General features: G+C 66.8%; 37 protein-coding genes, 1 pseudogene and 1 riboswitch. Of the genes and pseudogenes, 11 read left to right on the top strand and 27 right to left on the bottom strand.

All coding sequences use genetic code 11. From position 1 onward, the window contains the following. The 5 genes from R5H29_RS21910 to R5H29_RS21895 all read left to right on the top strand — a co-directional run. On the top strand, positions 1 to 214 hold a 214-nt coding region (locus R5H29_RS21910), incomplete at its 5' end, for an autotransporter outer membrane beta-barrel domain-containing protein (protein ID WP_332329834.1). Between the two features lie 378 nt (positions 215 to 592). Then, positions 593 to 1,141, top strand: coding sequence for a hypothetical protein (locus R5H29_RS21905; protein WP_155028946.1), 549 nt, complete (start codon positions 593 to 595; stop codon positions 1,139 to 1,141). A gap of 63 nt (positions 1,142 to 1,204) precedes the next feature. Next, positions 1,205 to 1,651 (top strand): DUF805 domain-containing protein, encoded by a 447-nt coding sequence (locus tag R5H29_RS23040; RefSeq protein WP_155028945.1) that lies wholly within the window; start codon positions 1,205 to 1,207, stop codon positions 1,649 to 1,651. A 452-nt stretch (positions 1,652 to 2,103) separates the two neighbouring features. Continuing rightward, positions 2,104 to 2,514 carry a hypothetical protein gene (locus tag R5H29_RS21900; protein WP_332329833.1) on the top strand — a complete coding sequence of 137 codons (411 nt, stop codon included), beginning with the start codon at positions 2,104 to 2,106 and terminating at the stop codon, positions 2,512 to 2,514. A 129-nt stretch (positions 2,515 to 2,643) separates the two neighbouring features. Beyond that, entirely contained in the window at positions 2,644 to 3,015 is a 372-nt protein-coding gene (locus tag R5H29_RS21895; RefSeq protein ID WP_134731592.1) for a DUF805 domain-containing protein, read from the top strand. A 146-nt stretch (positions 3,016 to 3,161) separates the two neighbouring features. On the opposite strand, the gene thiL is transcribed toward R5H29_RS21895, so the two are convergent. From thiL to R5H29_RS21870, 5 genes are all read right to left on the bottom strand, one after another. After that, complete coding sequence (gene thiL / locus R5H29_RS21890; protein ID WP_332329832.1) at positions 3,162 to 4,124, bottom strand: thiamine-phosphate kinase; 963 nt, start codon at positions 4,122 to 4,124, stop codon at positions 3,162 to 3,164. A gap of 125 nt (positions 4,125 to 4,249) precedes the next feature. Next, on the bottom strand, positions 4,250 to 4,729 hold the full coding sequence (nusB, locus tag R5H29_RS21885; protein ID WP_005408062.1) for a transcription antitermination factor NusB: 480 nt from the start codon (positions 4,727 to 4,729) through the stop codon (positions 4,250 to 4,252). Beyond that, positions 4,726 to 5,193, bottom strand: a complete 468-nt coding sequence (gene ribH / locus R5H29_RS21880) for a 6,7-dimethyl-8-ribityllumazine synthase (RefSeq protein ID WP_005408061.1) — start codon at positions 5,191 to 5,193, stop codon at positions 4,726 to 4,728. The genes nusB and ribH overlap by 4 nt, the downstream gene beginning before the upstream one ends. Before the next feature lie 131 nt (positions 5,194 to 5,324). After that, complete coding sequence (gene ribB / locus R5H29_RS21875) at positions 5,325 to 6,425, bottom strand: 3,4-dihydroxy-2-butanone-4-phosphate synthase (RefSeq protein ID WP_021204342.1); 1,101 nt, start codon at positions 6,423 to 6,425, stop codon at positions 5,325 to 5,327. Next, on the bottom strand, positions 6,422 to 7,048 hold the full coding sequence (locus R5H29_RS21870; protein ID WP_021204341.1) for a riboflavin synthase: 627 nt from the start codon (positions 7,046 to 7,048) through the stop codon (positions 6,422 to 6,424). Before R5H29_RS21870 ends, ribB begins: the two co-directional genes overlap by 4 nt. A 76-nt stretch (positions 7,049 to 7,124) precedes the next feature. After that, a riboswitch (FMN riboswitch) is annotated at positions 7,125 to 7,270 on the bottom strand. Between the two features lie 187 nt (positions 7,271 to 7,457). Here R5H29_RS21870 and R5H29_RS21865 point away from each other — a divergent pair. The 3 genes from R5H29_RS21865 to R5H29_RS21855 all read left to right on the top strand — a co-directional run bounded on the left by R5H29_RS21865 (position 7,458) and on the right by R5H29_RS21855 (position 9,639). Further along, positions 7,458 to 8,081 (top strand): outer membrane beta-barrel protein, encoded by a 624-nt coding sequence (locus R5H29_RS21865; protein WP_019661039.1) that lies wholly within the window; start codon positions 7,458 to 7,460, stop codon positions 8,079 to 8,081. Positions 8,082 to 8,233: 152 nt separating this feature from the next. Then, the gene (locus tag R5H29_RS21860) at positions 8,234 to 9,118 is read left to right on the top strand and encodes a hypothetical protein (RefSeq protein ID WP_171953418.1); all 885 of its coding nucleotides are present in this window, start codon (positions 8,234 to 8,236) and stop codon (positions 9,116 to 9,118) included. Between the two features lie 134 nt (positions 9,119 to 9,252). Beyond that, positions 9,253 to 9,639, top strand: a complete 387-nt coding sequence (locus tag R5H29_RS21855; RefSeq protein ID WP_171953417.1) for a hypothetical protein — start codon at positions 9,253 to 9,255, stop codon at positions 9,637 to 9,639. A gap of 25 nt (positions 9,640 to 9,664) precedes the next feature. Here R5H29_RS21855 and ribD read toward each other — a convergent pair whose 3' ends face one another. From ribD to R5H29_RS21825, 6 genes are all read right to left on the bottom strand, one after another. Continuing rightward, positions 9,665 to 10,750 (bottom strand): bifunctional diaminohydroxyphosphoribosylaminopyrimidine deaminase/5-amino-6-(5-phosphoribosylamino)uracil reductase RibD, encoded by a 1,086-nt coding sequence (gene ribD, locus R5H29_RS21850; protein WP_164144873.1) that lies wholly within the window; start codon positions 10,748 to 10,750, stop codon positions 9,665 to 9,667. Positions 10,751 to 10,870: 120 nt separating this feature from the next. Beyond that, positions 10,871 to 11,392 (bottom strand): transcriptional regulator NrdR, encoded by a 522-nt coding sequence (nrdR, locus tag R5H29_RS21845; protein ID WP_019661036.1) that lies wholly within the window; start codon positions 11,390 to 11,392, stop codon positions 10,871 to 10,873. 144 nt (positions 11,393 to 11,536) lie between these two features. After that, entirely contained in the window at positions 11,537 to 11,986 is a 450-nt protein-coding gene (locus R5H29_RS21840) for a hypothetical protein (protein WP_021204335.1), read from the bottom strand. A 27-nt stretch (positions 11,987 to 12,013) separates the two neighbouring features. Further along, a complete protein-coding gene (locus tag R5H29_RS21835) occupies positions 12,014 to 12,433 on the bottom strand; it encodes a hypothetical protein (protein WP_111098850.1) in 420 nt (139 codons plus the stop codon). Between the two features lie 65 nt (positions 12,434 to 12,498). Next, entirely contained in the window at positions 12,499 to 13,752 is a 1,254-nt protein-coding gene (gene glyA / locus R5H29_RS21830) for a serine hydroxymethyltransferase (RefSeq protein ID WP_019661033.1), read from the bottom strand. 159 nt (positions 13,753 to 13,911) lie between these two features. Then, positions 13,912 to 14,388 carry an RcnB family protein gene (locus R5H29_RS21825; protein ID WP_019661032.1) on the bottom strand — a complete coding sequence of 159 codons (477 nt, stop codon included), beginning with the start codon at positions 14,386 to 14,388 and terminating at the stop codon, positions 13,912 to 13,914. 252 nt (positions 14,389 to 14,640) lie between these two features. On the opposite strand from R5H29_RS21825, the gene ettA reads away from it, so the two are divergent. Together ettA and R5H29_RS21815 are read left to right on the top strand one after the other, a co-directional pair. Beyond that, the gene (gene ettA, locus R5H29_RS21820) at positions 14,641 to 16,305 is read left to right on the top strand and encodes an energy-dependent translational throttle protein EttA (RefSeq protein WP_005415249.1); all 1,665 of its coding nucleotides are present in this window, start codon (positions 14,641 to 14,643) and stop codon (positions 16,303 to 16,305) included. Between the two features lie 124 nt (positions 16,306 to 16,429). Further along, complete coding sequence (locus tag R5H29_RS21815; RefSeq protein ID WP_332329831.1) at positions 16,430 to 17,746, top strand: NCS2 family permease; 1,317 nt, start codon at positions 16,430 to 16,432, stop codon at positions 17,744 to 17,746. Positions 17,747 to 17,811: 65 nt separating this feature from the next. Here R5H29_RS21815 and bcsZ read toward each other — a convergent pair whose 3' ends face one another. The 13 genes and pseudogenes from bcsZ to R5H29_RS21750 all read right to left on the bottom strand — a co-directional run bounded on the left by bcsZ (position 17,812) and on the right by R5H29_RS21750 (position 37,015). Then, positions 17,812 to 18,945: a cellulose synthase complex periplasmic endoglucanase BcsZ gene (gene bcsZ, locus R5H29_RS21810; protein WP_171953414.1), complete on the bottom strand. Its 1,134-nt coding sequence runs from the start codon at positions 18,943 to 18,945 to the stop codon at positions 17,812 to 17,814. Further along, complete coding sequence (gene bcsC, locus R5H29_RS21805; protein WP_332329830.1) at positions 18,929 to 22,510, bottom strand: cellulose synthase complex outer membrane protein BcsC; 3,582 nt, start codon at positions 22,508 to 22,510, stop codon at positions 18,929 to 18,931. The genes bcsZ and bcsC overlap by 17 nt, the downstream gene beginning before the upstream one ends. After that, the gene (gene bcsB, locus R5H29_RS21800; protein WP_026347130.1) at positions 22,510 to 24,873 is read right to left on the bottom strand and encodes a cellulose biosynthesis cyclic di-GMP-binding regulatory protein BcsB; all 2,364 of its coding nucleotides are present in this window, start codon (positions 24,871 to 24,873) and stop codon (positions 22,510 to 22,512) included. Before bcsB ends, bcsC begins: the two co-directional genes overlap by 1 nt. Next, positions 24,870 to 27,494 carry a UDP-forming cellulose synthase catalytic subunit gene (gene bcsA / locus R5H29_RS21795; protein ID WP_155028939.1) on the bottom strand — a complete coding sequence of 875 codons (2,625 nt, stop codon included), beginning with the start codon at positions 27,492 to 27,494 and terminating at the stop codon, positions 24,870 to 24,872. The genes bcsB and bcsA overlap by 4 nt, the downstream gene beginning before the upstream one ends. Beyond that, positions 27,494 to 28,249 (bottom strand): annotated as a pseudogene (bcsQ, locus tag R5H29_RS21790) (cellulose biosynthesis protein BcsQ). The gene bcsA and the pseudogene bcsQ overlap by 1 nt, the downstream one beginning before the upstream one ends. Continuing rightward, positions 28,246 to 28,425, bottom strand: coding sequence for a cellulose biosynthesis protein BcsR (gene bcsR, locus R5H29_RS21785; RefSeq protein WP_021204328.1), 180 nt, complete (start codon positions 28,423 to 28,425; stop codon positions 28,246 to 28,248). The pseudogene bcsQ and the gene bcsR overlap by 4 nt, the downstream one beginning before the upstream one ends. Next, a complete protein-coding gene (gene bcsG / locus R5H29_RS21780) occupies positions 28,425 to 30,056 on the bottom strand; it encodes a cellulose biosynthesis protein BcsG (protein ID WP_171953411.1) in 1,632 nt (543 codons plus the stop codon). The genes bcsR and bcsG overlap by 1 nt, the downstream gene beginning before the upstream one ends. Continuing rightward, positions 30,053 to 30,232, bottom strand: coding sequence for a cellulose biosynthesis protein BcsF (bcsF, locus tag R5H29_RS21775; RefSeq protein ID WP_019661022.1), 180 nt, complete (start codon positions 30,230 to 30,232; stop codon positions 30,053 to 30,055). Before bcsF ends, bcsG begins: the two co-directional genes overlap by 4 nt. Beyond that, positions 30,229 to 31,767: a BcsE family c-di-GMP-binding protein gene (locus tag R5H29_RS21770; protein ID WP_227845003.1), complete on the bottom strand. Its 1,539-nt coding sequence runs from the start codon at positions 31,765 to 31,767 to the stop codon at positions 30,229 to 30,231. Before R5H29_RS21770 ends, bcsF begins: the two co-directional genes overlap by 4 nt. Before the next feature lie 212 nt (positions 31,768 to 31,979). Beyond that, positions 31,980 to 33,014: a fimbrial protein gene (locus R5H29_RS21765; protein WP_019661020.1), complete on the bottom strand. Its 1,035-nt coding sequence runs from the start codon at positions 33,012 to 33,014 to the stop codon at positions 31,980 to 31,982. Then, positions 33,005 to 35,569, bottom strand: a complete 2,565-nt coding sequence (locus R5H29_RS21760; protein WP_332329829.1) for a fimbria/pilus outer membrane usher protein — start codon at positions 35,567 to 35,569, stop codon at positions 33,005 to 33,007. Before R5H29_RS21760 ends, R5H29_RS21765 begins: the two co-directional genes overlap by 10 nt. Positions 35,570 to 35,661: 92 nt before the next feature. After that, positions 35,662 to 36,390 carry a molecular chaperone gene (locus tag R5H29_RS21755; RefSeq protein ID WP_134735103.1) on the bottom strand — a complete coding sequence of 243 codons (729 nt, stop codon included), beginning with the start codon at positions 36,388 to 36,390 and terminating at the stop codon, positions 35,662 to 35,664. Positions 36,391 to 36,475: 85 nt separating this feature from the next. After that, entirely contained in the window at positions 36,476 to 37,015 is a 540-nt protein-coding gene (locus R5H29_RS21750; RefSeq protein ID WP_019661017.1) for a fimbrial protein, read from the bottom strand. A gap of 458 nt (positions 37,016 to 37,473) precedes the next feature. Here R5H29_RS21750 and R5H29_RS21745 point away from each other — a divergent pair, with 458 nt between their 5' ends. Then, positions 37,474 to 37,839: a hypothetical protein gene (locus R5H29_RS21745; protein ID WP_111098855.1), complete on the top strand. Its 366-nt coding sequence runs from the start codon at positions 37,474 to 37,476 to the stop codon at positions 37,837 to 37,839. 10 nt (positions 37,840 to 37,849) lie between these two features. Here R5H29_RS21745 and pncB read toward each other — a convergent pair whose 3' ends face one another. From pncB to R5H29_RS21730, 3 genes are all read right to left on the bottom strand, one after another. Further along, complete coding sequence (gene pncB, locus R5H29_RS21740) at positions 37,850 to 39,028, bottom strand: nicotinate phosphoribosyltransferase (RefSeq protein ID WP_021203170.1); 1,179 nt, start codon at positions 39,026 to 39,028, stop codon at positions 37,850 to 37,852. A gap of 101 nt (positions 39,029 to 39,129) precedes the next feature. Beyond that, complete coding sequence (locus R5H29_RS21735) at positions 39,130 to 39,969, bottom strand: glycosyltransferase family 2 protein (protein ID WP_019661014.1); 840 nt, start codon at positions 39,967 to 39,969, stop codon at positions 39,130 to 39,132. Beyond that, positions 39,966 to 40,817 (bottom strand): glycosyltransferase family 2 protein, encoded by an 852-nt coding sequence (locus R5H29_RS21730; RefSeq protein WP_021203169.1) that lies wholly within the window; start codon positions 40,815 to 40,817, stop codon positions 39,966 to 39,968. Before R5H29_RS21730 ends, R5H29_RS21735 begins: the two co-directional genes overlap by 4 nt. Positions 40,818 to 41,446 lie beyond the last annotated feature (629 nt).

Below are 41,446 nucleotides of genomic sequence, written 5' to 3'. Positions count from 1 at the left end.
GGCCAACTGGTACCGCGACGGCGCCAGCAACGGCATGGCGTTTGATGATGAAGCACTGAAGGCCAGCGTGCCGCGCAACCGCTACGAGTTGAATGCCGGCGCGCGCGTGGACTTCCGTTCCGGGCTGAGTGCGTGGGGTGGCTTCGGCGTGATGCGGGGTGACCATGGGTATCGCGAAGCCACGGCCAATCTGAGCATGTCGTACCGCTGGTAATGTAGAAACATGCACGGCGCCGGATGATTCCGGCGCCGTTCTTGTATTTCGGCACCGGACTTGGATTGAAAGGCCCTCAGGCCATCTCCTGCCGACGGGGAGCCACACTTTCCTCAGTGATCACATGACGTCAACGTTTCGCCTGAAGCGCCCCCCTACGCGTGAGAGAGGCCATGACTCATAGCCCGCCTCTGGGGATGCCCACGATTCAACCGCGACAACAACCCACTGTCGCTTCTGACCTTGAGCGCCGCACGTCTCCGCTCATAGACTCGCGTCCCACTGGATCCCCGAGTGCGGAGTCGTGCATCGCAGCACTTCTTGGCCCATCTATCCACGCCAGGCTTCAGCCATCTTCCCTAGCCACTGGTACCTCACATGAAATGCGCGACCAGCCTCTTCCTGCTTCTATCTATTGGCCTTCTTACGGCATGCGATGCCCGCCCGCATACGCGCGGCTACGTTTATCCAAATGACCGCTATCTGGAGGAAAACGTAGCGAAGTGGAACAGCACGGTCGGCACGGTGAACACGTGGAACGACGGCCCATGGGCGGAAGAGTTCTATGAAGCAATCGATAACGGGGATGATCTCTCCAAGTTTCGCTTTCGACTTCAGAATGCACACAAGGACGCCATTGAGAGGCGAACCGCTGCAGAACGCATGACACATCGCTCCGAGGCAGCGGATCTGCACCAGCATCTACTCACATCACTGCAGAGTGTCGAAGACATGTTCTCGATCATGGTGACCATGGCAGAGCTGCCAGAAGGCTACACCACCGAGCAATCCACATCGATTCTGGCTCGCTTGGAACCCGCCATCGAGCGCATGGATACAAACCTTCAGAAGCTGAGTGACGCCCAGGACGCCTTTGCCAAGTCAGAGAAGATCCAGCTCACGACAAGCGATCCCACCCGTCGCTAGGACCGATTCACCAATCGGCCCGACGGCGTTGAAGACGGGTCAATATGCAACTTGTTGCATCGCATGCTCAAGACAGGGTCGATACGCTCGGCGACCGGCCCATCATCCATCTTCAATATGATCAGTCTTGCACTACGCCCCTTTCGTCTTTTCGCCTGTTTCAAAGGGCGATCATCACGACGCGAGTTCTGGTTCTTCTTTCTTCTTCAGGTCATGGTTAGCCTGTCGATCATCGGTATCGCCGCATACAGCTCCCGCCGATTTCCGCCTGGCGCCCTGGGAGAAGGCATGCGATTGAACGATCTGCTTGCATACGTTTGGTTTGGCTACATCGTGTTCAGCCTCGTCCCGTTCTACGCGCTTGTCGCGCGCAGATTTCGGGATCTCGGACAATCTGGGTGGATGTGCCTTACATTGATGATCCCTGCCGTCGGACCCGCCTTTGTACTGCTTCAAATGCTTCGCCCTGGTCAGGAGGGCGATAACCTTTATGGACCAGCACCACGCTAGATCCGTTTTCGTATTTTGTAGAGCCGGGTACACGCTCGGCTGCACGTGACAAGCCGAGCATAGGCTCGGTTCTACAGGTGATGTCGCGGTCTGCACGCATTGACGGCTTTCGCCGCGTCGCCGCAAACATTCGTATTTTTTCTACTTTCCAACTTTTCTCATTGGCAGCATTGGCGCTGCGTGCAAATGATGGACCGCCACCGACAACGGGTGGCACGGGCTTCCAATCCCGTTAGGTTGATGTGTTGGTTACGCTTGCCTGCCGGCGTCGCTCTTTCCTTGTTGGGTGGCGTCGGCAGGCATTCTGTCCGCGCTTACATGGCGGGCGGTGCGTGGGGGCCTCGTGCCCGCCGGCGTTTCTACATCGACCTCCGGTATTGGAACCATGCACCGTCCGCCACCCTCGCTGTTAAGCGGGGTGGCTCCTTCGTCACATGCACAAGGAAGCCGCCATGACTGCCACACACTACCCGTTCCTGTTCGCCACCCTCGGCGAGGCCGTTAACGTGCTGCCCGAAGCCGTCGCGCGCGCATTGGAGACCACGCTGAGCGCCACGCACGGCAACACTGTGCCGGCCAGCACCTCGTTATTGGCGTGCCTGCAGCGCATCCGCCAAGTGGATGCCGCCGACGGCCAGCCCTGGCCAGAGAAGGGCCGCACATCCGGACAGCGCATGGCCATGGCCCGCGCCAACCGCGCCAATGCCGGCCTGACGTTGCTACTGGAACTGCTGCATGCCACCGAACGCGTGCGCGTGGATGGCGATGAAGATCAGCAGGTAGGCGACGACGTGCGCGAAGGGCTGCTGCTGGCCTGCCGCGGGTTGGCCGAGTATGTGGATGTGCAGTTGCACGCGACTTGAGCAGCGCGCGTTCTGAACTGCGGAAGAGCGCTCAGTTCCGTATTGCACGGTTCGCGATTACAACAAATCTGATGGCCGACCTATCGCGCTGGCGCGGATAGTTCGCACTTCTTCTCAGGGAGTGTACCGATGCACAAGATGATGGTTCCGCTGAAGCGCTATACGCAGTTCAGTGGACGCGCCAGCCGCAGCGAGTACTGGTGGTTCCAGTTGTTCATGATGATGTTCACCATTCCGTTGAACGTGCTGGGCTTCATCGCCGGGTACACCAACTCCACATCGCTGGCGCTGGTTTCGTCCGGGCTGATGTTGGTGGTTTGGCTGACGCTGGCGCTGCCACTGATCGCGGTGACCATTCGCCGGCTGCACGATACCGATCGTTCGGGCTGGTGGTTGTTGCTTGGGCTCGTGCCGATTGCCGGCCTGGCCGTGCTGGTGTTCATGCTGCTGCCCAGCACGCCGGGTGATAACCGGTTTGGCAAGCCCGTTCCGCACGTTTAAGGGGGCGCCGGGCAATGCCCTGCGTTCCCGTTTGCCACGGCCCCGCCTTGTTAGGTGTCGACCTTGGTCGATACGGAGTAACGCCAACCAAGGTTGGCATCTACCACAGCAGCGCGGTAGCGCCGGGCCATGCCCGGCGTCTTCGCTCAGGCGAAGTGCTGGTAGCCGCCGTCGGCGGCTTCGCCATCCACGTGCACGCCCTGGCCTTCGGCAATGCGGCCGATGCGGGTGAGCGGCACGTCCAGCGATTCGGCCAGGTAGTGCAGCGCGTCGCGCTGATCGGCGGCGGCGGTGAAACACAGCTCGTAGTCATCGCCACCGCGCAATGCGCAGTCACGCGCACCGTCGCGGCCGAGCAGATCGCGCAGCGCGTGCGAGATCGGCAGCGAATCGGCATCCACGTGCGCGGCCAGGTTGCTGCGCGTGGCGATATGACCGAGGTCGGCCAGCAGGCCGTCGGACACGTCCACCGCCGCGTGCGCGAAGGCCCGCAGGCGCAGGCCGAGGGTGACGCGCGGCGTCGGCCGCAGCAGGCGCAGGCGCAGGCTTTCGTAGTCGGCCAGCAGCGTGGCGGTGGCGATGCTCAACGCACCTTGTTGCCACAGGCGCAGCGCGCCGGCGGCATTGCCCAGCGTGCCACTGACCCAGATGTCATCGCCTGCCTGTGCGCGGTCGCGCCGCAGGGCCTGGCCACGCCCGACCTGGCCCATCGCGGTCACCGACAGCGACAACGGACCGCGCGTGGTGTCGCCACCGATCAGCGCGATGTCGTGCTGGTCGGCCAGGGCGAAGAAGCCATCGGCGAAGGCCTCGATCCAGTCTTCAGACGCTTCCGGCAGTGACAGTGCCAGCGTGCACCACGCCGGGCGCGCGCCCATCGCGGCCAGGTCCGACAGGTTGACCGCCAGGGTCTTCCAGCCGATGTCGAAGGCCGGGGTTTCCACCGGGAAGTGCACGCCGCTGTTGAGCGTGTCGGCGGTGACCACCAGTTGCTCGTTGGCGCGCGGCTGCAGCAGCGCGGCGTCGTCACCGATGCCGAGCAGGATGTCGTCGCGCTCGAGGGTACGGGCGCGGATGCGTTCGATGAGGGCGAATTCGGCCAGGGACATGGGGCGTTCTACTTTCATGTAGAGCCGAGCCATGCTCGGCTGCAGTTCGATCACGCGCCGCACTGCCGGACGCAACCGTGCGCTGCACGGTGAGCCGAGCATGGCTCGGCTCTACAGGAATCGGGTCAGTGACCCGATTCGACCTTGCGCCATTCCACGGCGGCACGATCCAGCACGCCGTTGACGTAGGTATGGCCGTGTTCGGAACCGAAACGCTTGGCCGATTCGATGGCTTCGTTGATCACCACGCGGTATGGCACGTCCAGGCGGTAACGCAGCTCGTAGGCGGCCAGGCGCAGCACGGCGCGTTCGATCGCGTCCACTTCTTCGATGCCGCGGTCCAAGTACGGGCCGAGCGCTTCGTCGATGTCGCGACGGTTGTCGAGCACCCCGTGCAGCAGCGCCTCGAAGTAGGCCAGGTCGGCAATTTCGCGGGCCTGCTCGTGGGCGAACTGGGCGATCAGCGACTGTGCGTTGCCGCCGGAGATCTGCCAGGCGTAGATGGCCTGCACGGCACGACGGCGGGCGCGCGAGCGCAGCACCGGATCGACGCCATCGCGACGGACGGGTTTACCGGAGGGCTTGCCCTGGGTGTTCTTGTTCATGGCAGCTGCTCCAGAAGATTGACCATTTCCAATGCGGCGAGTGCGACTTCCTCGCCCTTGTTGCCGTGGCTGCCGCCTGCGCGGGCCTCGGCGTCTTCAACGCGTTCCACCGCCAGCACGCCGTTCAGCACCGGCACGCCGAAATCCAGCTGCACGCGCATCAGGCCTTCGGCGCAGCGGTCGGCCACGTGTTCGTAATGACGGGTATCGCCACGGATCACGCAACCCAGGGTGAGGATGGCGGCGTGTTCGTGGGCGGCGGCCAGGCGCGCGGCCACCAGCGGCAGCTCCCAGGCACCCGGCACGCGGATCACGTCGATGTTGGCTTCGGTGATGCCGTTGCCGGCCAGGCTCTGACGGGCGCCAGCGACCAGCGTGTCGGTGATGCGGGCATTCCAGCGGCTGGCCAGGATGGCGAAGCGCGCCGATTCGGGAGTGCGAAGATCGCCTTCGAAGTGGCTCATATGCGGCTTGGGGACTCGATAAGGGGGTAATTCTAGCGTGGATGGGCCCCGGCCGTGGCTGGCGGAGGCCCAGGGCTGTGCCGACCAACGGTCGGCACCCACCCGAGGTAGGGCATGGTCGGCACTACCCATTACAGAGTGACCGTCTCCACCACTTCCAGGCCGTACCCGGCCAGGCCGATCTGGCGGCGCGGGGTGCCCAGCACGCGCAGCTTGCCCAGGCCCAGGTCGGACAGGATCTGTGCGCCGGCACCGTTGCGGCGCCACTGGCCCACATCCTTGTCCTTGCCCGGCACCACCGGTGCCGGCTGCTGGCGCAGGCGGGCCAGCAGGGCTTCGCCGTCGCGTGGGGCCGACAGCACCACCATCACGCCCGCGCCTTCGGCATCGATCGCACGCAGGGCATCGGTGGCCGCCACGCCAAAGTCGTCACGGCGCCAGTGCAGCAGGTCGGCCAGCGGGTTTTCCACCTGCACACGTACCAGGGTCGGGGTGTCCGCGTCCGGGGTGCCGCGGACCAGAGCGAAATGCAGGTCGTGGGCGATGCGGTCGCGGTAGGTCACCAGCTTGAACGGGCCGAATTCGGTGTCGATCTCGCGCTCGTCGACACGTTCAACGGTCTTTTCGGTAGCCAGGCGGTAGGCGATCAGGTCGGCGATGGAGCCCATCTTCAGGCCGTGCTCGCGGGCGAACACTTCCAGCTCCGGGCGGCGCGCCATGCTGCCATCCGGGTTCAGGATCTCCACCAGCACGCCAGCCGGCTCCAGCCCGGCCAGCATGGCCAGGTCAACGCCGGCTTCGGTGTGGCCGGCGCGGGTCAGCACGCCGCCCGGCTGGGCGATCAGCGGGAAGATGTGGCCCGGCTGGTGCAGGTCCGACGGCTTGGCGTTGGGCTTCACCGCGGTGCGGATGGTGTGCGCGCGGTCATGTGCCGAAATGCCGGTGGTGACGCCCTCGGCGGCCTCGATACTGACCGTGAAGTTGGTCTGGAACTGCGCGGTATTGGCCTGCACCATCGGCGCCAGGCCGAGGTCGGCGGCGCGGGTGCGGGTCAGCGGCAGGCACACCAGGCCGCGGCCGTGGGTGACCATGAAGTTGATGTCACTTGCCTTGACCAGCTCGGCGGCCATGATCAGGTCGCCTTCGTTCTCGCGGTCTTCGTCATCGACGATGACCACCATGCGGCCCTGGCGGATGTCTTCCAGGATTTCCGGGATCGGGGCGAAATTCATGCGACGTCTCCCTGGGGGTGCTGACCGTTGGTCGGCACGCTGATCAGCCGCTCCACGTAACGGGCGACCAGATCGATTTCCAGATTGACCGCGTTGCCCACGCCGGTGGCGGAGAAGGCGGTGTTGGCTACCGTGTGGGGGATCAGGGCGACTTCAAAACCCTCATCGTCCACTTCGTTGACGGTGAGGCTGACGCCGTCCACGCAGATCGAGCCCTTCCTGGCGATGTAGCGGCGCAGCGAGGCCGGCGCGGCGAAACGCCAACGCTGGGCACGCGCGTCTTCGTGGATGGACAGGACCTGGCCAAGGCCGTCGACGTGGCCGCTGACCAGATGGCCGCCGAGGCGGTCGGTCGGCCGCATGGCGCGCTCCAGGTTGATGACCGCCCCTTCGCCCAGCTGGCCCAGCGTGGTCAGGCCCAGGGTTTCGGTGGAGGCATCGGCTTGGAAGCTGCTGGCGTCGAATGCGATGACGGTGAGGCAGACGCCGTTGATGGCAATGCTCTCGCCCATCTGCACGTTGTCGAACGGCAGGTTTCCGACATTGAAGGTGAAGCGGACATCGCCGCCGATGGATTCGCGTGCGGCCAGACGGCCGACGCCTTCGATGATTCCAGTAAACAAGAAACGTTCTCCGCGAAAAGTGAGCGAAAAACGCCGCAAGGCAAACAGGCGGGCGCAGGGCGCGAAGGCCCTGTGGCACCGTCTTCTTTCATCCGGACTATGACCGTCGGCTCCGGCATTGGACCGGATCTGCTGACCCCCGGCCGTGGGCCGGAGCGCTCGCGGGCTCGTGCTTGCGCACCTACCGCCGGTGGGGAGTTGCACCCCGCCCTGAAGACGTTTGTGTACCGGCGAACCGGCGTGGCCAGTGTACCAGCCCGGGCTGAACGGGGCTGGATGCCACAGCTGTGACGGCCGTCGCTCGCAATTTGTAAAACTTTCATTAAAATTCGCAGCGGACGACATGAGGTCGCCCACGGGTAGCCGAGAGGGCTGGCCCGCCAATGGACTGAAATTCACAGGAATTCCCATGCGCAAGATGCTGATCGTGGCCGCCCTGCTGGCCGCCGCCCCGCTCTCGGCCTCGGCCGACGCCCTGAGCTACACCTACGTCGAAGGCGGTTGGACGCAGGTCAAGGTTGACGACAACGCACTGGACGACCCGAAGGTCGACGGCGGCTACCTGCGTGGTTCCGTGGCGATCGCCGAACAGGTCCATGTGTTCGGTGGTTGGACCTACGCCAGCAAGTCGTACAACTACGACTACGGCTCCTACAAGCTGAAGCTGAACCAGCCGGAGCTGGGCATCGGCTACCACATGCCGTGGACCGACCGCGTCGACTTTACCGCTGACGCCGCCTGGGTCCGCCAGCAGGCCGAAATCACCGTCAACTCCGATTTCTACGGTCGCCTGCGCAACAAGGACCACACCAACCTGGGCCGCGTCACCATGGGCATCCGTGGCAAGCCGTCGCGCATGACCGAAGGTTGGGTCAAGGCCGGTTACATGGACGGCGGCAACAACTTCAAGGGCACCTGGGTCGGCACCGTCGGCGGCCAGATCAACTTCACCAGGACCTGGGGTCTGGTGGGCGAGATCTCCGGCTACCGCGACGTCACCCAGTACTCGGCCGGCGTCCGCGCCAGCTTCTGATCCAACGATCGCTCCTCGTCGTGCGATCGAACGGGCCCCGCAAGGGGCCCGTTTTTTTGGCCGGGGTACACCGCCATGTGACCTCTGGCCGCCATCGAAAGTAGTGCTGGATGCGCTAGGCTTGCGCGCCTCTGGAACAGGAAAACACCGTCATGAAGACCCCCACCCGTACCCTTCTGGCCAGCGTGCTGCTGTGCGCCCCGCTGATTGCCAGCGCTGCACCGGCCCAACTGGCACCCGAGCAGGCCTTCGACCTGTATGCGCGCGTGCTGCTGGAGGACGATGCCACCGCCACGCGCACGCTCAACGACGCACTGAAGCCGGCGTTCGAGGGCCAGGATGCCGTGACCCCCAACCCGGGTGCGCTGGCCAAGGCCTTGGCCGAACCCTGGCAGACGGTACTGGCCAGCACCGGCGCCAAGGTCGACGCTGCGGGCACCGAAGCGCTGTATGCCAAGGCGCTGCGCGATTCGAAGTGCCGCGCGACCAAGAGCGTGATCGAAGACAACGAATACGTTGAAGACCAGAAGCTGGCGCGGATCAGCTACAGCTGCCAGGTGCCCGACCTGGGCAAGGTCCGCCCGCTGTTCGCCGCCAGCCTGGCCGACGATGCCAGCCCGGCCGCGCGCAAGCAGTTCACCGATGCCTATACCCAGGCACTGCTGAGTGGCATGCGCGTGCCGGTCAACGGCACCTTCACCCTGTACCCGGCCAAGGACAACGGCTACTGGTACAGCGGTAATTTTGACGATCTGGTGGGCACCGTAGCCGGTGCGCTGGCGCCGTTCGAGGACTGGATGCAGGACGCGCAGGCGGCCAACGCGCCGAAGGTGACCGGCGTTCCGGATTGCGACCTGTTGCTGCAGCAGCACCGCGCCTGCGTGGCGAAGATCGCGCCGGACCAGATCAGCGGCGTGGATGCGATGGCCGAGGAACTGAAGGCCAAGGCGCAGGTGAAGTCAGCCGATGAGATGACGCAGGAGTGCAAGGCGCTGCGCCCGATCGCCGAAATGATGTGGACCGACGAATGCGCGTAAGCGCGAGCTAGAGCCGGGTCCACGCTCGGCTCATCGTTACCTGCGGCAACGGCGAGCGCACTTTCAGAACCGTTGCATGGCCTTGCGCGGCCCGCATGGTCAATGCTGTTGCCCTCTTCCACCGGGGCAACCGCATGAAACATCGTACGACGTCGACTACCGTCATGCTGCTGGCGCTGATGGTGAGTGGGCAGGCCGAAGCGTACAGACCCAAGACCTTCATCGTCCGTCCATCGGTTGCCTTCGAGTCGAACCAGCTACGTGACAGGGACATCGATGCACAGCTGAGCGAGAACGACGACTGCCGCGCCTTCCTGCAGTACCACGATCGATGTGCACCGACGGTCCTGCCGGACGAGTACGACGACGGCATCAGCCGCCGCAGACTACGGTCGAAGTCGACAGAGCTGGCGGGGGAAGCGCTCAGTGCCTACTGCCGCGACCTGCACGTGCTGTGGAAGCAGCAGTGGAAAGAACAGTGCCCCGCCTACGAAGACGAGGACGAGGACAAGGGCACCTGACGACGCCGGAGATACCGCCATTCCCTCACGGCCGCAGCAGCAGCCTGATGTCCTCGCCGACCTGGCGCTGGTCAACCACCCGCAGGCGGCGCTGCTGGTCCATGCCATCGATGCCGAGGCCGGTCAGCAACGGGCGTCCGCCGTCGCCCAGCAGTGTGGGGGCCTGGTACAGCAGCAGCTCGTCCACCCAGCCGCCGCGCAGCAAGGCACCGGCCAGCGTCGCGCCGGCTTCGGTATGCACTTCGTTGATACCGCGTTCGGCCAGCAGGGCCAGCACCGCGCCCAGATCCAACCGTCCCTCTGCGCTGGGCACGCTGGCGAATTCGGCGTCGGCCGCATCCGGCGCGCTCACCGCCGCATCGTGCAGGTACAGCGTCGGGGCCCCGCCTTCGCGCACGCGGCTGCATTCGAGCGAACGCAGGCGCGAATCGAGCACCACGCGCAGCGGTGGCATCACCTCGGTATCGGCCAGGCGCACGGTCAGCATCGGGTCGTCGGCAATCACGGTGTCGGCGCCGGTCAGGATTGCACCCGCACGTGCGCGCCAGTGCTGCACGTCTTCGCGCGCGGCCGGCCCGGTAATCCACTTGGAGCTGCCATCGGCCATCGCGGTGCGGCCATCGAGGCTGGCGGCCAGCTTCACCCGCAGCCACGGGCGGTTGCGCTCCACGCGCGACAGGTAACCCTTGTTGAGCTCGCGCGCCTGTGCCGCCATCAGCCCTTCGGCGACGTCGATGCCGGCATTGCGCAGCAGATCGAAGCCACCGCCATCGACCTTGGGGAACGGATCGCGCATCGCCGCGACCACACGCGACACGCCCGCTTCGATCAGTGCCAGCGCACACGGTGGCGTGCGCCCGTAGTGCGCGCAGGGTTCCAGGGTGACGTAGGCGGTGGCGCCACGGGCGTCGCTGCCGGCCTCGCGCAGCGCGAACACTTCAGCATGCGGGCCACCGGCGCGCTGGTGCCAGCCCTGCCCGACCACGCGTTCGCCATGGGCGATGACGCAGCCGACCATCGGGTTGGGACGGGTGGTGTAGGCAGCGCGCACGGCCAGGCGCAGCGCGTTGGCCATGTGCAGGTGGTCGAGGGCGGAGAAAGGGGTGGTCATGCGGCCATGGTAACGCCGCCGGTGTGGATCCATGCCGTCAGTGCCAACCAACGGTTGGCACCCACCAGTGAATGCGGCCACCGGTGCCCCCCAAGGTTGGCACCCCCAAGGCAGAGGCAGTCAGCCTTTCTTTTTCTTGGTCAGGGCAATCACATCGCCCAGCAGCTGCAGCTGTTCGGTACTGGCCGGCAGCTCGCGCTCGAGCTTCTCGATCTCCTCGCGGAAATCGGCCACGTCCTCGAAGCTGCGGTACACCGAAGCGAAGCGCACGTAGCCCACGTGGTCGAGCTTGCGCAGTTCGTTCATGACGAACTCGCCAACCTTGATCGAGGGCACTTCGCGCTCGCCGCTGATACGCAGCTGGTGCACCACCGCACGTACCGCTGCTTCGATCTTTTCTTCGGGCACCGCGCGCTTCTGCAGCGCGCGATCGAACCCCGCGCGGACCTTGCGCTGGTCGAACGCTTCGCGGGTGCCATCGCTCTTGACGATGGCCGGCAGCTTCAGCTCGACCGTTTCCAGGGTGCTGAAGCGCTCGCCGCAGGCTTCGCATTCCCGCCGACGGCGAATCGTCGCGCCGTCTTCAGAGACGCGCGAGTCGATGACCCGGGTATCGGCATGTTGGCAGAAGGGGCAATGCATGGAACGCCTGGCTCAGGGAGCAATTGCCATGGTCATGGCAGCGTCGCAAAGGTACCTGAGAAAGGGCGCCGCAGCAAATGCTGCCTGCGCGGAAGCGCCTGCATTCTGGCTACCCAGCGTGTCCGGCGAGGTCGGATGCCCGGCTCAACCGGGTGCGGGTGGCGGCGATGCCATGCGTGCCCAGCGCAGCCACGCCAAGTGCCCGGACATCACCAGTAGCGGCGGGCCAAACCCGAGGAAGCCCAATGTCGAGATCTCGCCATTGCTGATCGTGGAGTACAGCGTGGCGACGACCACGCCCGATGCGGCCAAGCCACCCAACGCCAGGCCGACCCAGGCCATGACCGGTGATTGGCGAAGGCCGGCAACACCGCGCCACAGGAACAGCCCGCTCAGCCACAGCCACGACAGCAGGCCGATGATGCCGGCCGACGACCACAGCAGCAACAGCGTGTACTCGTCGCCCGTCAGGTACTTGCCGTCCCATACGGCCATCAGCCCCAGCACGGCACCCGTGCCGCCTGCCGCCACGGTGGGCAGGCCCACCAGCAGGCCGGCGATCGCCATCCAGCGCTTGTGCAGGCGCTCATCCATGCGTTCGATGTCCTTCCATGGGCCACGTCATGCCCGGCGCTTGATCCACACCAGCATCGCAGCCGGCACCAGCATCGACGGGCCCAACAGCAGCAGGGCGATGCCTTCGGCGTGGACGGTGCTGCTCCACCACAGCGCCAGCCCCAGCGGGGGCACGGCGGCAAGACCGCCGGCCAGCAGCATCCACCACCAGAGGCGATGCACCTGCAGCCCGGCACGCCCCTGCAGCAGATACCCGGCGCTGAGCCACAACCAAGCCAGGCAGCCGGCAATGCCGGCCAGGCCCCACAGCGGCATCACGGTCACCGCAGCCAGCGTGCCATGGCCGAACTGGCCCAGCCCCGTCAGCAGCAGCATCAGTGCCGCAACGCCGCCGGCCACCAGGCTGGGCAGGCCGAACAGCACGGCCAGGGTGGCGTACAGGTATTTGAGGCGGCGCTCATCCATGCGCGATCGCTGCAATGCCGGGGTCAGAGCCCTTCCCTGCGGGAAGAGGTCCGACCCCAACCCGATCAGCCGTAGACCGGGTACTTGCGGCACTGCGCGCTGACGGCGTCGCGCACGCGGGCAATGACAGCGTCGTCGTTCGGTGCATCGAGCACGTCGGCAATCCAGTTGGCCAGGTCCACGCAGTCCTGTTCGACGTAACCACGGGTGGTCACCGCCGGGGTACCCAGGCGCAGGCCCGAGGTCACGAACGGCGAACGCGGGTCGTTCGGCACCGAGTTCTTGTTGACGGTGATGTGGGCCTTGCCCAGCGCGGCTTCCGCGTCCTTGCCGGACACGTCCTTGCCGATCATGTCCACCAGCATGAGGTGGTTCTGGGTGCCGCCGGAGACGATCTTGTAGCCGCGCGCGATGAGCGTGTTGGCCATCGCCTGGGCGTTCTTCACCACCTGCTGCTGGTAGGTCCTGAAGGCCGGTTCCAGCGCTTCCTTGAAGGCCACGGCCTTGCCGGCGATGACGTGCATGAGCGGACCGCCCTGGATGCCCGGGAACACGATCGACTGCAGCTTCTTGACCAGGTCTTCGTCGGCGCCCTTGGCGATGATGATGCCGCCACGCGGGCCGCGCAGGGTCTTGTGGGTGGTGGAGGTCACCACGTGGGCGTGCTCGAGCGGGCTCGGGTAGACGCCAGCGGCGACCAGGCCGGCCACGTGGGCCATGTCGACGAACAGGTAGGCACCGACCTTGTCGGCGATGGCGCGGAAGCGCGCCCAGTCGATCACCTGCGAATAGGCCGAGAAGCCGGCAACGACCATCTTCGGCTTGTGCTCCAGGGCCAGGCGCTCGACTTCGTCGTAATCGATCAGGCCCTGGTCGTTCACGCCGTACTGCACGGCGTTGAACAGCTTGCCCGAGGCATTCACCTTGGCACCGTGGGTGAGGTGGCCGCCGTGGGCCAGGCTCATGCCGAGGATGGTGTCACCCGGCTGCAGCAGGGCGAAGTACACGGCCTGGTTGGCCTGCGAGCCGCTGTGCGGCTGCACGTTGGCGTAGTCGGCACCAAACAGCTGCTTGAGGCGGTCGATCGCCAGCTGCTCGGCAATGTCCACGTATTCGCAGCCGCCGTAGTAGCGCTTGCCCGGGTAGCCTTCGGCGTACTTGTTGGTCAGCTGGCTGCCCTGGGCTTCCATCACCGCCGGGCTGGTGTAGTTCTCGCTGGCGATCAGCTCGACGTGGTCTTCCTGGCGCTGGGTTTCAGCGGCAATGGCCTTGGCCAGTTCGGGATCGTAGGATTCGATGCGGACGTCACGCGGGAACATCGGGTACTCCAGCAGGCAGGGAAAGGGGTACGGCTCAGCCCCTGATTGTAGCCCCGCACCGGCCCGCCGGGGCCGAAAAGGACGGGGCCGGCACTTCCGAAGGAATCCGGCCCCGTGCATGCCAGTGGATCCACGCCATGCGTGGACGTGGCCGCCGGCTCAGCGGCTGTTGATGATGTAGTCGGCGATGATGCCGGTTGCCACCGCCACCAGCAGCATGTTGCCGCGGTCATCGCGGATCCAGTGGTGCCCATGCGGCGGGCGGCGCAGGTGGTAGCGCGGGTAGTCGTTCACCACGTAGATCGGGCCACGGTAGTAGTCGCGGTAGCGGTGGCCGACCTTCCAGCCGTAGCCCGGGCCATAGGCCGGTCGATAGACCACGCGCGGCGGCGGTGCCGGGCGGTAGTAGCGGTCATGGTCGCGGTGCCAGTCGCGGCGGTCGCGTTCCCAGTCGCGCCGGGCCTCGCGGCGGTCGCGTTCCCAGTCACGGCGGTCCTGTCGCCACTCGCGGCGGTCCTCGCGCCACTCGCGGCGGTCGTGGCCGCGGCGGTGGTCGTTGTCGGCGAAGGCGGGAGCCACGGCACCGAGCGCCAGCACAGAGGCCACGGCGCTGGCCATTACTCGATTGATGCGCATGTCAGACCTCTGTTTGGGTGGTGGTGAGCCCATATTGCGCAACCGATCTGAACCGTTTCCGGCTGGAAACGCTTCCCGCTGCAGGACTGTGACGGAGTATTCAGGCCACGGCCAGCCGGCGCCCCTGCGCCGGGCGCGGCCCGGAACCGGTTCCGGCTATAATTGGCGGTATTCCATTCCAGTCTGTGCCCGCTGCCGCAACGGGATGTTCCCGTGACGGGTCGGGTGCAGGGCCGCGCCTACGGAGACCTCATGTCGTCGCAATACATCTACACCATGAACCGCGTGTCCAAGGTGGTCCCGCCCAAGCGGCAGATCATCAAGGACATCTCGCTGTCCTTCTTCCCGGGTGCCAAGATCGGCCTGCTGGGCCTGAACGGCGCCGGCAAGTCCACCGTGCTGAAGATCATGGCCGGCGTGGACACCGATTTCGAGGGCGAGGCCCGCCCGCAGCCGGGCATCAAGGTCGGCTACCTGGCGCAGGAACCGGAACTGGACCCGAACAAGACCGTGCGCGAGTCGGTCGAGGAAGGCGTGGGCGAAGTGCTGCAGGCGCAGGCTGCGCTGGAAGCGGTGTATGCCGCCTACGCCGAGGAAGGTGCCGACTTCGACGCGCTGGCCAAGGAGCAGGAGCGCCTGGAGGCGATCCTGGCCGCCGGTGATGCGCATACCCTGGAAAACCAGCTGGACGTGGCCGCCGATGCGCTCCGCCTGCCGCCGTGGGATGCCAAGATCGCCAACCTGTCCGGTGGTGAAAAGCGCCGCGTGGCGCTGTGCCGCCTGCTGCTGCAGAAGCCGGACATGCTGCTGCTGGACGAACCGACCAACCACCTCGACGCCGAGTCGGTTGAATGGCTGGAACAGTTCCTGGCGCGCTACACCGGCACCGTGGTGGCCGTTACCCACGATCGCTACTTCCTGGACAACGCCGCCGAGTGGATCCTGGAACTGGACCGCGGCCGCGGCATTCCGTGGAAGGGCAACTACACCGAATGGCTGGTGCAGAAGGATGAGCGCCTGAAGCAGGAAGAAAACCAGGAAAAGGCCCGCCAGAAGGCGATCCAGAAGGAACTGGAGTGGTCGCGCCAGAACGCCAAGGGCGGCCGTTCCAAGGGCAAGGCCCGTCTGGCCCGCCTGGAAGAGCTGCAGTCGCAGGATTACCAGAAGCGCAACGAGACCAACGAAATCTTCATTCCGCCGGGCGAGCGCCTGGGCAACATGGTGATGGAGTTCAAGAACGTCTCCAAGAAGTTCGGCGACCGCCTGCTGATCGACAACCTCTCGATGCTGATTCCGCCGGGCGCGATCGTCGGCATCATCGGCCCGAACGGCGCCGGCAAGTCGACCCTGTTCAAGATGATCACCGGCCAGGAAAAGCCGGATTCGGGCGAGATCGTGATCGGCCCGACCGTGCAGCTGTCCTACGTGGACCAGAGCCGCGACAAGCTGGAAGGCAACCACAACGTCTTCCAGGAAATCGCCGGCGGCCTGGACATCCTCAACATCAACGGCATCGAGATCCAGTCGCGCGCCTACATCGGCCGCTTCAACTTCAAGGGCCAGGACCAGCAGAAGATGGTCGGTTCGCTGTCCGGTGGTGAGCGTGGCCGCCTGCACATGGCCAAGACCCTGCTGCAGGGTGGCAATGTGCTGCTGCTGGACGAACCGTCCAACGACCTGGACATCGAAACGCTGCGTGCGCTGGAAGATGCGCTGCTGGAGTTCCCGGGCAACACCTTCGTGATTTCGCACGATCGCTGGTTCCTGGACCGCATCGCCACGCACATCATCGCTTTCGAAGGCGACTCGCACGTGGAGTTCTTCCAGGGCAACTACCGCGAGTACGAGGAAGACAAGAAGCGCCGCATGGGCGACGACGCTGCGCCGAAGCGCCTGCGCTTCAAGGCGCTGAAGTAAGGCAACCGGAAAGGCCGCGCTCGCGCGGCCTTTCTCCTTTCGGTAGGTCACCACCGTTGGTGGTGACGCTTCAAGGCGTACCGACCAACGGTCGGTACCCACCACCAACGGGTCGAGATTCCCCATGTCCCTGTTCGAGCGCCTGTTCCAGCTGCAGCAGCACGGCACCACCGTGCGCACCGAGCTGCTGGCCGGTGTCACCACCTTCCTGACGATGTCCTACATCGTCTTCGTGAACCCCGAGATCCTCGGCACCACCGGCATGGACGCCGGCGCGGTGTTCGTGGCCACCTGCCTGGCTGCTGCACTGGGTTCGGCGGTGATGGCGCTGGCCGCCAACTTCCCGGTCGGCATGGCACCGGGCATGGGCCTGAACGCGTTCTTCGCCTTCACCGTGGTTGGTGCTGCCGGCCTGCCGTGGCAGCAGGCGCTGGCGGCGGTGTTCATCTCCGGCCTGGTGTTCCTGGTGCTGTCACTGACCGGCGTTCGGGCATGGCTGGTATCGGGCATTCCTTCGTCGCTGCGCTCGGCCATCGTGGCCGGCATCGGCCTGTTCCTGGCGATCATCGCGCTGCAGAAATCCGGCGTGATTGTCGGCAATGAAGATACGCTGGTGGCACTGGGACGGTTGAACACGGCGCCGCCGCTGCTGGCACTGGCCGGCTTCCTGCTGATCGCGGTGCTGGAAGCGCGCCGCGTGCGTGGTGCGATCCTGATCGGCATCCTGGCGGTGACCGGCGCCGGCTGGGCATTGGGCGATGTGCAGTACCAGGGCCTGGTTTCGCTGCCGCCGAGCCTGGCGCCGACCTTCCTGCAGCTGGACCTGCCGGGCCTGCTGCACCACGACGGTGGTGCGCCGATCGCCGTATTGCTGCAGGTGGTGCTGGTGTTCGTGCTGGTGGAAGTGTTCGATGCCACCGGCACGTTGTACGGCGTGGTCGGTCGCGCCGGCCTGCTGAAGCTGCCCGGCGCGCAGAAGCGTTTCGGCCGCGCGCTGCTGGCCGACAGCACCGCCATCGTGGCCGGTTCGGTGCTCGGCACCAGCAGCACCACGGCCTTTGCCGAAAGCGCCTCGGGCGTGCAGGTGGGCGGCCGCACCGGCCTGACCGCATTGGTTGTGTCGGCACTGTTCCTGGCCGCGCTGCTGTTCTCCCCGCTGGCGTCGATGGTGCCCAGCTATGCCACCGCACCGGCGCTGCTGTTCGTGGCCGGCCTGATGCTGCGCGAACTGGTGGAGGTGGACTGGAGCGACCTGACCGAATCGGTGCCGGCCGCGCTGTGTGCGCTGGCAATGCCGTTCACCTACTCCATTGCCAACGGCCTGGCCTTCGGCTTCATCGCCTATGCCGCGCTCAAGGCGGGCACCGGCCGCTGGCGCGAAGTGCATCCGGCGGTGTGGCTGGTGGCGGTGCTGTTCACCCTGCGCTACGCGCTGGAATGATGCCTGGCTGAGGGTCGGTCGGAGCCCACTGCGCTGCGTAGGTACCTGACCCCGCAGCGCTGCAGCTACCAGCGCGGCTGCAGGCGGCCGTCGGTGGCGAAGCGCCAGCGTCCTTCGGCCCAACCCACGCCGAACAGGGCCAGCATCTGCGAGTAATAGGCCGGTGCATCGGCGCGTTGCTGCTCGGCGCTGGGCAGGCTGGCCCGCAGCGACTGCGCGCGCTCCGCTTCGCCCTGCGCGATCAGATAGGGCAGCAGGGCCGCGCGGAATCCGTAGTTGCCTTCGCCCTGCCCCTGGCCACTGCGGGTGTCGATCTTTTCCCACATCGGTGAACCACTGCGCAGGCGCTGCAGCGGTCCGGACAGCGCCGCCAGCTGCGCGCGGAACAACGGATCGCGCGATGCGGTCATGCCTGCCCAGGTGTAGCAGCGGATGGCGTCGTAGCCGCCGACCGCACCGCGCACCGGATCGACGACGAAGCGATCGCCTTTCCACGCCGCCCAGTCCGGTGCGAACCCGTGCGGGCTGCTCTGCTGCAGTAACTGCACGCTGTTGCGCGCCAGCGCCTGCCACGGCCCGCTGCGATCCTCCGCCGCAAAGCGGCGCAGCAGCGGCAGTGGCAGATAGCTGGGGTTGACCCGCGTGGCGTCCCCTTCAATGAACCCCTGTGGGCCTGGCAACAGCATTGGGCCGAGCCCGGGCAGATCCACGATCTCGCGCGCCCGCACCTGCACCAGCATGCCCTCCGCGATGGCCTTCAGCGCCGGACGGCGCCACAGCCGCGCGCCTTCCAGCAGCGCGTAGGCCAGCCAGAGATCGGAGTCCGAGGCCGGGTTGTCGTCCAGCACCCGCCAGGCGCCGGCGTCATCGCGTCCCCACAGCCAGGCCGGCAGGCGCTTGCCCATGTCGCCACCGGCAAGGTTGTCCTGGGTCCAGCCCAGGATGCGGTCGAACAGCGCCTGGTCGTTGTCGACCAGGGCGAAGAACAAGGCATAGGACTGGCCTTCGGAGGTGCTGCGCTGATCGTCCTGGCTGCGATCGATCATGCGCCCGTCGCGGCTCAGGCTGCTGTCGAGCAGTACCTGCCACGCCGGCCAGCGCGGGGCGGGCGCGGCCTGCACACGGCACACGCCGAGCAGCGGCAGCGTGGCGACCGCCTGCAGCAGGCGCCGTCGCCGCAGGTCAGCGGAATTCGCCATACGGCACCAGTGGTGATACGGGCAGCGGCAGGTTTCCCTGCCAGGGCTTGAAGGTGTAGCGCAGGTAGAGCTGGAACGAATTCGGCGAGAAATCGCGGCTGCGCTGGAGGGTGCCGGCAGCGCCCAGCACGAAGTGGTCGCCGAGGCGGCGCTCCACCGCGCCGTACAGGCGGTACCCGGTGCCCGTGCTGCTGCTGTCACCGGTGTACAGGCCGGCCTCGTCCAGCCGCAGCGGGCCGTACTGCGGCTCAAGCTGTGCAATCACGCGCTCGATCAAGGCCTGGTCGGGGAAACGGCTGATCGACGAGGTACGCGCACTGGACACACTGACCGAGCCATCCAGGCGCACCGACCACACGTCGTTGCGCCAGGCAAAGCTGACCGGCAGGCTCAGCGATGCATAGCGCTGCGGGCTGTAGTAGCCGCCCTGGCCCAGCGAGTAGCCGCCCAGGTCCTTCTGGTAGCGCCAGTACATCGCGGTGGTACCCACATCCAGCCGCATGTCGGGGCTCTGGATCAGCTTGTGGTACCAGCCCACCATCGCGCGTGCGCGGGTGTTGTCGACCACGTTGTGCCCGGTCAGCCGATGCCAGCTCCAGTTCGACCACACGCCATCGCGGCCGCCCTGGTCGTAGCCGAGGCTGAAGGTCACGCCGTTGGCGGTGACGCCGCCCCAGCTGATGCCGCTGCGCGGATCAACCGCACCGGCCTGCGACAGCAGCGAATTGGTCATCGGCCGCCGCGACAGCGTGGCGCCCCAGCCGAAGCGCCCGAGGTCGCCATTGAGGGTGACACCGCCAAGCCAGTTGCCGACCACGTAGTTGGACGGGGTGTGGCCGATATCGACGTTCCAGCGGTCATCCAGGGTGCGCCAGCCGACGGCGAAGCCGGCACCGGAGGTGCGCCGCTGGTGCACGAAGCGGGTGCAGCCCGGTGCGCGCAGGCGGCTGTCGTCGGCCTGCAGCAGATCCAGGTCACAGCTGCCGAAATCCTCGTCGTAGGCGCCGCTCTCATCGGTCTGGAAGCGGCCCGCATCGAAGCTGGCCTGCTCGATGCGCGCCCAGCCCAGGCCACCGGCGAATGGCGCGTCCAGATGCGCGATGCGGGTATCGCGCGACAGCCGCGAAATGCCCGGCGTGCCATCGCTGCGGCGACCGGTGTCCTGCATCACCGTCAGGGTGGGATTCTCCTGCTGGTACAGGGTTTCCACATCGCTGCGCAGGCTGCGCCGCAACCAGTCATCGCCGGCTGTCTCGCGGCTGGCCAGGGTCAACGCGCGGTTGTCGCGCGGCGTGACCTGGCCGGGAGCCAACACGCCGTTGTCGGCCATCGCCTGCGCGTACATGTCCAGCGCCTGCTGCGGATCATCGCGGCGCACCAGCCGTGCCGCATCACGCCAGGACTGTGCGTCGGGCCCGGTCTTGCGCGCAAGCAACGCGCGCAGGATCGCCAGGGCCTTCGTGTCCTCGCGCAGGTCGGTCCAGATGGTGGCGAGCTGACGCTGCTGGCCGATCTCGTCATCGTCCACTGCCGGCGGTGCGTCGTGCATCTGGCGGCGTGCGCTGGCCAGATCGCCGGTGCCAATCCAGGCCTGGACCTGGCCCAGCTGCGCATCCACATTGTCCGGCTGTGCGGCAAGCACGCGCTGGTAGTAGTGCAGCGCCTGCGCGTGATCGCCGCGCAGGCGCGCCCACTCGGCCATCATCAGATCATTGTCGGTGCTGGGCGGTTGCTGCTGCAGCAGCGCGATGGCTTCGGCCTCCCTGCCCTGCGCACGCAGATCCCACAGATGATCGACCAGCTGCTGCCGCTGCAGGCGCGCCGACAGCGCGCGGATGTCGTCGTTCCACTTCGCCTGCGGCAGCGCGTCGAGTACCGCCAGCGCCTGCGGCAGCCGATCGGATCCCGACAGGTAGAGCGCCTGCGCGTAGCGCGCTTCGGCGCTGTCGTTATGCGTGGCCATGTCGGCCACCGCCGCGTCGGCCTCGTCCTGCCGGCCAGCGGCGCGCAGCTCGTTGGCCAGCGCATAGGCCAGCCATGCATCGCCCGGCAGTTCGCCGCGCAGCTTCTGCCCCAGCATGATCGCGGTGGTCGCATCACCGGCAGCCAGCGCCTGCTCGCGACGCTCACGCAGGCGGCTGATCTGGAGCTGGCGCAGGTCTTCGGCATACAACCTGCGTTGCGCAGCGGGCAATGCGTTGATGAAGGCTTCCAGCCGCTGCGGGTCGGTGCGGCCGTACAGCTGCACCAGCTTGCGGATCACGTTGGCATCGTTGGGCGCCATCCGCCGCGCAACCTGCAGCTGGCGTTCGGCTGCGGCGTCGTCACCGCGGGCCACGGCCACGTCGACCAGGCCCAGTGCAGCATTGACGTCGCGGGGCTGCTGGCGATGCGCCTGCGCATAGAGGCGCTCGGCCTCGTCCAGCCGGCCGGCCGCCAGCGCCGCATCGGCCTGGTCCAGCTGCAGCCAGTAGCGGGTGCTGGCGATCAGGTCGCGCCACTTGTCGTTGCTGTCGCCGGCCGGGGTGGCCTGCACCGCACGCTGGAAATAGCTGATGGCCTGCTCGCGGCGGCCCTGGCGCATCAGCGCCATGCCCAGCCCCCCCAACAGGTCGGGCTCGCGCGGATAGCCGCGCAACGCCTGCAGGAAAGCGCGCTCGGCCTCTGCATTGCGGCCTGCGTCGAGCAGCTGCTGGCCGCGCAGGCCGGCGCGCCACGCCGGGTCGCTGACCCGCTTGTGCTGGTCGGTGTAGCGCTCGCGCACCAACGCGATGTCGGCAAACGCTGGGTTGCGGGTGATGAAGTCCTGCAGCCGGCGCACGCTGCGGTCGTCGGCCGGCTGATCCTTCAGGTAGGCCCATTCGGCGTCCGCCGCCATGCCGCGGGCCTCCGGATTACGCCCCATGCGCTGCAGCGCGGCGAGCGCCTCTGCATCGCGGCCGGCAGCGAACAGCATCTGCGACAGCGCCTGCAGCAATGGCACGTTGCCCGGATAACTGCGGTCCAGTTCGCCCAGCGCACGGATAGCCTGTGCACGCCCATCCGCCTGGCCGCCGCGCAGGCGCCAGTACTCCAGGCCCAGCTGCAGGCCGGGTGGATCATCGTTGAACAGGCGGCGGTAGATCGCCAGCGCTTCGGCGCTGCGACCACCGGCAGCGAACAGGCGCGCCTGCTGCAGATCCTGCTGCAGATCACCGCGGTAGGCCCTCCAGAGGCGTTCGCCGGCGGCCAGTTCACGGGTACCTGTACCGATCTCGCGCAGGCGCTTCAGGGTCGCCTCGGCATCCTGCAGCTTCTGTTGCGAGAGCTGCACTTCCAGGATCGCCACCAAGGTGCCGCGATCATCCGGTGCCAGCATGCGCAGCCGCGCCAGTGCGTCTTCGATCAGGCTCTGGCGACCGGTGGCCTCACCGATGCGCACCTGCTGCAACAGCCACTGGCGCTGCTCGGCGACGGTTCCGCCCGGCGTATCGGGCAAGGCCTGCGCCGCGCAGGGCCCGGCACCGGCCAGTCCCAACAGGACGAGGCCGGACGCGGTGACCAGCGGATGCCGCGTACGTGCCATCAGTGCCCCGGGTCCAGGCGCTTGGCCGCGACCCAGCGCAGCGCGCGCCACAGCAGGAAGGCGACCATCAGCACCACCAGCGTGGCCAGCACCGCCAGCAGCGCCGGGTGGTCGGCCAGGTGGTACCACAGCAGCAGCCACCACGGCAGCGCGCCAACGTAGTAGTGATCACCGACGAACTGGCTGTGAATGCCCGAGGTACGCAGGATCGCCACCGAGCCGGCGATGGCTTCGCGCTTGCCGGTATCGCTGAGTGCATCGTGGAGCAGGCCGTAGTCGGCGGCATTGCTGGCGGCCAGCGAAACGATGCTGCGCTGCGCATGCGTCGGTGACTGCATGCCGATGATCGCGGCAAACGGTGCCTGCGCGCTCACTGCCACTTCGGTCACCGCTGGATCGCCATCGCGGCTGCCACGGCGGGCCTGTTCCATCGCCTGCTGCGGCGACGGAGACTGGCCATTGAGCAGGCGCGTGCGCTGGTCGTCGATCAGCAGCGACAGCTGCTGGCTACCGCGCAGTTCGGCCGGCAGGGCGCCCAGCATCAGCAGGTCCGCATCCAGCGCGCTGGCCTGCTTCCAGTCATCGGACAGGCGCAGCCCATAGGCCGGATAGCCGCTCTGCACGCCCAGCCCACCGATCAGGTTCAGCAGCAGGCTGACCTGTGCCTCGTTGGCTTGGGGCGGCACCAGCACGACAGTCTCCGACAGATCGGCCATGCGGGTGAAGGGGAATCCACTGAGCGCGAACGCGGACAGGTCCGGCAGGCCCATGTAGTGATGGAATCCGGAGAAGTCGATGGTCGAGTCGTCTTCGATCGCTGCCTGCAGGTTGGGCGGCAGCACGGTCTGGCAATGATCGCGCTGCGCACTGCCCATCACGCTGGCAAAGTTGAAATCGAAACGCAGCTGGTTGCGGTCGCCCAGTTTGAGCGCCGGAATCAGCAGGCGACCGTCATCGGCACCGGCATCGCCGGCCAGCACCGGCAAGCGGATTTCCTCCAGGCCCTGCTTGCCGTTGCGGCGCACCAGCGGGAAGCTGGAGATGAACTGGTCGTTGATCGCCACGCCCAGCCGCGACTCATCGCTGCCAAACGGGGGCGTGTAGCGGTAGCGCAGGTTCAGCGGAATACCCTGGTTGCGCCAGATGAACAGATCCGGCGGCAGGTTGAGGTTGACCGTGATCGGCTGCGGCGACACGCCGTTGGCATGCAGTTGTTGCGGATAGTCGAGCAGTTCAGCCAAGCGGACGGCGCGGTCGGTGCGCACCCAGTTCGGTGCGTCGTACGGCTTGCGCGGGGCCAGTGGCTTGACCTCATCGACACTGACCTGGCGGCCGCGGAACAGCACGTTGCCGGCCGCCATCGCAGCCACGGCCTTCTGCAGGTCGTCATCGTTGCGGCCCAGCACCAGCAGCAGCTTTCGCTGCGGATCCTCCGGCAGCGACATCAGTTCGATCATCGGGCCCTTCACCGGAGCATGGTTGGCGATCACCGGCGGGAACCTGCCGTTGACCGCCAGCACCACCGCGTGGCCCTTGTCCGGCAACGTGCCGAAGCTGACCGGGAAACGTGCCTGGCGCCACCAGCCGGACAGGCTGCCGAAGTACGAGGACATCACCGCCGCCGCCCGCTGCTGTGCCAGGCTCGGCGCAGCGGCGAACACCACTGGCAGTTCCAGCCGTGCTGTATCACGCGGATCGAAGAACGGCAGCGGGAAGTTGGCCAGGTCGTCCTGCATCGCCAGCGGCTGGCCGCCCAGGCGCAGCGTGCTGTTGCTGGAGAGATTGACCCACAGCGAGCTGTGCGTCGGCTCTTCGCAGATGTCGGTGTAGTGGCCGACGAACTCCAGGCGGACCTGGTTGAAATCAGCAATCAGGCGCGCGTCCAGCGGTAGCTTGGCCTGCACCGGGCGGCCCAGCTGCTCGTTGCTGATCGGCACCACACCCATCATCGCGTCGTTGAGATAGACCCGCAGGTGCGACAGGGTCGGCAGCAGCGACGGTGAAGGCGTGAAGCTCAGATCCAGCTCGGCATCGCGGACCAGGCGGTCACGGCGGACCTGGAACTCGAAGGTGGTGGCATTGCGCACGCCCGACAGCAGCGTGTCCTGGCGGCGCCCCAGCTGCGCGAAGGTGTTCTGCCGCTGCCAGGGCCAGGCGCTGCCCGCCCAGGTCTGCGCCAGCGCGGGCTCGGTACCGGTGGCAGGCGTGGTGGCTGGCGCGGCCGGCACCCCCGGCGCCGGCGGAGCGGCAGGCGCGGTAGTGGGAGGGACAACCGGCGCCGGGGCAGGCGCGCTGTTGCCTGACGCCACGGGCAGGGCCAGCAGGGGCAGCAGCAGCCAACGCAGAGAGGACGGACGGGTCATGGACGAAGCCCTGGATCAGCGGCTGGGTCAGCCGGGTGGGAAGGAAGCGGACGTTGCGGAGCAAAACTGGCCAGCCATCGCAGCAGGCGACGGTTCCAATGTGCGGGGCGGTCGAGGTCGAACGGTGCGAAATCACCCATCCGCCGGTAGCCGCGCCAGCCCAGGACCAGCACGCTCCACAGGCTGCGCGGCAGGCTCTTGGGCTGGTAGCCGGCGTGCCAGTCAAGCCAGGCATCGGCGCGGGCGAAGGTGCATTGGGCGAACTCGACGCGCTGGCGCTCGTCCTCGAACAGCAGCAGCAGGCCCAGTCGCTGGCCGACCGTGCGTTGCACGCGCGCCGGGAATGCGAACTCGCGGCGACCCCGCCCCAGCAGCACCTGCACGCGCTGGCCTTCGGCCAGCTGTGCGTCTTCGCCGAGTTCGACGCCCACGCCATCGTTGGAGTAATCCTGCAGCACGCCGCGCAGGCGGCGGCCATCGGGCACCTGCAGCGCCATCGGCAGACGGGTGGTGACGCGATGCGTGCGTCGCACCTGCTGCACTTCGGCCGCCACCGCCAGCGCACCGCCGATGATCAGCAGGTTGTACAGCACCCACAGCGAACTCACGATCACCGTGCCACGTTCGTCAAGTGGGCCGTGCACGAAGCGCCACACGGCAAAGCACAGGCCCAGCACGTTCAGCAGCGCCAGCACCAGGTAGGGCTGCGCCACGCGCCAGTCGAAACGATCGCCGGCCTGGGTACCGCCCTTGTCGGTGACGTTGAACTTGCCGCGGCCCGGACTGAACAGCGCCACGGTGGTGGGCCGTGCGATGTACCAGGCCAGCACCGTCTCGTACACCTCACCCCAGAACGGACGCCGGTACTTGCCCTGGATGCGTGCGTTGGTCAGGCTGGCGTGGGCCATGTGCGGTACCACGAACAACAGGATGGCCAGCGCCGGTGCGTAGATGATGTACACATGCAGCAGCAGGAACGCCAGCGGCGCAGTGAGGAACACCAGGCGCGGAATGCCAGCCAGGAAATGCAGCATCGCGTTGGCATAGCAGAAGCGCTGGAACAGGCTCAGGCCCTTGCCCAGCAACGGGTTGTCGATGCGGAAGATCTGCACCATGCCACGCGCCCAGCGGATGCGCTGGTTGACGTGCGCGCCGAGGCTGTCGGTGGCCAGGCCGGCCGCCTGCGGAATGCGCAGGTAGGCCGAGTTCCAGCCCTTGCGGTGCAGCCGCAGCGCGGTGTGCGCATCCTCGGTGACGGTCTCGGTGGCAAACCCGCCGATGGCATCGATGGCTTCGCGCCGCAGCACCGCGCAGGAGCCGCAGAAGAACGCCGCGTTCCACAGGTCGTTGCCGTCCTGCACCAGGCCGTAGAACAGCTCGCCTTCGTTGGGATCGCTGCGGAACACCTGCAGGTTGCGTTCGAATGGATCGGCCGAGAAGAAGTGGTGCGGGGTCTGCACCAGCGCCAGTTTGGGATCACGCAGGAACCAGCCGCAGGTGATCTGCAGGAACGACCGCACCGGCAGGTGGTCGCTGTCGAAGATGGCCACCAGCTCGCCATCGATCAGGGTCAACGCATGGTTGAGGTTGCCGGCCTTTGCATGGCGGTTGTCGGCACGGGTGATGTAGTTGACCCCGGTGCGCTCGGCGAATGCGCGGAATTCTTCGCGCTTGCCATCATCAAGGATGTGGATGCGCAGCTTGTCGGCCGGCCAGTCCAGGCCCATCGCCGCGTACACGGTGTGCCGCACCAGCGCCAGGTCTTCGTTGTAGGTGGGGATCAGCACATCCACCGTCGGCCACTGGCGGATATCGGCCGGCAACGGCGCCGGGCGGCGCCGCAGCGGCCAGGCCACCTGCACGTAACCGAGCATCAGCACGAGCCACGAGTAGGTTTCCGCCGCCAGCAGCACCACGCCACAGACCAGGTCGAAGGTGCTGTTCCAGTTCAACGTGGCCGTATAGCGCCACCACAGGTACCGGCAGGACACGGTGATCGACAGCACGACCAGCACCAGCGTCGCATAGCGCCCCTGCATGCGCCGCACCAGCAGCGCGATGGCCCACAGCAGCACCACGAACACGAACTGCGCCAGATAGGTGAACGGCTGGGTGATGCACAGCGCCGCCAGCCCCAGCGTGGCCAACCCGACCAGCAGGGTCAGCAGGTGCCGCGAACGCGACGACAGGCTGCCCATCTTCCGGCCGAACCATGCCGCCACGCGGCTGTTCCAGAATTCACTGGGTGCATCGCGCATGGCGCGCAGGTAGCGCAGGCGGCCGCGACCGGCCGCACCGCGCAGTTCGGCAATGCGTTCGCGCCGGGCCCGGGCCAACCGTTGCCGCCTCAGCGAGGGCTGCGGTACCAACCGCACCACCGACAGCCACATGGCCTGGATCAACAACCGCAGTGGATCGCCCGGGCGCCAGCGGCGGTCACCCTGGATCTGCGGGAAGGCGTTGCGCAGGCGCGGGGCCTGTGCCTGCCATGCCGGCCCTTCCAGGCGCAGGAACGCCCAGCCCACGCACTGCAGCAGCCACAGCAGCGAGCGGGTTGGCCAAGGCGCATGCACGCGTTCGCGCAGGCGCCCCCAGTCCAGGTAGTAGACGCGGGCGCCCATCAGCGTGTCCCCGCAACGGGCTGGCGCCGTGCGGCCTCGGCCAGGCACCACAGCACCAGGCCATCGACATCGGCAGCGGCCAGCGAATCGGTCGCATAGCGCCCCAGTGGCTGCTTGCTGGCCAGCGCGGAGGGCACCCGCGCATCCTCGTGCAGCGGCTGCGGCACCAGCCGCGGGCCGTGCGCGTGAAGCCACAGCTGCATCAGATCGCGCTGCACCGGGATGACCGGGTCATAGCGGTTGGCCAGCAAGAGGCGTGTGTCCTCCGGCTGCCGCTGCAGGAACACGTGGCTGACCGGATCGACACAGGCCAGGCGCAGCGGCAGCGTGCAGCGCACGTGCTAGTTGATGGCCGCTGCATGCGCCGGCAGGCGCTGCGGCAGGTCGAACAGGATCCAGTCGAACTGGGTCTCCAGCAGCGGAATGCGTTCGGCCCAGGTGCCCGGTGCCTGTTGCAGCTGCTGTTCGATGCGCATTGCGGCCTCGCTATCGACGCGACCATAGGGCAGCACCGCAAGTCCTGCTGCAACGGCGTAGGCGGCATCACGCCAGTCCGTGCCGTCCAGCTGCGCGCGCCCCCAACCGTTGTCCACGTCGGCAGGCAGCCCCAGGTGCAGGCCGAGCATCTGGTCCGGACTGCATTCGACCAGCAGGACGCGCTGGCCCTGCGCGTGCAAGCCCTGGCCGAGTGCGGCCAGAACCGTGGTGACACCGGTTCCGCCATGGATGCCCTGCAGCGACAGCACGGTGCTCATCGGCGCGGCTCCAGTTCGGCCAGCAACGGCCAGCGCGCCAGCGCCTGGGCACGCTCATGCTGGGCAGAGAAGTCCACGTAGGGCAGCCCCGGCATGCCCAGGCTGCGCCGCAGCAGGTCGATATCGTCCTCTTCCACGGACAGCGTGACCGGTACGGCAAGGATGTCGGCAGGCATCAGCGTGCCTCCTCGGGGTAGGGGCTCCAGGCCTGGCTGCCCTGCAGCTGCAGCCAGGGCTTGCCGGCGTACTCGATGACCTTGGCGCCTTCGTTTTCCGACACCGACGGTGTCTGCGGCAGCCCCTTCAGCAGGCTGTCCCAGTTGCGCTCGCTCGGCGGCGACTGGGCATTGAGCGCGTACACGCGCGAAACCAGCTCGGACACGGCCAGGTAGCTGCTCGGTTCGGGGACATGACGCGGGCCGCCGGCCGCCGGCGCGCCCATGCCGATCAGCTTCACGCCCACCGGCACGTGGGTGATCGACGGGCTGGGAATCTCGCGCATGCCCGGAATCTGCATGCGGTCGCCATGCAGGGCCGCGCCATGCTCGGGTACCACCACGATCATCGCGCGGCGGCCACTCTTCTCCACCGCATCGACGAAACCGGCCATGTCGCCCAACACCATTTCCGCACGTGCCTTGTAGTCGGCGGCATTCGAACGGCCATCGGCGCCGACGATGCGGTTGCCATCGTGCAGCGAAATCGTGTTGTAGAACAGCGCCACCTGCTGGCTGGACCCGGCCAGCCGCTGTTTCCACCACGCCATCAGCACATCGCCATCGCGGCGCAGCGGCGACTTGTCGAACGCCACCAGCGCTTTAGGAAACGCGCTGATATCCATCGGCTGTGCCTGCAGCCCGCCGTACTGGTGCAGTTCACCGATGAAGTCGTCGAAGTGACCGTCGTGGTTCATCGCCAGCTCGCTCTGGAAGCCCAGACGCTGCAGGTTCGAGAACAGCTGGCACTCGGCCGGCACCGGATCGAACAGCCCGGTATGCGAGGTCTGGCCACAGCTGGCGCGCAGCAGGCGGATCGCCGCCGGGCCGCTGTAGGCGGTTGCCGAGTTGAAGTCGTCGAACACCACGTCCATGTGGTCGAGCAGATTGTTCTGGCGCAGCCCCACTTCATCCAGATCGCTCCATGCCAGCGAGCAGATGTTGAGGATGATGACGTCGAACGGCGCGCCGCTGCCCGGTGCCGGGAAGCTGGTCTTGAGGCTGGCCTGCTGCTGGTAGAAGCCGGCCAGCCATGCGTTGAGCGTCTCGTTGTTGGCCGGCGGCAGGCCGCCACCTGAAGTGCCTGCGACGCTGGTGGTGGCCGCGGTGGCGGTACCCTGCCCCCAGTTCCAACCCGCCGGCATCGGTATCGCCATCACAGCCAGGCCAAACATGCCCAGCACGCTCAGAGTGGTGATGCGCAGCCACGGCTTGAGCAGTACGTAGGCCAGCACCAGCATCGCCAGTACCGCCACCATCTGCCAGTTGATGAAGCGCTGGGCCAGCTCGAGCCAGTAATCCGCCGAGAAGTCCAGCACGCCAGGTTGCACCAACAGGCGCCGGAACGGCGGCCACCAGGTGTCCTGGTAGTACAGCGCCACGCCCACCGGTACCGCAGCGACAGTACGCGCGATGCGTGCCCAGCGCCAGCGCAGTGGAACCAGCAGCGCGCCCAGGAACAGCAGGTTGGGCAGGATCTTCAGATCCAGCGCACCCATCCAGGCCAGTACCACCTTGGACAGGAAATACAGGTTCCATCCGCGCAGGTCGGCCCAGGCGAAGGGCGATGCGGGAGCCACCTGCGGACTCATGCAGCCCCCCGCGGCGCACGCAGGCGTACACCGGCGCGGCGCAGGTGGCGAGGGGGCAGCCAGCGCGCGGCACGGCGGCGCAGCGCACGCCACAGCGTACCGAGCATGGCACCGAAGGGAATCATCACGAGCGCACAGGCGACGATCAGGGTCCAGAGTTGCTGGTCGGTGGTCATGCGCGATCTCCCAGTCGCAGCGGCTTCGGGACAGTGAAAACAGGCGCCTCCAGCGCCGGGGCCACCGGCGGCAGGACGGCGGGGGCTTCGGGCAGGACCTCGGCCTCCGGATCGCTGCTGCCGGCGTTCATCGCTGCAATGTCGTATTCGGCCAGACGCTGGTAGCCATCGAACAGCTCCCGCCAGGGCAGGCGGAACAGATTGCCCAGGGCCTGTTCGACCGCATCACGCCGGCACCCGAACAGGAACAGGCGCACCTGCCCGCGGTAGACACAGGCCAGATCGCCCTGGCGGCGGATGCGCAGCTGCTGCAACGTCTGCTCGGCGCGCAGGCCGGCCACCGGCTGCAACGCCAGCACGGCGCTTTCCACCGCGCTGCCGTCCTGGTCGATGCGTTCGCCGGCGATCTGGCGGAAGCGTGCGGCGTTGACCAGGCCGCTTACCGGTGGCGGCCGATGCGCACGGATCAGCGGCTCCGGATCGTCAGCCAGCTGGCCCTGCCAACGCTGACGCTGCACGGTTTCCAGCAGGGTCAGCAGGCGCGGCAACGGCGTGGCTGACGGCACTACCAGGCTGCAGCCGCACTGCATAAGCAGCCGCTCATCAGCGTAGCGCAGGCAGGGCTGCAGCTCGCGCACCACCAGTTTCAGTGCATTGCCACGTTCCCGGCGCAGGCGGTGCAGCAGTCGGGCCAGTGCATCCACCTTGGCGTTCTCGTCGATGGCCAGCACTACGGTGGCCTCGCGCGCCTGCAGCGCGGCCGGCAACAATCCAGCCCAGCCGTCATACAGGTGCCAGGCTGCCGACAGTGGCGGCGCACCGTCCAGTACTTCGGTCTGGGCCAGGAAGACATCGCGATCACTGCCACTGGTGGCATCGACCCCAGTCCCGGCGGCATCGGCCTCGGCCAGATGGCGCAGCCCGCGGCTTTCCTGCTCGACGCCGAACGATCGCTGGGCCACCACGCCATGGCTGTTGGACCAGTAGTGCAGCAGCAGCTGCAGGGCACCACGATGCGGATGCAGCTGGGCCACACCGGCGCAGCTCCGGTTCAATGACAACAGGCGCGGGGCCAGGGTCGCCACTTCGCCATGGCACAGCAACAGCAGCACCTGCTGCGCCTGCCCGGCCCAGTCCTGCAGCTGCTGGCACCAGCGCGCCAGCCGGGCATCATCCCAGCCGTCCAGCGCCGCCACCGGGAACTGCACCACGCTGAGCCGGGTGCGCACCGAGGCGGTGCGCGGCAGATCGCCGGTCAGCCCGCGCAGCGCCTGCTGCATGCCGTGATGCGACCGCTGGAACAGCCGCAGGCGGGCCGGCCCCTGATCGGCCGGCAGCAGCGTCAGCATCGATTCGGGCCCCCGCCCCAGCGTGACCAGCACGGCCTCATCCAGTGCGTCGGCCGTGGCCAGCACACCGGCACCGAGCAGATCCGTCGGCGCGCTGCCCGCGGCAACGACCCAATACAGGCCCCCGCTGCGCATCTCCACCAGTTCGGTGGGCAGTCCGGCAATGGCAAGGTGTGTTGCTGGCACGCCGGATCCTTTCATTGCCCCTCACCCAGGCCGACGGCCCGGCAGCGGGGGCGCTGCAGTGGAGAGGGGATCATTTCCATGACGCACATCACATTCATGTGTCTGTACGGCAATGATAGCCCTGATCTTCACGTCTGCGGGATCAAGACGCAGTCAACGCCCCCCGCGGAGCGGGGGGGTGAGGCTCCAAACTCAGCAATGGGAGACCTGCGCTACTCGTACTGGATGGTGAACGTCGCCTGCCCGTTGGCGGTGCCGGCACCGACGGTACCTGCCTGGGTCTGCACATAGCGCGCGCGCAACGGCAGCGCCATGACGCTGGTACCCGGCGCCGTAGTGCCGACGTTGATGGTCTGGCCGAAGCGCACTTCTCGCTCGGTGCTGCCGTCGCGCTGGACCATCTGGATGCCGATGCGCGTGGCGCTGTTGCTGGTCGCGCTGAGCTTGAGCACGCCCGGCATGTTCGAGCTGTCCTGGTCGGCGTCGAGGCGGATGCCGATCTTGCTCTGGTAGGCGGCCACGTTGCTGCCCTGGCAGTTCAGGCGGATCTCGAAATCGCGATCAGCGGCCTTGGAGCCGACACCGGTGAAGGTGGTGTTGGGCACGCTGCCGAAATCGACGGCGATGTTGCGGCTGCCGGCCTGCACTTCGCAGGTGGGGCTGACCACGGTGGTACCCGAGCCCTTGAATGTCGAGGTCAGCTCCGGACGGCCAGGACCGTCGCCGTCGAGATAGTAGGTGGTGAAGCGGCCGTTGGGCGCGATGATGCCCGAGCCCGTCTGCGCGGCGGTCTTGATCAGCTCCACGCGGAAGCGGCCACCATTGAGGGTCAACGTCCGGTTGCCCCCCAATTGCAGCGTGTGCGGGTAGTAGGTCTGGATGGTGCCCGAATCACGATAGACACGGATACCCACTCCCGCTACATCGGTCGCATAGACGTTGCTGAAACCCGGGACTGCGTTTTGCTGTGCGGCGTTGACGAAACGCCCGTTGGCACTACCGCCCCAGCGATCGCAGTAACCGATGCTGTCGCGCTGGTTGATCGGCACGATCAACTCCTTGATCACACCACCGACGGGCAGGCTGGGCAGGATCACGATCTGCCCCATGTCCATCTGCACGTCCTGCGCGACAAAGCCCTGCTGGGTGATATAGCAGGTCGCCAACGCCGGGCTGGCCACGGCGATACCCCCCATCACGGCCATGGCGGCAAGCAGCGTGCGGCTGCGGGAAGAAATCATCGGCATGCTGCCTCCAGCGGGATGAAGCCGGTCTTGGACGCATCGGCGCCCGACGGAACCTGGTAATCGATGGTGCAGCGCTGGTCTGCACCGGCGCCCCACTCCACCAGCAGGCGGCCCTGGCTCTTTTCACTGCGCACGTACAGGCGGCCGCCCTGGCTGACCATGCCCACCGGCTGGCCCTGCTCATCCTTGACCTGCGCACCGAACGGCATGCTGCGGCCATCGGCATTGCGTACCTGGATCAGCAGCGCATTGCCTTTGCGGGTATCGAAGCGCAGGTAGCTGATGGCACCGGCGAACGGCGCGATCGACTGGCTGGTGCTTTCCAGCTCGACGTCATGGGCCATGCCCTGCGGGTCAAGGGTGACGGTGTTGAGGCGGTACGGCGATACGTACGGAACCACTGCATATCCACGGCCATCTACGCGCAGGCCCGGGGCGTTGCTGACGATCGCATCGCGCGCACCCGGCGCTTCCACCAGCACCATGGTGTCGCCCCGCTGCGGGGTGAAGGTGAAGCCGCCCGGATGCACGACCACGCTGCCGTTGGCACCGACCGAGGCCTGGCGGAAATCGCGCGAGTGGCTGTAGGTCGCGTTCAACGCGGAGTAGCGGCTGCGGTACTCGGCGTTGCCGACCGCCGTGGTGCCACCCTCGCGGGAATCGGACAGCGCCACGCCGTAGCTGAAGTTGTTGTCGACGCCGGCCGACCCGGTGATGCCGACGCGGCTGTTGTCGTAGCCACCACGATCGCGCATGCCCAGGTCGGCGCTGAACGACACCGGGTGGGTACCCCGGCCCAGCGGCACGCTCATCGACAGCAGGTACTGGGTATCGGAACGGCCGAGCACGCCCTCTTCGGTGCGCAGCGCCGAGAAGCCGTAGTTCACCGAGCGCCAGGCGTTGTTGTAGCCCACCTGGTACTGCTTGGAGGTGCCCGAACGATCATAGAAGTCGCGCACCGAGCCGGTCACGTACAGCGCGCCGCCGCGACGTCCCAGCGGCTGGTTCAGCGTTATCTGGAACTGGCTGCGCTGACGGCCACGGGTGGTCGGATCGATGCCGCGCGTGTCCGAATCACGGCCATACAGCGCATCCTGCAGGCTGTAGAAGCCTTCGGTCGAATAGCGGTAGGCGGCCAGGGTCAGATTGGTGCCGGTCTCGCCGATCATGTTGCTGTAGCTCAGCCGCACGCTGGCGCCGGTGTGGCTGCCGTAGTGGTCGAACGAGGTACGCGCATGGGTGACGTCGGCAGCGAACGCACCGACCGGCGTGGACAGGCCGACGCCATACAGCAGCGACAGGTAGCCGTCGCTCAGCGCAGTGCCCCCGTACAGGGTCAGCTGGTTGCCGATGCCACGCTGGTAGGTCCCCTGCACCAGCCAGGGTTCGTCGGCCAGCAGCTTGTTGCGCACCTGGCCGGCGGTCAGCGAGTAGCGCGACACGCCTTCGCGCAGCATCTGCGGCACCGAGCCGAACGGCACCTTGAATTCGCGGCGGCGGCCATCGGCCTCGATCACGCTCACTTCCAGGTCACCGCCGTAGCCGGTCGGGTACAGGTCGTCGATGACGAAGCTGCCCGGCGAGACGGTGGAGGAGTAGATCAGCTGCTGGTTCTGGCGCACTTCGATGCGCGCATTGGTCTCGGCGATGCCGCGCACCACCGGCGCGTAACCGCGCAGCGAGTCCGGCAGCATGCGGTCGTCGCTGGCCAGGCTGGCACCACGGTAGCCGATCGAATCGAACAGTTCGCCGGTGGTGTAGGCCTCACCGATGGTGAGCATGCCGCGCACCTGCGGGATGCCGCGTTGTGCGTAGGTGGCGATGCTCTGCCAATGGCGGCCGTCACCCTCGGACCAGGTCAGGTTGGAATCATGGCGGAACTGCCAGCCGCCCAGGTTCAGGCCGGCGCTGAGGCCGAGGTAGGCGCTGCGGTTGCGCTGGCCACCTTCCACACGGCTGTTGCTGTCGATGGCGTTGAAGCTGTAGCCGACGAAGCCGGCATTGATGCCACGGTCCCACAGCGCCGGGTTGACGTAGCCGCGCGCCTCACGGCGCAGGAACACCTGCGGGATGCTGAGGTCGTAGCGCAGGTTGCCGCTGTCATAGACACCATAGGCATTGGCCATGCGCTGCTGGACCGGCACGCAGCTGGTCTTGTCGGTGGGCACGGACGGATCCTGCTGCAGCAGCACGGCCTCGCTGTCCACGCCCATTTCTTCCAGCATCGGCAGCGGCAGGCAGGCGTCGACACGGCCCTGCGCATCGGCCTTGAACTGCAGATCGCGACGGCCCTGCCAGGCACCGTTGACGTAGACGTCGACACGATAGTTGCCGGCCACCATCGGATTGCCGTTGCTGAAGGCCGCCAGGTCGACCTGCTTGGCCTGGCCAGACAGGAAGCTGGAGTTGAACTGGGCCGATTCCGGTGCACGCGCATTGGCCGCACCACTCTGCGCCATCAGCGCCTGTTCGCCGAGATTGGCCGGTGCCGCCAGCGCCCATCCTGGGCAGGCCACACCAGCAACCAACAGGCAAAGCGCCTGATGGATCGACAATGTCAATCTGTTTCCGATCACACTGACATTCCTTCAATTCGCCGCACAGCGGCGGTGGCGGGATGCGCAGGCCAGGGGCCGGCGCGGCGCGTTCAGCCCCCGGTGCTGCCGAGGCGGATGGTGTGTTCCACCCGGCCGCCGTAGTCGTTGATGGTGATGAAGCGGACCTGGCCGGTGCCCGCCGGTGCGGCGAACTCCAGGCTCTGCTTCGGCGCGACCATCGCGCCCTTGTCCTCGACGGCCTTTTCACTGCTGCCGGTTACAGCATGTACTTCGGCCAGAGTGACGTGGAAGGGGCTCGGGTTTTCCACCCGCAGGCGGTCGCCATTGCGGGTCCAGCGCAGCGCTGCCGGCGCGTCGTTGGCGACGCCCTTCAGGCCCTGCGGCCGGTAGAAAAGCTTCAGGCGCGAACGGAACGCGACCTGCAGGTAATTCTGTTCGCCGCTTTCGGCGTTGTCCGGGGACGGCGGCACATCCAGCACGTTGAGCCAGAACACCGACTCACGGTCGGTCGGCAGCTGCGCGCCGGAGAAGATCAGTCGCAGCGCCTGGCTGCGGCCCGGCTCGACACGCGCGATCGGCGGTGTAAGCACGAACGGGGCATCGCTGGTATCGGCGGTCTGGTTGGCGTCGCCGCTGTCGATCCAGGCCTGCACCAGCGCCGGCGAATCGCCCACGTTGTCGACCTGCACGGTGACTTCGCGCGCCTGCGCCGGATAGATCACTCGCGTGCCATTGACCACCACGCCGGCCAGTGCGTTCTGGCAGAAGGGCAGCGTGAACGCTGCCAGCAGCAGCGCCCGGGGAAAGAGTGCTTTCATCGGAAGTACTACGCTCGAGGGGTGTGGCCAGCGGCCGCGGAACACCGGCCGGCGCGAACGCCGGCCAGTGGGGGCATGACTGCGATCAGTTGTAGATGATCGTGTACTTGACGCTGCTGGTGACGTCGCCCGGGGTGGCGGCGGCAGTGGCGTAGTACTCAGCGTAGTAGTTCAGGTCGGCCGAGCCGTCGGTGCCGACGGTGACCCACTGCGAGTTGGTCTGGGCCAGGCCAGCACCAGCCGCCTTGATCGGCAGGAACTGGTTGTTCGAGCCCAGCAGCTGCAGCTGCACGTTGGTGGCAGCGTTGGCCGAGGCCTGGTTGACCAGGCGGCCACTGTTGAAGTCGACGGTCGAACCCGGCTCGAAGTAGGTGGCGACGTTGCCGGCGCTGCACTTGGTCAGGTTGATGGCGAACGGGGTACGGCCCGCAACGGCGCCGGCGGTGGCCAGGGTGTTCTTGGACACGGTCGGCAGCGTCACGGCGAAGTCCTTGCCGCCCGGGGTCGAGATGGTGCAGGTCTTGTCGGTCACCTTGCCATTGAAGGTGATGGTGCCGTCGGCGGCGTTGGCGGCCAGCGGAGCGGCGGCCAGCATCAGAGCGGCGATGATATTGATCTTGTGCATTCGCTTTTACCTAACCCTACTGAAGAGATGAGAAGTAGAGGAGGAAGCAAGGAGCACTGCCGGGCTAACAAGACCCATCCTTGCGTCTCACCTGTGGCCGGACTCGGACGTAGCTTTCCCTGAATCCGTGACGCAAGTATAGGTGCAAGTGTGATGAAAGTCTCATTATTTTTCTGAACGTCAATTCATTGACGCTGGAAATGTGACGTGATAGCCGAAATCAGGACCCACGGGGTTCGGGAACCCGACGGTCGCCGGATCAGGTCAGAAGCGACCCTGGATGACGCTTCGGGTGGCGCGTTCGGCATGCACGGAAACAAACCTTTTCCCGGCGGAAATCGCCTTCTTTGATGCGCATCACTCTTTCTTGGTGATGGCCCTAGCAGATTCGGAATCGTCCTATTAAAGGCTGATCGAAGCTGTCGCTAACTAGGACACACCGAACCAGAGAACGTGTCATGAGGAATTCCATTCTGCTGTGCGTGGCCCTGATGTCCGTCAGTGCGCTGGCCCAGGCCAGCAGCGGCAGCATCCGTTTCAGTGGCCGCATCGCCGAGCCGGGCTGCACGACGAATCTGTCCCAGGGCGAGCTGAGCCTGGCCGCCTGCCCGCCGTCGGCCAAGGGCTCGACGGTGGAAGTGACGGCGCTGGCCAACGGCCAGGCCGCGACGCTGCGCGACGGCAAGCGCCACGGCCAGAAGCTGTCGGTGTCGGCCAGCGCGCTGCGCGCCGGCGATATCGCCTTCTCCGAGCGTTACAGCGTGCAGGCGTCGACGCAGCAGCCGCTGCAGGGCGCCTATCTGGTGGTGGTCGACTACCTGTAAGCCGGCACGCTTACGCCGGCGGCAGCTCGAACACCTGGCGCAGGTAGGCCAGGTAGCCCGGGTCGTCGCACATGCTCTTGCCTGGCGAATCGCTGAGCTTGGCCACCGGCTGGCCATTGCAGCGGACCATCTTGATGACGATGTTGAGCGGCGTTGGCCCCAGATCATTGGTCAGGTGGGTGCCAACGCCGAAGGCGACCTGGCAGCGACCACGGAAGTAGTCGTACAGGCGCATCACCTTGGCGATGTCGAGCCCATCGCTGAACACCAGCACCTTGGTGCGCGGATCCACCCGGCGCTGCTGGAAATGCGCCAGCATGCGGTCGCCCCAGTCGAACGGATCGCCCGAGTCGTGGCGGACACCGTCGAACAGCTTGCAGAAATACATGTCGAAATCGCGCAGGAACGCATCCAGGCCGACCACGTCGGACAGCGCGATGCCGAGGTCGCCGCGGTACTCGCGTGCCCACGATTCCAGTGCCGCCACCTGCGAATCACGCAGGCGCGGGCCAAGTGCCTGGAATGCCTGCAGGTACTCATGGGCCATGGTGCCGTGCGGGGTCATGCCGTACAGGCGGGCGAAGTGCACGTTGCTGGTGCCGACCAGTTGCGGGCCGAGCGCATCGCGCAGGAGCGGCAGCAGGCGCGCATGCCAGTCACGCGAATAACGGCGGCGGCTGCCGTAGTCGGCAATGCGGCACTGTTCGAAACCGGGAGTATCACGCAGCAGCGCGGCCTTGGCCTGCAGCCGACGCTCGCCCTCGGCAAAGTCGGCGGTGGTGGTGTTGCGGAACCAGACTTCGTTGATGATCGCCAGCAGCGGGACTTCGAACAGGATGGTATGCAGCCACGGGCCAGTGATGTCCAGTTCGATTTCGCCGGGCACGGCCGTCGACGCGCGCAGCTGGATGTACTTGCGGTCCAGATGGAACAAGCCGAGGAAATCGGCGAAGTCGGGCTTCACGAAGCGCAGGCCGCGCATGTAGTCCAGTTCCGCGTCGCTGAAACGCAGGCTGCACAGGTGGTCGATCTCTTCGTCGATCTGGTCGATGTAATGGGCCAGGTCGATGCCGGGCGTGCGGCACTTGAACCGGTACTGCACCTGGGCACCGGGGTGCTGGTGGAGCACCGCCTGCATCATGGTGAACTTGTACAGGTCGGTGTCGAGCAGGGACTGGATGATAGGCATGAGGCGGATTATGCGCCCGGACGGGTGAACCGGGGTGGCCGCGGGCACGCTCGGCTCTCCGCGTGGGTAGATCCGCGCCATGCGTGGATGCAGGTTCGGCCCTACAACGACCTGCGCAACAGGCGCGGTACCAGCATCAGGGCGTGCCCCCAGATCGCGGCCCACACCGCCACGCGCACCGGCAGCGAACGCTGCCTGGCCTCGAACTTCTGAAAGTAGCGCCACAGGCCCCTGTGCTTGTGCCATTCAACGAAGAACGGCCGCGATCGGCTCGAGACGCCACGTACATGGGTGACCTGCAGGTCGTTTGCAATCGCCACCACGGCCCCGGCTTCGCGTGCACGCCGGCACAGGTCCAGGTCTTCGGCGTGCAGACGATACCCGGCGTCCCAGCCTCCGATCCGGTCGAACAATGCACGCGGCATCATCAGCAGTGCGCCAGACAGTGCCGGCACCCGCTGCAGCACCTGCTGCGGGTCACGCGGCAGCGCCAGCTTCGAGCCCTTTCCCGGCGAGCGCAGCATCATCAGGAAATCCGGGTCGCGGCGGCGCACGGCTTCGTCGGCATGGCCCTGCTCGTCCACCTGCTCGACACCGAGCAGGCAATCGCCCAGTGCTTCCGCCCGGCTGCGCAGTGCGGCCAACGTCTCCGGCTCGACCATCAGGTCCGGGTTGATGAAGGCCAACCAGGGGCTGCGCGAATCGGCCACGCCCTGGTTGTTGGCAGCGGCGAAGCCGGGATTGTCCGGGTTGCCGACGAAACGCACGCGCGGATCGTGGCTGGCATGGCGCTGCACGATGTCCAGCGTGCCATCCATCGAGCCATTGTCGATCACCCGGATCTCGGCCACGTCCTGCGCCTGGCGCAGGCGCGAGAGGCAGGCATCGATGGTGCTGGCACTCTGGTAGGTCACGACGATGGCGGCGATGGCAACATTCAAGCGAGTGACTCCGGCGCGGAAGGAACGAACAGGTCGCCCTGTTCCTTCGGCATTATCGCCTGCCGCATGCGCTGCTGCAGGTCGGCGCGCAGCCCGTGCAATGGATCGTGCATCAGGAAATCGGCCAGGCGCGGCACCCAGCCAGGCCAACGCGCAGCCAGCGCCTCAAGGTCGCCATCGCGGCTGGCCGCCTCGCCCGCCCGGCTCACAAAGGCGGTCTCGCACAGTACGTTGCGCCAGCCCAGGCCGGCCATGCGCAGGCTGAGGTCGACCAGGGCCGCGTTCCAGCCAGCGTAGCTGTCCACATCCAGGCCACCGGCGCGGCGGCGCGCATTGCCTCGCACCAGAACCGCATGGGTGACCGCCGATGGCAGTTCCGGGTGCAGCGCCGGCAAGGCGGCGCAGGTCTGTGCCAGCAGCGCCGCATCTTCGGGCTCGGGATTGATCTCGCCCAACCGTGGCCACGCTGCGGTTTCGCCGGCATTGCACCACGGGGTTGCGGTCGCGATGGCGGCATCGCGGGCGAAGGCGTCCTGCAATTGTTGCAGCCAACCCGGCGCAGGCACGCTGTCCGGTGCCAGCACGGCCACGTCCAGGCCATCGCAGGCGCGCAGCATCTCGTCCAGATGGGCGACCTCGCCCAGTGGCCGCGCGCGCCGGGTGTACTCGGCCTGTAGTGGCGTATGTGCCAGCCAGTGTTCCACCACCGCCTGCGCACGCGGCCCGGTCTGCGCATCGTCGGCCAGCCAGACCGCGGTGCCCGGCGCGGTGCCCGCATCCAGTGCGGCCAGGCAGCGGTCGAGCGCGGCATCGTCCACGCACAGCGGCAACAACACGATCGCCCCCATCCCGCCTCCGTGGTTGTCGGTGGCCACAGCCTAGCACCGGGAGGGTATCGGCCGGGTTGCACCCGGCACCCGCTTCAGGCCAGGGCAACAGCAACAGCCGAAGCAAGAGCTGGGTTCCTGGGGTTGGCGGGGGGGGGCCGGTTACGGGGGACGCTGCAAGTACGTCCATGTAGGTCGGTCGCCGCATCCATGCGGCTCACGCCCCCACAACCGGACCCACCCCACCGTCGACAGTTTTCCGCGACCTGCCTGCTCTTCTGTAGAGCCGAGCCGTTCTCGGCTCAGATCTCACAGATATCGAAATATTCGATTTCGATGGAGAGTCATCCACGCATGGCGTGGATCGTGTCGACCAAGGTCGACACCTACCAACAGCAAGCAGGAAACTATCGAAGGCGGGGCACTGTGGGTTTGCGGGGTGTGAGCCGCATGGATGCGCGACCAAGCCTACATGGACGTATTCACGGCGTCCCCGCAAACCCACAGTGCCCCGCCATCCCTCAGTAAACCCGCTGTTGCTGTTGCTCCGGCCTCGGCGGGTGCCGGGCGCAGCCCGGCCGCAAACCCCTTACTTCTTTGCGCGCGGCTGGTTCAGTGGCTCCATCGCGCGGAAACGCTGGCTGTACTCG

Source organism: Stenotrophomonas sp. A3_2 (genome assembly GCF_036624925.1).
GTDB classification, from domain to species: Bacteria; Pseudomonadota; Gammaproteobacteria; order Xanthomonadales; family Xanthomonadaceae; genus Stenotrophomonas; species Stenotrophomonas hibiscicola.
This window is presented reverse-complemented; position numbering and strand designations above follow the sequence as displayed.

Excerpts from the sequence above, each read along its gene's own strand:
- nrdR (WP_019661036.1), bottom strand. The coding sequence starts at position 11,392 with ATGCATTGCCCCTTCTGCCAACATGCCGATACCCGGGTCATCGACTCG.
- R5H29_RS21730 (WP_021203169.1), bottom strand. The coding sequence starts at position 40,817 with ATGGGGGCGATCGTGTTGTTGCCGCTGTGCGTGGACGATGCCGCGCTC.
- R5H29_RS21825 (WP_019661032.1), bottom strand. The coding sequence starts at position 14,388 with ATGCGCATCAATCGAGTAATGGCCAGCGCCGTGGCCTCTGTGCTGGCG.
- R5H29_RS23040 (WP_155028945.1), top strand. The coding sequence starts at position 1,205 with ATGCTCAAGACAGGGTCGATACGCTCGGCGACCGGCCCATCATCCATC.
- bcsG (WP_171953411.1), bottom strand. The coding sequence starts at position 30,056 with ATGAGTCCGCAGGTGGCTCCCGCATCGCCCTTCGCCTGGGCCGACCTG.
- R5H29_RS21840 (WP_021204335.1), bottom strand. The coding sequence starts at position 11,986 with ATGGATGAGCGCCTGCACAAGCGCTGGATGGCGATCGCCGGCCTGCTG.
- ribD (WP_164144873.1), bottom strand. The coding sequence starts at position 10,750 with ATGACCACCCCTTTCTCCGCCCTCGACCACCTGCACATGGCCAACGCG.
- bcsC (WP_332329830.1), bottom strand. The coding sequence starts at position 22,510 with ATGGCACGTACGCGGCATCCGCTGGTCACCGCGTCCGGCCTCGTCCTG.
- R5H29_RS21860 (WP_171953418.1), top strand. The coding sequence starts at position 8,234 with ATGAAGACCCCCACCCGTACCCTTCTGGCCAGCGTGCTGCTGTGCGCC.
- bcsF (WP_019661022.1), bottom strand. The coding sequence starts at position 30,232 with ATGACCACCGACCAGCAACTCTGGACCCTGATCGTCGCCTGTGCGCTC.
- thiL (WP_332329832.1), bottom strand. The coding sequence starts at position 4,124 with ATGTCCCTGGCCGAATTCGCCCTCATCGAACGCATCCGCGCCCGTACC.
- ribH (WP_005408061.1), bottom strand. The coding sequence starts at position 5,193 with ATGAGCCACTTCGAAGGCGATCTTCGCACTCCCGAATCGGCGCGCTTC.
- R5H29_RS21865 (WP_019661039.1), top strand. The coding sequence starts at position 7,458 with ATGCGCAAGATGCTGATCGTGGCCGCCCTGCTGGCCGCCGCCCCGCTC.
- ettA (WP_005415249.1), top strand. The coding sequence starts at position 14,641 with ATGTCGTCGCAATACATCTACACCATGAACCGCGTGTCCAAGGTGGTC.
- bcsA (WP_155028939.1), bottom strand. The coding sequence starts at position 27,494 with ATGGGCGCCCGCGTCTACTACCTGGACTGGGGGCGCCTGCGCGAACGC.
- bcsR (WP_021204328.1), bottom strand. The coding sequence starts at position 28,425 with ATGCCTGCCGACATCCTTGCCGTACCGGTCACGCTGTCCGTGGAAGAG.
- R5H29_RS21855 (WP_171953417.1), top strand. The coding sequence starts at position 9,253 with ATGAAACATCGTACGACGTCGACTACCGTCATGCTGCTGGCGCTGATG.
- R5H29_RS21905 (WP_155028946.1), top strand. The coding sequence starts at position 593 with ATGAAATGCGCGACCAGCCTCTTCCTGCTTCTATCTATTGGCCTTCTT.
- R5H29_RS21815 (WP_332329831.1), top strand. The coding sequence starts at position 16,430 with ATGTCCCTGTTCGAGCGCCTGTTCCAGCTGCAGCAGCACGGCACCACC.
- R5H29_RS21750 (WP_019661017.1), bottom strand. The coding sequence starts at position 37,015 with ATGCACAAGATCAATATCATCGCCGCTCTGATGCTGGCCGCCGCTCCG.
- R5H29_RS21835 (WP_111098850.1), bottom strand. The coding sequence starts at position 12,433 with ATGGATGAGCGCCGCCTCAAATACCTGTACGCCACCCTGGCCGTGCTG.
- R5H29_RS21900 (WP_332329833.1), top strand. The coding sequence starts at position 2,104 with ATGACTGCCACACACTACCCGTTCCTGTTCGCCACCCTCGGCGAGGCC.
- R5H29_RS21745 (WP_111098855.1), top strand. The coding sequence starts at position 37,474 with ATGAGGAATTCCATTCTGCTGTGCGTGGCCCTGATGTCCGTCAGTGCG.
- ribB (WP_021204342.1), bottom strand. The coding sequence starts at position 6,425 with ATGAATTTCGCCCCGATCCCGGAAATCCTGGAAGACATCCGCCAGGGC.
- nusB (WP_005408062.1), bottom strand. The coding sequence starts at position 4,729 with ATGAACAAGAACACCCAGGGCAAGCCCTCCGGTAAACCCGTCCGTCGC.
- R5H29_RS21895 (WP_134731592.1), top strand. The coding sequence starts at position 2,644 with ATGCACAAGATGATGGTTCCGCTGAAGCGCTATACGCAGTTCAGTGGA.
- glyA (WP_019661033.1), bottom strand. The coding sequence starts at position 13,752 with ATGTTCCCGCGTGACGTCCGCATCGAATCCTACGATCCCGAACTGGCC.
- R5H29_RS21765 (WP_019661020.1), bottom strand. The coding sequence starts at position 33,014 with ATGCCGATGATTTCTTCCCGCAGCCGCACGCTGCTTGCCGCCATGGCC.
- pncB (WP_021203170.1), bottom strand. The coding sequence starts at position 39,028 with ATGCCTATCATCCAGTCCCTGCTCGACACCGACCTGTACAAGTTCACC.
- bcsB (WP_026347130.1), bottom strand. The coding sequence starts at position 24,873 with ATGACCCGTCCGTCCTCTCTGCGTTGGCTGCTGCTGCCCCTGCTGGCC.
- bcsZ (WP_171953414.1), bottom strand. The coding sequence starts at position 18,945 with ATGGCGAATTCCGCTGACCTGCGGCGACGGCGCCTGCTGCAGGCGGTC.
- R5H29_RS21755 (WP_134735103.1), bottom strand. The coding sequence starts at position 36,390 with ATGAAAGCACTCTTTCCCCGGGCGCTGCTGCTGGCAGCGTTCACGCTG.